At 70.8% G+C, this 43,499-nt stretch carries 36 protein-coding genes; 13 read left to right on the top strand and 23 right to left on the bottom strand.

All coding sequences use genetic code 11. The annotated features are described in order from the left end of the window. The first annotated feature begins 33 nt into the window (after nucleotides 1-33). The 4 genes from GWK61_RS21140 to GWK61_RS21125 are packed head-to-tail and all read left to right on the top strand — an operon-like array spanning nucleotide 34 to nucleotide 1,884. Nucleotides 34-792, top strand: a complete 759-nt coding sequence (locus GWK61_RS21140) for a hypothetical protein (RefSeq protein WP_194910629.1) — start codon at nucleotides 34-36, stop codon at nucleotides 790-792. A gap of 57 nt (nucleotides 793-849) precedes the next feature. After that, complete coding sequence (locus GWK61_RS21135) at nucleotides 850-1,302, top strand: nitroreductase family deazaflavin-dependent oxidoreductase (protein ID WP_194910633.1); 453 nt, start codon at nucleotides 850-852, stop codon at nucleotides 1,300-1,302. 31 nt (nucleotides 1,303-1,333) lie between these two features. Next, complete coding sequence (locus tag GWK61_RS21130; protein ID WP_194910627.1) at nucleotides 1,334-1,552, top strand: hypothetical protein; 219 nt, start codon at nucleotides 1,334-1,336, stop codon at nucleotides 1,550-1,552. Next, entirely contained in the window at nucleotides 1,549-1,884 is a 336-nt protein-coding gene (locus GWK61_RS21125; RefSeq protein WP_194910624.1) for a hypothetical protein, read from the top strand. Before GWK61_RS21130 ends, GWK61_RS21125 begins: the two co-directional genes overlap by 4 nt. Before the next feature lie 109 nt (nucleotides 1,885-1,993). Here GWK61_RS21125 and GWK61_RS21120 read toward each other — a convergent pair whose 3' ends face one another. Next, a complete protein-coding gene (locus tag GWK61_RS21120; protein WP_194910623.1) occupies nucleotides 1,994-3,334 on the bottom strand; it encodes a glycoside hydrolase family 16 protein in 1,341 nt (446 codons plus the stop codon). A gap of 513 nt (nucleotides 3,335-3,847) precedes the next feature. On the opposite strand from GWK61_RS21120, the gene GWK61_RS21115 reads away from it, so the two are divergent. Then, entirely contained in the window at nucleotides 3,848-5,197 is a 1,350-nt protein-coding gene (locus GWK61_RS21115) for a L,D-transpeptidase (protein ID WP_194910621.1), read from the top strand. Nucleotides 5,198-5,381: 184 nt separating this feature from the next. Here the strand turns inward: GWK61_RS21115 and GWK61_RS21110 are convergent, their stop codons facing one another. From GWK61_RS21110 to GWK61_RS21095, 4 genes are all read right to left on the bottom strand, one after another. Beyond that, nucleotides 5,382-8,588 (bottom strand): molecular chaperone Hsp90, encoded by a 3,207-nt coding sequence (locus GWK61_RS21110; protein ID WP_194910619.1) that lies wholly within the window; start codon nucleotides 8,586-8,588, stop codon nucleotides 5,382-5,384. Between the two features lie 39 nt (nucleotides 8,589-8,627). After that, a complete protein-coding gene (locus GWK61_RS21105) occupies nucleotides 8,628-8,876 on the bottom strand; it encodes a hypothetical protein (protein ID WP_194910617.1) in 249 nt (82 codons plus the stop codon). A 145-nt stretch (nucleotides 8,877-9,021) separates the two neighbouring features. Continuing rightward, the gene (locus tag GWK61_RS21100) at nucleotides 9,022-10,713 is read right to left on the bottom strand and encodes an ATP-binding SpoIIE family protein phosphatase (protein ID WP_194910615.1); all 1,692 of its coding nucleotides are present in this window, start codon (nucleotides 10,711-10,713) and stop codon (nucleotides 9,022-9,024) included. 181 nt (nucleotides 10,714-10,894) lie between these two features. Beyond that, entirely contained in the window at nucleotides 10,895-11,569 is a 675-nt protein-coding gene (locus GWK61_RS21095) for a class I SAM-dependent DNA methyltransferase (RefSeq protein WP_194910613.1), read from the bottom strand. Nucleotides 11,570-11,689: 120 nt separating this feature from the next. Between GWK61_RS21095 and GWK61_RS21090 the strand changes: the two genes are divergently transcribed. Continuing rightward, nucleotides 11,690-13,231 carry an FAD-binding protein gene (locus GWK61_RS21090; protein WP_194910611.1) on the top strand — a complete coding sequence of 514 codons (1,542 nt, stop codon included), beginning with the start codon at nucleotides 11,690-11,692 and terminating at the stop codon, nucleotides 13,229-13,231. Nucleotides 13,232-13,481: 250 nt separating this feature from the next. Continuing rightward, nucleotides 13,482-14,249, top strand: a complete 768-nt coding sequence (locus GWK61_RS21085; RefSeq protein WP_194910631.1) for an SGNH/GDSL hydrolase family protein — start codon at nucleotides 13,482-13,484, stop codon at nucleotides 14,247-14,249. 287 nt (nucleotides 14,250-14,536) lie between these two features. Here the strand turns inward: GWK61_RS21085 and GWK61_RS21080 are convergent, their stop codons facing one another. The 4 genes from GWK61_RS21080 to GWK61_RS21065 form a co-directional block, all read right to left on the bottom strand. Beyond that, nucleotides 14,537-16,768, bottom strand: coding sequence for an MMPL family transporter (locus tag GWK61_RS21080; protein WP_194910609.1), 2,232 nt, complete (start codon nucleotides 16,766-16,768; stop codon nucleotides 14,537-14,539). A gap of 310 nt (nucleotides 16,769-17,078) precedes the next feature. After that, entirely contained in the window at nucleotides 17,079-17,993 is a 915-nt protein-coding gene (locus tag GWK61_RS21075) for a GNAT family N-acetyltransferase (protein ID WP_194910607.1), read from the bottom strand. Between the two features lie 2 nt (nucleotides 17,994-17,995). After that, nucleotides 17,996-19,540 (bottom strand): amino acid permease, encoded by a 1,545-nt coding sequence (locus GWK61_RS21070; RefSeq protein ID WP_194910605.1) that lies wholly within the window; start codon nucleotides 19,538-19,540, stop codon nucleotides 17,996-17,998. Between the two features lie 71 nt (nucleotides 19,541-19,611). Further along, a complete protein-coding gene (locus GWK61_RS21065) occupies nucleotides 19,612-20,583 on the bottom strand; it encodes a hypothetical protein (protein WP_194910604.1) in 972 nt (323 codons plus the stop codon). Nucleotides 20,584-20,898: 315 nt separating this feature from the next. On the opposite strand from GWK61_RS21065, the gene GWK61_RS21060 reads away from it, so the two are divergent. Both GWK61_RS21060 and GWK61_RS21055 read left to right on the top strand, forming a co-directional pair. After that, entirely contained in the window at nucleotides 20,899-22,323 is a 1,425-nt protein-coding gene (locus GWK61_RS21060; RefSeq protein ID WP_194910603.1) for an NsdA family TPR-like regulatory protein, read from the top strand. A 117-nt stretch (nucleotides 22,324-22,440) separates the two neighbouring features. Continuing rightward, the gene (locus tag GWK61_RS21055; RefSeq protein WP_194910601.1) at nucleotides 22,441-22,707 is read left to right on the top strand and encodes a hypothetical protein; all 267 of its coding nucleotides are present in this window, start codon (nucleotides 22,441-22,443) and stop codon (nucleotides 22,705-22,707) included. A gap of 4 nt (nucleotides 22,708-22,711) precedes the next feature. Here GWK61_RS21055 and GWK61_RS21050 read toward each other — a convergent pair whose 3' ends face one another. Genes GWK61_RS21050 through GWK61_RS21010 form a run of 9 tightly spaced genes read right to left on the bottom strand, consistent with a single transcriptional unit; the run spans nucleotide 22,712 to nucleotide 30,734 of the window. Beyond that, nucleotides 22,712-23,434 (bottom strand): aspartate racemase/maleate isomerase family protein, encoded by a 723-nt coding sequence (locus GWK61_RS21050; protein WP_194910600.1) that lies wholly within the window; start codon nucleotides 23,432-23,434, stop codon nucleotides 22,712-22,714. Further along, the gene (locus GWK61_RS21045; protein WP_194910598.1) at nucleotides 23,431-24,840 is read right to left on the bottom strand and encodes an MFS transporter; all 1,410 of its coding nucleotides are present in this window, start codon (nucleotides 24,838-24,840) and stop codon (nucleotides 23,431-23,433) included. The genes GWK61_RS21050 and GWK61_RS21045 overlap by 4 nt, the downstream gene beginning before the upstream one ends. Next, nucleotides 24,837-25,526, bottom strand: coding sequence for an HAD family hydrolase (locus GWK61_RS21040; protein ID WP_194910596.1), 690 nt, complete (start codon nucleotides 25,524-25,526; stop codon nucleotides 24,837-24,839). Before GWK61_RS21040 ends, GWK61_RS21045 begins: the two co-directional genes overlap by 4 nt. Next, nucleotides 25,523-26,551, bottom strand: coding sequence for a pseudouridine-5'-phosphate glycosidase (locus GWK61_RS21035; protein ID WP_194910594.1), 1,029 nt, complete (start codon nucleotides 26,549-26,551; stop codon nucleotides 25,523-25,525). Before GWK61_RS21035 ends, GWK61_RS21040 begins: the two co-directional genes overlap by 4 nt. 53 nt (nucleotides 26,552-26,604) lie before the next feature. Further along, nucleotides 26,605-27,387 carry a transglutaminase-like domain-containing protein gene (locus GWK61_RS21030; protein ID WP_194910593.1) on the bottom strand — a complete coding sequence of 261 codons (783 nt, stop codon included), beginning with the start codon at nucleotides 27,385-27,387 and terminating at the stop codon, nucleotides 26,605-26,607. A 4-nt stretch (nucleotides 27,388-27,391) separates the two neighbouring features. After that, nucleotides 27,392-28,546, bottom strand: a complete 1,155-nt coding sequence (locus GWK61_RS21025; protein WP_194910591.1) for an acyl-CoA dehydrogenase family protein — start codon at nucleotides 28,544-28,546, stop codon at nucleotides 27,392-27,394. A 40-nt stretch (nucleotides 28,547-28,586) separates the two neighbouring features. Continuing rightward, the gene (locus GWK61_RS21020) at nucleotides 28,587-28,964 is read right to left on the bottom strand and encodes an ectoine synthase (protein WP_194910589.1); all 378 of its coding nucleotides are present in this window, start codon (nucleotides 28,962-28,964) and stop codon (nucleotides 28,587-28,589) included. A 25-nt stretch (nucleotides 28,965-28,989) separates the two neighbouring features. Beyond that, the gene (locus GWK61_RS56655) at nucleotides 28,990-29,253 is read right to left on the bottom strand and encodes a phosphopantetheine-binding protein (protein WP_194910587.1); all 264 of its coding nucleotides are present in this window, start codon (nucleotides 29,251-29,253) and stop codon (nucleotides 28,990-28,992) included. Next, on the bottom strand, nucleotides 29,250-30,734 hold the full coding sequence (locus tag GWK61_RS21010) for an AMP-binding protein (protein ID WP_194910585.1): 1,485 nt from the start codon (nucleotides 30,732-30,734) through the stop codon (nucleotides 29,250-29,252). Before GWK61_RS21010 ends, GWK61_RS56655 begins: the two co-directional genes overlap by 4 nt. Nucleotides 30,735-30,974: 240 nt before the next feature. Here GWK61_RS21010 and GWK61_RS21005 point away from each other — a divergent pair, with 240 nt between their 5' ends. Next, nucleotides 30,975-33,611: an AfsR/SARP family transcriptional regulator gene (locus GWK61_RS21005; protein WP_194910583.1), complete on the top strand. Its 2,637-nt coding sequence runs from the start codon at nucleotides 30,975-30,977 to the stop codon at nucleotides 33,609-33,611. Nucleotides 33,612-33,647: 36 nt separating this feature from the next. Here the strand turns inward: GWK61_RS21005 and GWK61_RS21000 are convergent, their stop codons facing one another. From GWK61_RS21000 to GWK61_RS20985, 4 genes are all read right to left on the bottom strand, one after another. Then, nucleotides 33,648-35,165, bottom strand: coding sequence for an alpha/beta fold hydrolase (locus tag GWK61_RS21000; RefSeq protein WP_194910581.1), 1,518 nt, complete (start codon nucleotides 35,163-35,165; stop codon nucleotides 33,648-33,650). Nucleotides 35,166-35,270: 105 nt separating this feature from the next. Beyond that, nucleotides 35,271-35,852 carry a TetR/AcrR family transcriptional regulator gene (locus tag GWK61_RS20995; protein WP_194910579.1) on the bottom strand — a complete coding sequence of 194 codons (582 nt, stop codon included), beginning with the start codon at nucleotides 35,850-35,852 and terminating at the stop codon, nucleotides 35,271-35,273. 32 nt (nucleotides 35,853-35,884) lie between these two features. Beyond that, nucleotides 35,885-36,196: a DMT family transporter gene (locus GWK61_RS20990; protein WP_194910577.1), complete on the bottom strand. Its 312-nt coding sequence runs from the start codon at nucleotides 36,194-36,196 to the stop codon at nucleotides 35,885-35,887. A 73-nt stretch (nucleotides 36,197-36,269) separates the two neighbouring features. Further along, nucleotides 36,270-36,599 carry a DMT family transporter gene (locus GWK61_RS20985; RefSeq protein WP_194910576.1) on the bottom strand — a complete coding sequence of 110 codons (330 nt, stop codon included), beginning with the start codon at nucleotides 36,597-36,599 and terminating at the stop codon, nucleotides 36,270-36,272. Nucleotides 36,600-36,725: 126 nt separating this feature from the next. Between GWK61_RS20985 and GWK61_RS20980 the strand changes: the two genes are divergently transcribed. Both GWK61_RS20980 and GWK61_RS20975 read left to right on the top strand, forming a co-directional pair. Further along, entirely contained in the window at nucleotides 36,726-37,175 is a 450-nt protein-coding gene (locus GWK61_RS20980; protein WP_194910574.1) for a MarR family winged helix-turn-helix transcriptional regulator, read from the top strand. Nucleotides 37,176-37,271: 96 nt separating this feature from the next. Continuing rightward, on the top strand, nucleotides 37,272-38,309 hold the full coding sequence (locus tag GWK61_RS20975) for an alpha/beta fold hydrolase (protein ID WP_194910573.1): 1,038 nt from the start codon (nucleotides 37,272-37,274) through the stop codon (nucleotides 38,307-38,309). Nucleotides 38,310-38,349: 40 nt separating this feature from the next. Here the strand turns inward: GWK61_RS20975 and GWK61_RS20970 are convergent, their stop codons facing one another. Then, entirely contained in the window at nucleotides 38,350-40,107 is a 1,758-nt protein-coding gene (locus GWK61_RS20970) for an alpha-galactosidase D (protein WP_194910570.1), read from the bottom strand. Between the two features lie 197 nt (nucleotides 40,108-40,304). Here GWK61_RS20970 and GWK61_RS56650 point away from each other — a divergent pair. Next, nucleotides 40,305-43,499, top strand: a 3,195-nt coding sequence (locus tag GWK61_RS56650) for a right-handed parallel beta-helix repeat-containing protein (protein ID WP_228562674.1), incomplete at its 3' end; no start/stop codon positions are given.

Genomic DNA, 43,499 nt, shown 5'->3' with positions numbered 1-43,499 from the left:
CATCTACCGCAGTAGAACCGGCAGGAGCCTCCCGTGTCCGTTTTCCCGTTGCCCGCCCCCGCCGACGGCTCGGCGGGATCCCGCGCCCTGCCGCCGATCCCCGGGCTCGGCGACGTCGAATCGCTGGAGATCGCCACCGCACCCCTGGACGTCCCGCTCGATCTTCGCTCCCTGACACAGTTCCCCCGCCTACGGAAACTGACCCTGTGGGGCGCGATCGCGTACCCGGAAGCGCTCGCAGATCTGGCGCTCACCGAGCTGTACTTCCGCATGACTCCGGACTTGACCGGACTCCCGCCGCTGACCACCTGGCCGGAGCTGACCTCGTTCCTCGCCTGGAACATCGACGCGACGGCCGGCAAACAGCTTCGTTCCGATCTGAAGAAGCGCGGTCTGACAACCCAGTGGGAAACCACCGACGACGGCGCCATGTCGGCCTCGCAGGTCTGGAGCGTCAGCCAACTGTGCACCGCCTCGTGGTTCGTGACCGAGTCCGGCCTGCCGTTCGCGGCGTGGTCGCGCAAGCAGTCCAAGCCTGCCGTGACCGCGTTCAAGACCGCCGCCCGCCAACTCGGCGCAACCGCAGCCGCAGCAGCCGCCGCCACCGACCGGCCTTCAGCCGCGAGGGCCGCCATCGAGGGTTTCACCCGCGCCCTCAACGAGATCGGCGACCTGGAGACGCCGGAGCGCGAGGACGCCGCGACCGCCGTGCTCCAGCTCGCCCGACTGGCCGTCCCGCCGGTGCCCGACGCCGATGCTCTGGTCTGGTTCGACGAACTACGCGACTTCTAAGGGTAAGGACTCGGAGGACCGCGAGCACAATCCGCAATCGACGACGGGATGACCGCGATGCCTCTTGAGGGTGAGTACGAGCCGAGTCCGGCCCAGTGGGTGCGCGAACAGGTCGAGCTGTATGAGAGCTCGGACGGTACGCAGGGAGGGACGCTCTGGGACACGGGCCTGCCCATCGTCGTCCTCACCACCCGCGGCGCCAAAACCGGCAAGATCCGCAAGATCCCACTCATGCGCGTGGAACACGAAGGGCGCTACGCGGCCGTGGCGTCGAAGGGCGGCTTCCCGCAGCACCCGGTGTGGTACTTCAACGTCACCTCCGACCCGCACGTGGAGCTCCAGGACGGCGCCGCACGCCTGGAGATGACGGCCCGCGAAATCACCGGTGACGAGAAGGCCGAGTGGTGGGAGCGCGCCGTCGCCGCGTATCCGGCGTACGCCGAATACCAGGAGAAAACCGACCGCGTGATCCCCGTCTTCGTCCTGGAGCCGCGCCCGCCCGCCTCTTGATGCGAAAGTTTGTTCGAGTAGGATCCCGGTCGTGGAACCGCTCATCCCCTTGGCCCGCGCCGTGGCCTCCGAGGTCGACCGCCTCGGAGGCTTCCCCGCCGCCGTGCACATCGACGGCCGCCGCTCCGTCGTCGTCATCGAGGGCCTGTCCGGCCCGGAGACCGCCGCCCGCATCCAGCTCGCGCTGGGGCGCGTGCGGTTGCGGGTGGAGGCCGACGGCGCCGGTCGGCTGCGCGTCTACCCGAGTTGAGCGGCGTCCCTGTGGGTCCCTGGCGGGACGCCCGCCGGCTACCGCGCCCGCCCCGCGACGCCCGCCGCGTCGAGCCGCGGGAGAGCACGATCTGGGTCCGCGTAGACGGCCGCTGGCTCCCCGGCCACATCCAGTGCTGGTTCACCCACCGCGGCCGCTGGGCCTGCTGGCTGTCCTACCAAGCCGATCCGGCGCACCCGACGGTCGCGGCGATGTGGGGCCTGTTCGCCTACGAGCCGGCGGCCATCCTCAGCCGCGCCGCCCACCCGACGCCGCCGGAGCCCGCGTCCGGCGCGGACTCCGGCGCGCGCGGAGCCCAGCCGAAGCGGTGAGGCGAGGCTCTGCCGCGACAGCCACTCGGCCCCGATAACCACACTGCCCCGATAACCACACGGCCCCGGCACGGAATCCGTGCCGGGGCCGCGCGAGTCCTACCGATCGCTACGGAAGAGTCCACTTCTGAGCGTTGGTGCCGTTGCAGTCATAGATCTGGACCTGCGTACCCGATTGCGTGGTCGCACCGGGGACGTCCAGACACTTGTTGGACTGCGGGTTGTAGAGCGCCCCGTTCGACTGTGGCTCGAACACCTGCGATCCGGTGCCGTTGCAGTCGTAGAGATCGACCTTTGTCCCGTTCGTCGTCCCGCCCGCATAGACGTCCAGGCACTTGCCCAGGACATGCAGCGTGCTCCCGGCCTGGACCACGGACCACTGCTGCGCAGCGCTGCCGTTGCAGGTGTAGATCTGCACCGGGTTGTAGTTCGCGGTGCTCGCGCTCTGGTCGTCCAGGCAGATGTTGGAGCCGACGCCGGAGTAGATCGGGCCGCTGCCCGGCGGGGGCGGCGGCGGGCCGCCGCTGCCGCCGTTGGTCGTGTACGCCGCGACGTAGTCGACCTGCATCGTGCCGCCGGAGGCGGTCGAGCCGGTCGGCGTCGTGCAGCCGCAGACCCCGTTCGGGAAGCCGCCGCCCATCGCCAGGTCGAGGATGATCGACAGGTTGTGGTCGTAGGCCTGCTGCCAGGTCGAGGCGCCGACCTGTCCCTCGCTCACCGAGAAGTACTGGTTGCCGTCGAGGTAGAAGGTGATCGACTCGTTCGAGGTGTTCGTGCGGTCCAGCACCATGGAGTAGGTGTGGAAGCCGCTCTGGCAGCCGCCGCAGGCCCGCAGCCCGCTGCCGATGCCGTTGCCCTCGTTGCAGACGCCGCCGGGGTAGGTGCCGCAGTGGATGGTGCCCGCGACCTCCGACAGGGCGTTGACGTCCTCCATGATGTCGATCTCGCCGTTCTCCGGCCACTGGCCCGGCCCGAGCATCCAGAACGCGGGCCAGTACCCCAGGCCCCCGGTCGGCTGCTGGATCGAGGCGGTCACCATCAGCTTGCCGCCGGCCGGCGCCCCGACGTTGGCCGAGGTGGTCTGCACCCGGCCCGAGGTCCAGTTGCTCCCGCCGCCCAGCGCGGTGATGTCGAGGTTGCCGCCGCCGTCCAGGTGCACGTTGCTGGTCGAGTTCGTCATCGTCTCGATCTCGCCGGTGCCGAAGTTCGAGCCCGGACCGGTGTCGTACATCCACTGACCGTCGATGCCGCTGCCGGCCCCGCCGTTGAAGTCGTCGAGGAAGACCTGGTTCCAGCCCGACGGCGGTGGGGGCGCCGAGGCCTGGGCCACGCCGTCGGGCGCGGCGGCCCAGGCAAGAAGCGCCACGGCGAGCGGCGCGGCCACGGCGGCCACGCGCCGGAAGCGTTTGCGGGCGGTGCGGGGTGGTGATTGCTGTGGGGTTGCGGACATGTGGGGATCTCCTGGGTTGACGCACCACGAGGACTCGCGGACCGGTTCCGGCCGGCCGTGTCGGGCACAGCCGGTTCCGGGGATCCGCGAGGTCTATACCATTGCGCGCGCAAGCTTCATGAAAGCGCTCTCACCGAACGCTGTCCACACCAGGGGACGAAGAATCTTGAACTTGTTCCGGGGTGGGCCTTACCGCGAGGCCCGGGGCTGCGCCGGAAGCCGGCCGTCGCGCAGCCGGCGTCAGATGCCTGAGACGGGACGGTTAAGGGATACTCAACCTGTTTTGAGAGTTCCCAACCTCGGTCCTTTGTACCGGAACTGTCACGAAGCCATGATCGGCCGATTTCCGCAGCAACCTCAGCGCACCCTGTTACGTCTAGGTGGATGTATGGAATCCTGGGGGGCTTGGCGTGCGGTTTCGCACGGAAAGCACCGGTCTGGGTGCGTTCCGTACCCGGAAGAAGTCAACCGCTTTATACGTGGTCAGAAACCTGTCCATTCCAAGGAGGACTCGTGGCACGTGAGCACGGCCGGGGTGGTTCTGCGGGGGTCGCCGCCGGCGCCCGCCGCGTCACCGTCCGGCCCGCGTGGCGCCGCGCCGCCCAGCTGACCGCGGTCGCCGCCGCGGCCACGCTGCTGGCGGCCGGCTGCGGCAGTTCGTCGGGCTCCAAGCCCTCGGCGATCAACCCGGTCGCCAACGGGAGTTCCGCGCCGGCCGGCGCGGCCGGCGGCTCCAGCACGCCAGGGGGGACGACGACGTCCTCGTCGCCCGCGACACCCCTCGTGCTCAGCGCCAAGCCGGCCGACGGCACCTCGAACGCCGACCCTGCCGCGGGCATCCAGATCAGCGCCGCCGGTGGGAAGATCGAGTCGGTGGCGGCCCAGGACACCAAGGGCGACAAGGTGGCCGGCACGCTGGCCGCCGACGGCTCGTCCTGGACGTCCACCGGGACGCTGAACATATCCAGCAGCTACACCGTGACCGGCAAGGCGCTGGACTCCAGCGGTGCCGAGAAGACGATCTCGGCGAAGTTCACGACCCTGTCGCCGCAGAAGAAGCTCGGGCTCCAAAGCTACTTCCCGGACAACGGGGAGACGGTCGGCGTCGGCCAGCCGATATCGGTGAACTTCACCAACCCGCCGAACTCCAAGGACCGCGCCAACGTCGAGAAGGCGATGACGGTCACCACCACGCCGCACGTCGACGGCGCGTGGAGCTGGATCACCTCCACCCAGGCCGACTGGCGCCCGCAGAACTACTGGGCGTCGGGCACCAAGGTCTCGGTGCAGATGAACCTCAACGGCGTGAAGGCCGGCGACATCACCTACGGCGCCTTCACGAAGGGCTTCACCTTCACCATCGGCCGCGACCAGCGCGCCGTGGTGGACACGAAGAACTACACCATGCACGTCTACCAGGACGGCAAGGACATCAAGGAGATCCCCACCGACACGGGGATGGCCGGGTACAGCACCTGGGGCGGCACCATGGTGGTGCTCGACAAGGAACCGCTGATCGAGATGAAGTCCTGCTCGGTGCCCGGTTTCAGCTGCACGCCGGGGGTCGGCAACTACTACGACCTCAAGGTCTACAACGACGTGCACCTGACCGACTCGGGGACGTACATCCACCAGGCGGAGTGGGACAGCCACATCGGCACCGACAACACCTCGCACGGCTGCATCCACCTGAAGTCGTCGGACGCGACGTGGTTCTACAACTTCATCAACATCGGCGACCCGGTCACCATCAACGGGGAGCCGGACCAGGTCCACAACGGCAACGGGTACACCGACTGGAACGAGAGCTGGCAGACCTGGCTCTCCGGTTCCGCGGCCGGGCTCTCGACCGCCGGGCAGTGAACAGGGTCGAGCGTTAGCTGAGTACGACGAAGCCGGCCGTTCGCGCGGATGCGCGGACGGCCGGCTTTTTGTTGTGCCTGCACGGCGCGCGAGGGACGTTGGGACGCGGCGTTGGTGAACTCTTTCGGGTTCGGCGGGCCAACGTGACGGTCGCTTTCACGCGGGCGTGAGCTGCGGCCATCCCCTACTCGAAGTCCACCTCCACCAGCAGATCCGCCGTCCGCTCCGGCTCGGCGAGCATCGCCGACACCAGGTGCCGCTGGTCCCACCGCCCGGCGGCCCAGGCCAGTCCGCGCGCCAGGCCGTCGAACGTGGAGGTGTGCACCACCCCGTCGGCGACGCGCCAGTCGACCTCCGTGCCGTCGGCGAGGATCAGGTCGTCGTGCTCGACGTAGGTGCTCGGCGCGTCGGGAAGCAGGGCCCTGACCGCGTCGGGGACGTCGCGGATCTCGCCGGGCTCGTCGACCCCGGCGTCTATCACCTCCGAGGCCAGGTCCAGGTCCAGGAGGTCGGCCAGGGCCGTGGCGTGGCGGAGCGGGATCGGCAGGTAGGGCCGCCCGGCCAGCAGCGGCAGCAGGTCCGGGGCGTCCACGACCACCACGTCGTCCGCGTCGGCCACCACCAGCTCGCCGTCCAGCGTGGCGCGCAGGTGGTCCGGCGGGGACACCCGGTCGGCGGGCACCTCGGCCAGCGTGCAGTACAGGTCGGTGAGCTGGCTCCGGGTCACCGCCCGGTCCGGGTCGGCGAGGCGGTCCAGCAGCTCGTCCGGACCGCCGGCGGCGGCCAGCAGCTCCAGCGCCGTGGTCTTGACGCCCAGCGCCGTCAGGAACTCCGGGTCGTTGGCGAGCGCGCCGGCGTCGGCGGGGTCCAGAGGGTCGTAGAGCCCTGCCAGGGCGGTGTCGTCGCCGGTGACCAGATCGGCCGGGCACCTGTCCGCCAGCACCGGGGTGCGGCCCAGCCACCACGCGGTCGCCGAGGGCACCGTCAGCTTGCCGCCGTCCGCCAGGGACAGCCGCGCCGGCCGGATCACCGCCTGCCGCAGCGCCGACGTACGCGCCAGCAGCTCCAGCGCCTGCGGCCACGCCTCCGGCCGCACCGTCTCCAGCCCGGTGACGGCCGCCAGCTCGGCGAGCACCACCGGCGCGGAGTCCGGCGGACACACCGACTCCACGTGCTCGGCCCAGTCTTCGAACCCTTCCAACTCGGCCAGCTCGTCGTCGAGCGTGTCGGGGTCGAGCAGCACATCGGTGTCCCGCAGCACCGGGAACCCGTCGGGAACCCCGGCCGCGTGCAGGACGGTCGAGCCCCAGCGCGAGACCCACTCGGCGTCCACGAACCCGTACAGCTCGGGATCGACGATCCCCGCCAGCGCCGAGTCCGGCACCAGCAGCTCCCCGGCCGGGGTCAGGCTGCCGTCGGTCTCGGGCAGCAGCAGACGGCCCAGGCCGAACCGCTCGCCGGGACGCGGACCGGCGGCCCGCACCAGCGCCAGCACCGCCTCGGCCACGGCCACCGGATCGGACGACGCGTCGTCGCCGAGCGGCACCGGGTCGTAGGCGGCCTCCACCGCCTCCTGCACCGCCGGCTCGGCCAGCATCACCCGGGGCTCGGCAGGCTGCGCGCCCAGCCGCTCCAGCAGCCGCGCACCGTCGCCGAGCGCGTGCGGGTGGATGACCCGCAGCCCGAGCGGAGTGAGCGCGGCGAGCGTGGCGTCGTCGAGGCCGGTGGCCGGGCGCAGCGTGCCCCGCGGCCCGCGCACCGTGCGGCCGTCGGCCAGCGGGACCGGCAGCGCCGACAACGCGTCGAAGGCCAGCGGATCGTCGCCGGAGACCCCGTCCAGCGCCGTGTACAGCGCGGCCCACCACTCCGGCCGCCGGTCGAGCCCGGCGACGGCCTCGACCACGTCCCCGAGGCCGATGCCGCGCACGCCGAGCGTCGACAGCGCCGCCTGGTCCCGCTCGAACCCGGCCGGCAGCAGCCCCGGGATCACGTCTTCGAGCGCTGCGACGAGAGCTTCGGAGTTCGGGCTGAGGAACACGGCGTTGCGCGGGACCAGAAGCTCGGGACCCGCGTCCGCGGCCACCGGGGTGCCGGTTTCCGGATCCGCTTCCGGAACAGCAGCCGTCGGCAGGATCGCCGTCTGCCCCAGCAACGTGACGATCCGCCGCCGCAGCTCGGCGTCGACCGGGCCGTCCGCGATCGGCCCCGGAACGAGCCGCAGCAGCCCCGGCGTCTTCGCCGGCCAGTCGCGCACCAGTGCCGCATAGGCGTCCGCGGCCCGGTCCAACAAGAACTCGGTCAACGCCCCCGGCGCCAGCCGCCGCCGCGTCGGATCCAACGGCAGCGTCGCGATCAGCAGCGCCGGCAGCCCCAACGGCTCGTCCGTCGGCGTCGGGCCGTGGAACACCGGCAGCGTCGCCGGCCGGCGCGGCTCCTCGGCGGCGTCGCACGGCACCGCCCACGTCAACGCCCAGCTCGGCCGCGCACGCTCCTCGGTCGGCCGGTCCGCCAACAGCTCCGGCGTTATCCGCCCGCTCGCCGTGACGGTCCGCCACCGCGACTCCTTCGAGCCGTCGGTGATGGTGCACACGCCGTCCGCGTCGCGGGTCGCGGTCAGCCGACGCACATCTCCGTCGATGTCCACGACGATCTCCGTCAGCGCCGACAACGCCAGCAGCAGCGCGTCGTCCAGCCCCGCCAGCAGGCCGGCGACGAGCTTGCGGGCCGCGTCGTCGCGCAGGGGGAGCACGACGGCGGTGTCGAAGCCCTGCGGCGGCTGCTCGTCGATCGGGAACGGCAGCCGCAGCACCGGAGTCCGGCCGCCACGCCGCGCCAGTTCGGCCTGGAGCCCCGCGCTGTTCTCGGCGGCACGCTCCACTTCCCGGCGCGCGTCGGCCGCGGAGAACCGGACGCTGCCGTCGCGGGACAGCATCGAGGGCGCGTCGCAGACCGCGAGCACCGCGGCGAAGCCGACGCCGAAGCGCCCGACCGGCGAGGCCGCCGCGGTCGCGTCAGCAGCCGCTGCTGCCGCCGAGCCCTCGGCCGCCGAACCGTCAGCCGCGGAACCCGCAGCCGCAGAACCCGCATCCCCGACCTTGCCCGAGGCCCGCAGCGTGGAAAGCCCGGTCACCCCGTCCGCGTCCAGCGGCGCCCCGACATTGGCCGCGGTCAGCGTCTGCCCGGCCAGCGTCAACCGCAGCCGGCCGGGCACGCCGGCCCGCAGGGCGGCGTCGGCCGCGTTCTGCGCCAACTCCACGACCACGCGGTCCCGGTACCCGCCGAGGACCAGGTCCTCCTCCAGGTTGGCGTCCTCACGGAAGCGCACGGGCGAGGCCACCCACGCCTCCAGGACCCGGGCCCGGATCGCTGCTGTCTCAAAGGGATCGTTCACGCGCGGATTCTAGGTCCCAGCGAGGACACCCCGCAGGCGTCACGCCGCCTGGCTCCCCGCCTCGGCGACGTACCCGGTCAGACACTGGTGGCAGATGATGTCGACCATCCGCTCGACCGAGTAGTCCCGCCAGCGCGTCACCGGCTCCAGCAGCGCGCGGTTGCACAACGTGTGCAGATGCGGCGGGTCGTCGGCGTCGTCGACGCGCACGACGTGCCAGAACTGGTCTTCGGTGCTGTCCGTGTCGAGCTCCCGATCACGGGCGAGTTCGTACGTGTAGCGGCTCACAGTCGGCACGATCCGCCGGTTCGCACGCGCCGGCACGCGCTGGGCGCCGTTCGGGTGAGCGCCGCGCGCAGGAGGCCGCCGCGGCCCCGTCATCGCCGCCGTAGTCGCCTGTCCGATCGGCGCGGCCGGCACCCTGTTCTCGGTCTCAGTCCTCGATCGTTCCCTCCCGGGGAAGACCGTGGTCTAGCGTTTCCAACGGCATCTCGAACCACACGACTTTGCCGTTCGCCGTCCGACTCACGCCCCACCGCAACGCCAGCTGGCTGACCAGGAACAGCCCGCGCCCGCCCTCGTCCAGGTCTCCGGCCTCCAGCAGGATCGGCAGGAAGTGGTCGTCATCCCGTACCTCGCACAGCAGCGTGCGCGTCCGCAGCAGCCGCAGCTCGATCGGGCCGTGCGCGTAGCGGACGGCGTTCGTCACCAGCTCGGTGGCGAGCAGTTCGGTGGTCTCCCGGACGCCGTCCGGCAGGTCCCACTCGGCCATCGCCTGCCGCACCAGCCGGCGGGCCTTCGGCACGGTCGGCGGCAGCGGCGACAACAGCCAGTTGGCTATGTTCTCCGCCGGGATCCCCTTCAACCGCGCCGCCAGCAGCGCGACGTCGTCCTCGTGCTTGTCCCGGTCGAGCATCGTCAGCAGGGTGTCGCACAGCGCCTCGGGATCGGCCGTCGGCCGGGCGGCCAGCTCCAGGCACTCGGCGAGGGCGGCGATCCGGTCCTCGATGTCGTCGCCCCGGGCCTCGACCAGGCCGTCGGTGTAGAGCACCAGGACGTCGCCGTCGCGGATCGGGATCTCGGCGGTGTCGAACGCGACGCCGCCGACGCCGATCGGCGCGCCGCTGGGCACCTCGACCCGCTCCACGGTGCCGTCGGCCCGGACCAGCATCGGCGCCAGGTGTCCGGCGTTGGCGATGACGCAGCAGGAGGCGATCGGGTCGTAGACCGCGTACAGGCACGTCGCCAGATGGTCGTCGCCGAGCTGCAGGGCCAGGCTGTCGAGCTGGCGCAGCAGCTGTCCGGGCGGCAGGTCCAGCGCGGCCAGCGTCTGCACCGCGATCCGCAGATGCCCCATGACCGCCGCCGAGCGCACGCCGTGCCCCATCACGTCGCCGATCACTATCGCCACCCGGCTGCCGGGCAGCGCGATGGTGTCGAACCAGTCGCCGCCGACCTCGACCGCCGGGTTGACCGGCAGATACCGGTGCGCGACCTCGATGCCGGCCAGCGTCGGCGGAGTGGTCGGCAGCACCCCGCGCCGGAACTCCGCCGCCGTGGCGACCTGGCCGCGGAAGAGCCGGGCGTTGTCCACGCCGAGCGCCGCCTGTGCCGCCAGCTGCCCGACGGTGAGCACGTCGACCTGGTCGAACTCGGCGCGCTCCGGACGCCGCGTGAGCGCCACGCACCCGAGCACCCGGCCGCGCACCACGAGCGGCACGGCCAGATAGGCGCGGTCGGCCACCAGCGGATACAGGTCGCCGGGGGAGTGGGACAGGGCCATCGCCTCGGCCCGGTCCGGCGTGACGCGGTCCAGCCACACCGGGACTCCGGTGGCCATCGCCTCGTGGCAGGGGCTGGTGTCGTGCATGATCTGCACCGCGCCCTCGGGCACCAGGGACAGCCAGCGCTCCGGCGGCTCGTCGTGCGCCACCGCCACCCGGCGCACCAGGCTCGACGCCGTCGCCCCGGGCGCCGGCGGGGCCGGGGCGCCGTCCACGAACAGGGCGTCCAGTAAATGCACGGACGCGAAGTCGGCCAGCCGCGGGACCAGCGCCGCGGCGAACTGCCCCGCGATCGCGACCATGTCCGTGCCGGCCCCGATCCGCTCGGTCGCCTCGTTCAAATATGACAGGTGATCACGCAGATCCACCGGCCCACATCCCAGCTCGTGGGTGTCGCGGCCCACGTCCCGTCCCCGTCGGTCCCCCTCGTACGTCAGCACTCTGCTGTGCCCGTGCTCAGATTCGTGCACTTATCTGTTGCTCTCGCTCCGCCCGACAACTGGTGTGCGGAGTCTAGGACCGTCAGTCCAGTTTGCGGCAGAGGAAGAACATCTGGATCTCCGGCCGGGCCGAAGACGTCTCCGGCGCGTAGGAGAGAAACTGCTCTTGTTCGATGGTGAATCCGGACTCTGCCAACACCGCCCGCAAATCATCGCGCAGATACCCGGTCACCCGGAACCGGCTCTCCAAGAAGGCGATCGGGACGTCGTCCACGTCCCCTTCGACCATCCCCAGCGCGAACAAGCCGTCCGGGACCAGGACGTCGCCTATCAGTTCCAAAGCTGTACGTACCTTTTCACGCGGCAGGTTGAGCAGGACGAAGAACGCGGTCACCGCCTCATATCCGGGCTCTGACGAGAGTTCCATCACATTCCCGAGGACGAACTCCGCCTCCGGCACGTTCTTCCGGGCGATCTCCAGCATCCGCGGGGAGATGTCGAGCCCCGTGACGCGGCACCCGGCGTCAGCCAGCTGTCGCGCGGTCGGCAGCCCGGTGCCCGAGCCGACGTCCAGCACCCGCGCCCCGGGCGCGATCCGCTCCAGCAGCGTCGAGACGACCGCCAGCTGACCCTCCTTGTGCGGGAAGGCCTCGTCGTACCGCACGCTGATGGCGTCGAAGGCGCGCGCCTGCGCCTGTTCCCGCTCGATCCACGCCTGATCCGGACCCGTGGACGAGCCCGGCTTCCCGATGACCATGTGACCCCTCGACTCACAGCACTCGACTCGCGACACGCGGACCCTTCCGGACCGGTCGCACACGACCACCGGCCTCCGTATTATCAGTGGTCTTCATTTCCGTGGGAAAGGGTGTGACTGATGCGCGATGACGCGCAGCACAGCCGTCGCTCGTTCATCCGCGCCGCGAGCGTGGGGGCCGGGGCGCTGGCCGTCGGGTTCGACGTCACGTCCCGGGCCTGGGCGGCCGAGTCTCCGCAGGGCACGGGAGGCACTGGAGGCACCGGAGGCGCTGGACGTGCCACAGGCGCCGCAGGCGCCGGAGCGGACTTCCGGCGCGTGCCGCACCTGGACGGCCGCCTCCTGATCGACCCGGCGGACCTGAAGCCCTACGAGGACGACTACGGGCACCTGGTCCACCGCACGCCGCGGGCGGCGCTGCTGCCCGGCTCGGTCCGCGACGTCGCGGCGATGATCGCCTTCTGCGGCCCGCTCGGCATCCCGGTGGCCCCGCGCGGCCAGGGCCACCAGGCCTACGGCCAGGCGCAGGTCGACGGCGGTCTGATCATCGACCTCGGGCCCCTGGACAGCATCGCCGTCGACTCGCGGGCGAACACCGCCACCGTCGGCGCCGGCGCGGTCTGGAGCGCGGTCCTGACCGCGAGCCTCGCCCACGGCCTCACCCCGCCGGTGTTCACGGACTACATCGAGCTCTCGATCGGCGGCACCCTGTCCGCTGGCGGTCTCGGCGGCGCCTCGCAACAGCACGGAGCGCAGGTCGACAACGTCCTGGAGCTCCAGGTCGTGACCGGCACCGGCGAGACCCGGACCTGCTCCCGGACCCGCGACGCCGACCTGTTCCACGCGGCGCTGTCCGGCCTCGGCCAGGTCGGCGTCATCACCCGCGCGGTGCTCAAGCTGGTGGCCGCACCGACGTCGGTGCGCAGCTACACACTGGTGTACCCGACGGTCGCGGCGCTCACGGCGGCGCAGCGCGTGGCGGTCGGCGACGGCCGCTTCGACTGGCTGGAGGGCACGATCCTGCCGGACGGCAGCGGCGGCTGGCTGTACCTGCTGAACGGCTCCGCGTTCTACGACGCGACCCCGCCGGACGACAACGCCCTGATCGGCGACCTCGGTTACGTCGGCCCGGCGCAGATCCAGGACTCGCCGTACCAGGCGTTCGTCGACGACCTGGCGCCGACCGTGGCGGCCCTGAAGGCGAGCGGGGAGTGGTACGACCCGCACCCGTGGTTCAACGGCTTCCTGCCCGACGCCGCGACCGACGCCCTGGCCGCCGCCGCCCTGGCCGCCACCACCCCGGCCGACCTCGGCGCGAGCGGCCTGGTGCTGCTCTACCCGGTGCCGACCGAGAAGCTGACCACGCCGCTGCTGTCGGTCCCGGACAGCGACCTGGCGTTCCTGTTCGCCGTGCTGCGGACGGCGGCCCCGGACGGCGGCGCGCTCCCGGCCCCGGAGCTGGTGCAGGCCAACCGCGACCTGTATCTCCAGGTGCAGGCTGCCGGCGGCACGCAGTACCCGGTCGGGGCGATCCCGATGACCGCGGCCGACTGGCGCAAGCAGTACGGCGCGCGGTGGCGGACGTTCCGCGCGGCGAAGCAGCGCTTCGACCCGTTCGGGATCCTCGCCCCGGGGCAGGGAATTTTCGGGCCTTCGCACTGAGCGCCGGCATTTCAGCCGTCGTGGACGGCCGCGGGTCACAAGGAGTACCGCCAACTTTCGTCTGTTATTTCCGTTGCTTGTGACCCGCGCGAAACTATCCTTCACAGGGCTCTGATGCCGTGCTATTAGGTTCAGTGCGCCATCCCACATCCCCACCCTCCTGTGGAGGCACTCAGTGCTTACGACTCGCACCCCGCGGGCATCCTCGTCCGGTCGCGGTTTCCGCCGCGGCCTGCTCACGCTGACGGCGATGGTCACCGCGCTCGTCACGCTCCTGGCCACCAACGCCTCGGCGACCGCCGCCGACCACTACGTGGCCCTGGGCGACTCCTACGCGTCGGGCGTCGGTGCCGGCAGCTACATCTCGGCCAGCGGCAGCTGCGACCGGAGCACCAACGCCTACTCGCAGCTGTGGGCGAACAGCCGGCACCCGGCCAGCTACGTCTCCGTGGCCTGCTCCGGCGCCACCACGCAGGACGTGCTCAACAGCCAGATATCGGCCCTGAGCAGCAGCACGACGCTGGTCAGCATCACCATCGGCGGCAACGACGTCGGCTTCTCCTCGGTGATGAAGACCTGTGTGCTGGACTCCGACAGCGCCTGCCTGAGTGCCATCAACACCGCCACCAACCAGGCCAAGACCATCCTGCCGGGCCGGCTGGCGACCACCTTCGCGGCGATCCGCCAGGCCGCGCCCTCCGCGCACGTCGTGGTCCTGGGCTACCCCGAGCTCTACGACCTGAGCCACTCCTGGTACTGCCCCGGCCTGTCCGGCACCGACCGCAGTGCCCTGAACAGCGCCGCGGACCTGATCGACACCCAGATCTCGACCGCGGCCAAGAACGCCGGCGACACCTTCGCCGACGTCCGCGGCCAGTTCCACGGCCACGAACTGTGCGACTTCTTCCACGAGTGGCTGCACTCGGTCGACGTCACCGACGTGAGCGACTCCTACCACCCGACCGCCAGCGGTCAGAGCGGCGGCTACTACGCGGCGTTCAGCGCCGTGGCGCAGTAGCGCAAGCCGGATTCCAGCGGCCGCGGCGATCACCCCAACGATCGCCGCGGCCGTCCCGTCTCCCGTCTCCCGTCTCCCGTCTCACAGACCTTTGCCGGCCCGGCCCCGGAACCGTCGCGCCGCTTCCTGCGCACGCATGTCCCGCTGGTCCTCACGCATCCGCCGCTCAAGCTCCGCGGGAGTGAGCACCCGCCGCCGGAACACACGGCGCCACCATCCTTGTCTTTCTGCCATCACTACCCCCTGACTACTGAGACGTGAACGCACCACCACGCGCAGTGGTTCCCTCAGATCGAAGGCGTCGAACTCCCGGCCTCGCCCACGTCTATCCCCGCCGCGACGCCGTCGTGATGGGCCAGCTGCTCCTGCAACTGCTCGCCCTCGATGTCCGGGTCCGGCACGTACCGCGCGAACCACTGCGGGTGGTACCAGAACCCCGACTTCGCCAGCGCCATCACCGCCGGCACCAGCGTCAGCCGCACGACGAACGCGTCCAGGAACACGCCGGCCGCGAAGCTGAAGCCGATCGCCTTGATGGTCGGGGTCGGCGACACGATGAACGCCACGAAGATCGAGAACATGATCAGCGCCGCCGCCGTCACCACCCGCGACGCCGTCCCGGCGCCGCGCCGGACCGCCTCGACCGCGTTCCCGTTCTTCGTGAAGTCCTCCTTGATGCGGCTGACGACGAAGACCTCGTAGTCGCTGGACAGCCCGAAGATGATCGCGATCATGATGATCGGCAGGAAGCTGATGGTCTCCGACTTCGTGATGTTGAAGATCTTCTCGCCCCAGCCCCACTGGAACAGCGCGACCTGCGCGCCGAACGCCGCGCCGACCGACAGCAGGAAGCCGATGATCGACTTGATCGGCACCCAGATGGTGCGGAAGGCGAACGTCAGCAGGATGAACGCCAGCCCCACCACGACGATCAGGAACACCGGCAGCGCTGAGGACAGCTTCGTGGACACGTCGATGTTCGAGGCTGTGACGCCGCCGATCAGGATGTTCGCCCCGCTGCCGGCCGCGATCGCCGAGCGGTTGTCCCGCAGGTGGTGCACCAGGTCGGCGGTCGCCGGGTCGCTCGGCCCGGTGGTCGGCACGACGCGCACCACCGCGGTGGACCCGTTCAGCGCCAGCGGCGTGGACGCCGCGACCCCCGGCTGCTTGGCCAGCCCGGACGCGATCTGGTCCACCTGCTGCTGCGACTGCACCCCGTCCGCCACGACCAGCAGCGGGCCGTTGAATCCGGGCCCGAAGTTCGCGGTGGTGATGTCGTAGGCCTTGCGCGAGGTGTCGCCCTTGGGGTTCGACGACGCGCCCGGCAGGCCGAGTTGCACCCGCGTGGCCGGCGCCGCCAGCAGCAACAGCAGTGCCACGCCGCACAGCAGCACCGGGATGCGGTGGTGGACGACGAACCGCGCCCAGCGCCAGCCGTGTGCCTTCTCCGGGTCCTGCACGGACTGCTGGGCGATCCGCTCGGAGTGCGCCTTGCCGAACGGGAAGCGCGAGAAGTTCTTCAGCTTGTCGCCGGCGAACCCGAGCATCGCCGGGACCAGCGTCAGCGAGATCACCATGGCCAGCAGCACCGCGCCGGCGGCGGCCACACCCATGATGGTCAGGAAGGGGATGCCGACGACCGCCAGGCCGCACAGCGCGATGATGACCGTGCCGGCGGCGAACACCACCGAACCGCCCGCCGTGCCGGCGGCCAGCCCGACCGCCTGGTCCGGCGGCATCCCGCGCAGCAGGCCGTCCCGGTGCCGGGCGATGATGAACAGCCCGTAGTCGATGCCGCAGGACAGCCCCAGCATGATCGCGACGGTCGTCGAGGTCGAGGCGATGGTCATCACCGCGGCCAGCGCGGTGACCGTCATGACCGTGGTCAGCACGCCGATCACGGCCGTCATGATCGGCAGCCCGGCCGCCACCAGCGAGCCGAACGTGATCACCAGGATGATGAAGGCGATGATCAGGCCGACGAGCTCGGGCAGCTCCGAGGGCACGACCCGCCACCCCGGATAGACGCTGCCGTTGTACTCGACCTGCACCCCCGCCGCCTGCGCCGGGGCCACAGCCTTCTTCACCAGGTCCAGCGTGGAGTCCTTGATGTCCGGCGGCTGCGCGCTCCACTGCAGGTTCCCCAGCGCCACCTCGCCGTTCTGCGAGATCGGGCCGCCCTGGAACGGGTCCGCGGACTGCACGACCCCCGGGACCTTCCCCAGGTTCGCCACGGCCTGCTCGATCCCGGCCTTGGGCCCGGCGTCGGTGACGTGCGTGCCGCCCGGGACGGCGAACACGACCGTGGTCTGCGCGCCGCTCAGCGCCGGCAGCTTCACCTTCAGCAGGTCCGTGACGCGCTGCGACTCGGTGCCCGGGATCGTGAACTCGTCGTTGGTCTTGCCGCCGCTGGCCCCGGCCACGACGATCATGCCCACGACCAGGATCAGCCAGATCGCCAGCACCCGTCGGCGGTGGAAGAAGGACCAGCGCGCGATGCGGAACAGGTAGGTGGACACACACGCAGCATCCGGTGCGGGCGGGGTGCGCGCAGTCCGGGATGAGCCATCCGGGAGTTCTCGGGCTCGGTTGTGTTCAGCCCGCTTCAGCCCGGCTTGGCTGTGCTCGCGCTCGGCGTTGGATCGCAGAGATGTTCGATCGAGGTCTCGCGACAGCATCGGAAAACACAGCAGCGCCGGAAAACAACGAAGTGGCGTCCTCGTTCCCGAGGGCGCCACTTCCATTGCGGCTCCAGGCACGCCGTCCCGACGCCGCAGCGCCGGTCAGTCCCTCGGCGGGCCCGGTGAAGTTCCCCCGATTCTATCCGGGTCACCCCAGCTCGAACGAGGTGATTCCGTAGACCGAAGCCATTTCGATATCGCGCACCGGTCCGGTGTACATCCGGGCGGTCTCGAAGCTCGGCTTCATCCCGTAGCGCTCGGCCAATGCCACGGCCGCCGCGTTCGTCTCGGGCACGTCCAGCGCGACCTCCAACGAGCTCGACGCCTCCGGACCGCCGGCCGCCACCAGGCCCGAAATCAGGGCCCTGAACAGAGTCTCGGCCACCTCGGGGGTGTCGGCGAACAGCGGTCCGATCTTGGCGAACGCCGGGGCGGGCCGGATGACGCCGTACCCCACGAGCTCGCCGTCGGACACGGCCGCGTACCCGATGTGCCCCGGGGCCGACAGCCAGCGGGCGAGGAACACCGGACGCTCGGCCGGGAAGCGGGCGCCGTCGTAGACCTCGATCGCGGACCGGCCGATCTCCGCGACCGGTACGACAGACGGCCCGGCCCCGGACCCCGACACGGACCCGGCGCTCGTCGAAAGGTCTGCCAGCGCGGGCCCGACGTACCGGATGTTCCGGTGCGCCAGCCGGAACCCGGACCGCCGGTAGTTGTCCTGCTGCTCCAGCACGCCGTCCAGCCCGATCACCCGGTCGCCCGCGTGCTCCAGCCCGGCCTGCCACGTGGCGTAGCCGTGCCCCTGTCCGCGGAAGTCCGGGTGCACCAGGTAGAACCCGAGGAAGGAGAACGTCTCCCCGTAGTTCACGACCGACACCGCCGACACCGGCTGCCCGTCGATCCGGCCCACGAAGAACCCGTCAGGGTCCTGAGCCAGGAAACACCCGCCGTCGGCGGGGCCGGGATTCCAGCCCTCGCCGGCGGCCCAGGACTCGAAGACCGGCCAGTCGTTCGCACCGGCCCGAGCGATCTCCAGTCCGGTCTTCGAGTCCTGATTCATCGCTACAGATCCTCTTCCATGGCCGCCAGCTCCTCCGGCGTGCCGTAGCTGATCGGGCCCCGGAACGTCCGACGGGCCGTCATGAACCACCATACGGTCGCGATGAAGAGCACCACCGCGAGCGCCACCGGAGCGTAGTTGAACGTCTTGTGGGTGATCGGGTACGACTGCGGCAGCAGGAACAGGATGCTGCTCAGCGTGATCCACACCACCGCGATCGTCGTCACCGGCCGGCTCCAGCGGCCCAGGTGCCACGGACCGCGCACGAAGTCGTCGCCCCGGCGCAGCCGCAGGAAGATCGGCACGCCGTAGGAGCCGAACAGCCCGATGACGTTGACCGAGACGATGGCCTGGAACGCGACCGTGTTCCACAGCGAGGGCACGCCGAGCAGGAACGCGCCGACCGCGGCGAACCACACCGACTTCACCGGCGTGTGGGTCCGCTTGCTGACCGAGCGCCACCACTTCCAGCCGGGGATCGCGCCGTCCCGGGAGAAGGCGAAGATCTGGCGGGAGTTCGAGGTCATGTTCGCCAGGCCGCAGAAGAAGATCGCGCCGCAGACGACCAGCAGCAGGATCTTCGCGGTGGTCAGGCCCAGCGCGTCGACGAAGATCTGTGCCGCCGGCTCGTTGGCCGAGGCCTCGTTGCCGTAGTTGCCCGGCGACATCGAGAACGTCAGGGCCAGGATCAGGACCAGGCCGGCGATCCAGGAGAACGCGATCGAGCGGACGATGCCCTTGGGCGCCGAGACCGCCGCGTGCGTGGTCTCCTCCGACATGTGCGCCGAGGCGTCGAACCCGGTGAAGGTCCAGCTGGTGAACAGCAGGCCGATCATGCCCGCGTAGACGCCCGACTTGAACCCGGTGCCGTTGACGAAGTGCGTGAAGGCGAAGCTCGCCGAGTTGTGGTGCGAGGGGAACACGATCAGATAGAAGGTGATCACCACGCCGCCGACCAGCAGCCAGGCGACGCTGATCTTGTTCAGCAGCGCGACCAGCCCGACGGTGTAGGTGTTCAGCAGCGCGTGGATCAGCAGGATCGCGCCGTAGATCGCCAGGATCTCCTTGGCGTTCGGGGTGTAGCTCGGCCACTGCAGGGTGGCCAGCGCCACCGCGAAGTTCGCCAGCGCGAAGTCGGTGGCCGCGGTGCCGCCGATCTGGCCGATGAAGTTCAGCCAGCCGGTGAACCAGCTCCAGCCCGCGTTGTGCCGCTTGGCCAGCTTCGCCGACCAGTAGTACAGCGCCGCCGAGGTGGGGAAGCCGGAGGTGATCTCGGCCATCGCGGCGCCGACGAACAGCACCAGCAGGCCGACGCCGAGCCAGCCGAAGACCATGATGCGCGGCCCGCCGGAGATCATGGCCAGGCTCAGCGCGGTCATCACGCCGGAGATGAAGTTGATGATCGTCGCCGAGATCGCGAAGTTCCCGAACGCGTTGACCCGCCGGGCGAGCTGGCGTGGGTAGCCGAGCTCGCGCAGTGTCTGGTCGTCGTCGGGCATCTCCAGCGAACTGCCGCGACGGCTTGTCGATGTGGCGGAGGTCGCCATCTGCCGTACCTCTTTTGGGGGGAAGGGGGGTGCGAAGGACATGCCACGCGAGGGCGGACGCGGCCGCCGGTTCAGAGTTCTGACATACAGCGCTCCCTGGCCATGGCCAGAACCTGTTCCGGATTGCCGTGCAGGGACCACGGCGTGGTCATCGCGTACGGTCCGATGACGTCGAAGACCCGGGCCGCCGGCCGCCACTGCGAGCCGGCCCACAGGGCGTGCGCCAGGTGGTGCAGGTCCGGCAGCAGTACACCGTTCCCGCCGCTCGGGAGGAACCACTGGGTGTAGCAGCGTTCTGTCTCCTGCTCCGCGTACGCGGTCGACCAGTTGCGGTAGGTCAGCAGGACTCTGTTGAGATCGTTGCGTTCCAACTGCTGGCGGAACGCCTCGATGAAGGCCACCAGCTGGAGCACCAGCAGTGCCGACCCGCTCGGCGCCTGACTGCTGATCCAGTGCGCGACCCCGGACACCGCGGACACCGACCCGCCGCTCTTCGGCCCGACCGCGGCCAGCAGCCGGTGGTGCGCCTCGCGGTTCCACGGATCGCGTTTCCACAGCTGGCCCATCGTGTGCCACGGGCCGACGACCTGGAGCTCCGGCGGGCCCGGGACGTTCTGCGGCGCGGCCGGGGCCAGGTGGAGCAGTGCGATCCAGGGCAGCGGGTCCTCCGGGAACCGCTCGGCGGTCTCCAGGCACTGCGTCCGCGCCAGATCGACGAGCCCGTCGGCCTTGGGATGGCGCGCGCGGTGCGCTTGCAGAGCCCTGATGACGTTGGCCCGCAACCGCAACAGCGCCGCCTCGGGGCTGTCCGGCTCCTCGGCCAGCCAGGCGGTGTCCACCCCGTTGGACGCCGCGATCTGGGCCAGGATCAGGTAGCGGTAGTCGCGCACGTCCTCGCCGGCCTGCCGGTCGGCCAGCAGTTCGCCGGCCAGGGCATAGCGGCCGACCCGGAGTTCCTGGGTCGTAGTGGCCAGCCGCCGGTCCAGACCCGCCGGATCCCAGACCAATTTGAGGTGGCCTTCGCCGGATCCCCTGCGCTTCACCACGGAAGGACCTCTCCCGGCACCGAGGCCCCGCGGGGGATCACCGCCGCCATCCGTGCGCTGGCATGGGCAAACAGGCCGCACAGTGTCTGCACACCGCCTGCCACCGCCTCCGTTTTGCCTGTTGTCAGGGCCCGAATCCGAACGCGGATTACCCAATCCGAAAACGCCCGGTTCGGGAAGCGCACCGACCGTGCGGCGACCATGCACGGACCATGCGACAGCAGGCCTGACCTATAAGTATGCTGGCCGATATCGCTGACTGTCCGCATACCGTCGATCGCAGTCTGGAGTGCGCACGAAAGGGGGACATTCATGGCCAAGCCCAGGCAGTCCAGGCTCCGCCGGGTGGGTCTGGCCCGCGCCCGCGAGGCGGCCGGGCTCACGCAGGAGGCGTTCGCCGCGCGGGCCGGGGTCGAGGTGTCCACGGTGGTGCGCTGGGAGAGCGGATGCACCACGCCGCTGCCCGGGAAACGGCCGCAGATCGCGCGGGCGCTCGGCGTCGGGCTGCAGGACCTGGAGCGGCTGCTGTCGCCCGAGGGGCCGCTGACTTTCGCAGGGGGCTGGGAAAGCACGGACGACGGCCGCCTGGCGGCCATCGCCGGGGTCCGCGAGGAGGTCGCGAAGCTGGCGGCCGAGTACGAGGCGCGGCCGGAGATGGGACTGGTGGTGCAGGCCGCGGGATTGCTGGGGCGGGTCGAGGCGCTGCGCGCGGCCGGGGGAGCGGGCTCGGCCGGTTCCTCTGGTTTCTCAGATGGCGCGTACTCCTTCGGCGGCGCGATCGAGGCGCCTTTGAACGCGCCTTCGTTATCGGAGCGGTTCTTGATCGGCGCCTCGCTGTCGGACGTCGCGACTGGCGCGACTGGCGCGACTGGCACGACTGGCACGACTACCGCGCCATCCGCGCAGCCCATGACGTCCGCGACCGGTGTCCCCGTCCCGTCCCGTCCCGGCGGCATGGCTCACCCGGCCGGCTCGGTCAGCCCCATCCGCTGGCGCCGCGACCTCGATGTCGCCGAAGCCGAGACCGCCCTCCTCGTCGGCCGCCTCATGTGGGACGCCGCCGGCCGCCGCGACTCCTCGACCGCCGAGGAGTTCTTCGACCGAGCAGCCCGCCGCGCCGGACAGGCCGGCGACTCGGTCCTGCAAGTCACCGCGACCCTGCGCGCGGCCTTCGTGGGCCTCTACGGCGGCGACCCGCGCGCCGGGGTCCGCCGCTGCGTGCAGGCCGCCGTCATCGCCGCACCGGTCAGCGAGGCCCTGTTCGCCCTGGCGCGCCTGCACGCCGCCGAAGGCCACGCGATCCTCGGCAACGCCGCCGAATGCGACCGGGCCCTCACCACGGCCCGCGGCGCGATGGCGGCCATCAGCCCCGACGACCCGGCACCCGGCGTCTGCACGCCCCGCACCTACCAACGCCTGGCCGGCTCGGCCTACCTGGCCCTCGGCCGCCACACCGAGGCGCGCGTCGCGCTCACCGAGGCGGCCATCCGCTACGAGCCCGGCAAGGTCCTCGCCCTGGTCCTCGGCCACCTGGCCCTGGCCTGCCTCGGCGAAGGCGACACGGACGCCGCGCTCCGCCACGTCCGCACCGCGATCGAACTGGCGGAGGCCACGCAGTCGGTGGGCGCGCTGGCCGTGGCGTCCCGGGCGGGACGGGAGATCGTGCGCGTCTCCGGCGGCACGCAGCCCGAGGCACTGGAGATCGTGGATCGGCTGCTGACAGTGCTCGCCTCATGATCGCAACCGCGACAGTGCTCTGATACCCCTGCCGAGCAGCGCCGACGGCGCAGCACGTACCGCCGAACCGGCAGCCTGGGAGAAGAGTCGCTGACCGCCCGCGCCGATGCTGACAGTATGCGGTTGTTGTTGGTGCTCGCGGTGGGTCTGCTGCCGGTCGGCGTCATCATGTGCTGGGTCGGCGCGCGCTCGCTCAGGCAGCGGGTCCGCGCGACACCCGCCGCCGAGGTGGAGATCGTCTACGACCCGGCCGACATCACCGTGGCCCGCGAACGTTTCTGGCTGGCCGAGGCAGTGGTCGCCACCCTGTGCGTGGTCACCGGTCTCGCGGTGACCGTGTCCGGGGTGGCGACGGTCGTGCTGGCGATCGTGGTTTTCGCCTGAGCGGTCAGCCCGCCACCTCCAACCCCCGCCCCAACACCGCCGAGTTGGCACTCACCACCGGCACCCCCAACTTCCGCTCCACCTCCGCGGCGGCGTCCAGGGTTCGGAAGCCGCTGCCGGGGATCAGGATCGCGTCGGTGGTCGGGGTCGCGGCGGCGAGGATCTGGTCGCGCAGTGCGGTGTGCGGGATGTGGCCCTTGGCGCCGCGGTCGAACAGGTCCTGGCGGGTGCCCGTGTCCCAGGCCGGGCCCAGGTCGTAGCGGTGGGTGCGGATGTCCGGCGGCAGGCCCAGGTACGCCGCGGTGCCGGCGACCGTGCGGTCGGTGAACCACGGCGGCGCGATCAGCAGCGGGTCGGACGGTTTCAGGGCGCTGAGACGCTGCCGAAGCGCCTCGCCGGCGGTGAACGCGGGAACGCCGGTCGCCGCCTTCACCGCCTCGGCGAAGCCCGTGTCGAACGCCGAGCCGCCGAAGACGCTCACCGACACGAAACACAGCGCCAACGCGTCAGCGCCGGCATCGCTGAGATCCGCGAGCGTGCGGCGAACCCCCTCGCTGAGGAAGTCCTCGACCGATTCCCCCAAGTACTCCTCGCCGGGAGCGCGTTGCAGAGCAAAGCGGCCCGTGACGATCTCCACTCCAGGCGGCGCGGCACGCCAGATCTCCGCCTCGGGCACCGGATCGTTGTGCACGACCAGAATGCCGAGGCGCCGCACGCCGCCGCTCATCGCGCGCCCCGCGGGCCCCGCACCGCCGTCACCGCGCCGGCGACCAGCGCGCCGGCCGCCGCGAACGCCGCCGTCGTCAGGAACGCGTTCCGGTAGGTCCCGGCCGCCGACGGCGACCCCATCACCAGCACCAGGATCGCCAACGACGCCGCCGCGCTCATGTACTGGCTGGTCGTCAGCACCGCGCCGGCCGTGCCCTGGTCCTCGTCGCGCAGCCCGCCGGTGCCGGTGACGAACATCGACGTGTACGTCAGCCCGTGCCCGATCCCGGACACCACGATCCCCGGCAGCATGTGCGTCGCGTACCCGGTCCCGCCCGCCGACGCCGCCAGGATCGCCAGCCCCGCCGCGTCCAGCACGAATGCGATCGTCAGCAGCCGCACCGCCCCCACGCGCGCGATGAACCGCCCGGCGAGCATGTTGCCCGCCACGATGCACAGCGCCAGCGGCAGGAAGCCCAGACCCGCGCGCAGCGGGCTGTAGCCGTAGCGGTTCTGCAGGATCAGGGTGATGACATAGAACTCCGCGCCGACGCTCGCCATGTACAACGCCGTCGAGGCCGCGCCGAGCCGCAGCATCGCGTTCGAGCGCAGCGCGCGGTCGATCAGCGGCGCCGCCGAGGTGCGCTCGTGCCACACGAACCCGGCGACCAGCAGCACCCCGCCCACGCCGAAGCCGATCGTCCGGCCGTCGGTCCAGCCGTGCACCGCCGCGAACGTCAGAGCACTGACGACCGCCAACGACGCCGTCGTCGCCAGCACCGCCCCGACCGTGCTCAGCGCCCGCTGGTCCCCGCGCCGGCCGTCCGACGGCAGCAGCCGCGGCGCAGCCACCGCGCACACCACCGCCACCGGCAGGTTCACCAGCATTGTCCAGCGCCACGACGCCGACGTCAGCACGCCGCCGAGCAGCGCCCCGGCAGCCAGCCCCGACGCCCCGATCGTGCCCCACACCGCCAGCGCCTTCTCCCGCGCCGGCCCCGCCTCGAACGTGCGGTTGATCAGCGCGATGATCGCGGGCTGCATCAACGCCGCCCCGAGCCCCTGCGCGCCGCGCGCCGTCAGCAGCAGCCCGCCGGAGTTCGCCAAACCGCCGGCCGTCGCCGCCAGCCCGAACAGCACCAGCGCCGCGATCAGGATCCGGCGCGCGCCATAGCGGTCCCCGGCGCGGCCGCTCACGAGCAGGAACCCCGCGAACAGCACGGCGTAGGCGGACACCACCCACTGTAACGTGTCCGGCCCCAGCTTCAGGCTGTGCCCGATGCTGGGCAGCGCGACGTAGATGACGGAGTAGTCCAGCGCGATCAGGAACTGCGCCAGCGAGAGCAGCAGCAGCCCGGCCGTTCGGGCCGAAGCGGATGACGTGTCGCGGCTGACGGCGACGTCAGAGTTCTCATATGTGGTCACGGTGACACCTCGGTGTGGGGGGAAACGGTGGTGAGGGGACGGTGTTCTTCGGGAAGGAGCAGCGGGGCGAGATCATCAGAGGTCTGAGCTGCCTGCGCGGCGCCGGCCGCGCGCAGGTCCGGGAGCGACGCGACGCCGTACGCGACGCCGACGCCGCGCATCCCGGCGGCGACGGCCATCTTCATGTCGTCGGTGCTGTCGCCGACCACGACGCAGTCGGCGGGTTCGACGCCCAGGGCCTTCGCTGCCGCGAGGGCCTGGTCGGGCGCGGGCTTGCCGGGGACGCCCGGGACGAAGCCGACCGTCACCGGGAAGTACGGCGCGAGCCCGGCGGCCTCCAGGAATTCCGAGGCACCCGCCGGCGACTTGCTCGTCACGACAGCGATCGGCCGGCAGGCGGCGACGAGTTCGTCGAGGAGCCCGCGGATCGCGGGGAACACCAGGTTCGCGGCGTGCGGCACCACCTCGTCGGCGAACCGCGCGCGGAACTCGGAGACCGCGACGCGCACCGCGGGGGAGTCCTCGTCCGCCACGAGGATTTCGGCGAAGAGCCCTGCGATGGGCCGTCCGACACTGGCTGCCAGGCGTTCGGACGGCGCGAGCGGGCACATGTCGGCGAGGATGCGGGCGATGGCGCCCGGGGTGTCGGCGAGCGTGCCGTCGAGGTCGAACAGGACGGCGGTCATGAGGTTGCGCCTCGCGCTCCGGCGAAGACCTCGGCCGCTTCGGCCGCTTCGGCCACCTCGGCCGCCCCAGCCGCCTCGACGTTGACGCTGGCAGCCGGGACACCGGCGGCCGCCGCGAGCCGTTCCTCGAACAGCCGCACCGCGAACTCCGCGCCGAGCCGCGTCGTCGACAGCAGCACCTCCCGGTTCGCCGCCGACGTCTGCCCGCCGGAGTTGCGGGCCAGCTCCTTCAACAGGAACGGCGTGATGTCCGGCCCGGTCACCCGCGCCTCCCGCGCCGCGACCTCCGCCTCGGCGATGCGGGCCTCCAGCACGTCGAACGGGACGCCGTGCTCGGCCGCGATCGGATGCGTGACGAGGAACCCGCCCTCGGCCCCGGTGTCCCAGTGCGCCAGCACCGAGCGCGCGATCAGGCCGAGGTCGTCCAGCCGGTGCGGGTTCGGCCGCCCCGAGGAGACGCTGACGTAGCCCGGGAACTCGTCGCAGCGGTAGCCGACCACCGGCACCGAGTACGTCTCCAGCCATTCCAGCGTCAGCCCGGCGTCCAGGATCGACTTCACGCCGGCGCAGAACACCGCCACCCGGTTCCGCACGAAGGCGGGCAGGTCCGCGGAGACGTCGAAGCTGGTCGCCGCGCCGCGGTGCACCCCGCCGATCCCGGCGACCGCCAGCACCTCGATCCCGGCCAGCCGGGCGCCGTGGACGGCCCCCGAGACGGTCAGCGCACCGATGCCGCCCTCGGCCGCGACCCGGCCGATGTCGCGCACCGACGCCTTGACCGCCGTCGTATCCTCGGCGACCCGCTGCAACTGCTCGTCGGTGAGCCCGACGTGCAACGCTCCGTCGAGCACCGCGATCCGGGCCGGTACCGCGCCGCCTTCGCGGGCGGCGCCGTCCACGGCCTGCGCCGACTCCAGATTGGCCGGGTAGGGCAGGCCGCCGGCGATGACCGAGGTCTCCAGGGCCAGGATCGAACGGCGGCCCAGGGCGTCGGCGACTTCCGGGCTGATGGTCAACCGGGGCATGGTTGCTTGTCCCTTCTTCGGTGGAGTGGTCTTCGGGGAGTGGTTCGGCCGGGTCAGGAAGGCGAGCCGGATCCGGCGAAGCGGCCTCGGCTCGGCACCCGCAGGTCCGGGGCGACCATCGCGGGATGCGCGCTCTGGATCAGCTCTCTGATGCGGTCCGGGGTCGGGTCGGGATGCAGGCGCACGTCGCCCAGGAACTCCATGCGCTTGAGCCCCTGCGGATCGAAGGCGTGGTGTATCCCTTCGAACTCCAACGGCGCGATCCCGTACATCCGGCACAGCAGGCGGTTGAAGACCGGCGTCACCTTGACCCATCGGCCGTCGAGGTGGATCTCGACGTACCAGTGCAGGAACACCTCCCCGCCGACCAGCGCGGTGAGCTCCGGTGAGGACAGATGGTTGCGGACCAGGCTCGAGGCCAGCCGCGACGGCACCCCGAGGTGCCGGACCGCCGTCGCGTACAGGATCGACTTGTGCAGGCAGAAGCCGCGTCCGGCATCGAGCACCGCGCTGCCCGCCAGGTCCTGGTCGCGCAGGCCGGTATCGAAGACCTCGTAGTCGATGCCGTCCCGGACCGCGTAGAACAAGGCCCGGCACTGCTCGCGGACGTCGGCACCGGCGGCACTGGCTTCGGCAGCTGTACCGGCGCCACCGGTCGCGTCGCGCGCACCCGCGGCACTGCCCGGCGCCACCTCGGCGACGAACTCCGCGATCGCCGCCGACTGGTGGTCGAGCACCGGCGTGGCCCGCAGCGTGAACTCGATCTCTGATTCGGCTTCGGATTCTGTATCGAATCTGGACTCTGATGTGGATTCGGCCTGAGATGTCGTGGTCATGGCGTCACTTCCCCGTCTTCCGGGTCCGCAGCCCCAGCAGCGCCGCGAGCCGGTCGCGCTGGATCTCGCTGCTGCCGGAGTAGATGGTCGCCGCGACGTTGTCCCGCAGCTCCTTCTCCACGCCGTACTCGCTCATGTAGCCGGCGCCGCCGAACAGCTGCACCGCGGCCGACGCCGAGGCCACCGCGGCCTCGCTGGCGACGAGCTTGGTGATGGCGATGTCCAGGGCCACGTCCTGATGGCCGGTGAGCGCCGCCGCGGTGTGCTCCAGCCACATCCGGCTGGTCTCGTAGCCGATCTTCAGGTCGGCGATCCGGTGCGAGACCGCCTGGTTGGCGGCGATCGGCGCGCCGAACTGCTCGCGGGAGTTGGCGTGGCCGATGACCCGCTCCAGCCGGCCGGCCATCTGCCCGACCGTCGCGGCGAACGAGTACAGGATCTCCCGCTTCATCACGTAGTCCAGGACCAGCAGGCCGCCGCCCTCGTAGCCGAGGAGGTGGCCGGCCGGGACCCGGACGTCGTCGAGGAAGAGCTCGCACATCGGCGACGTGCGCAGCCCCATCTTCGAGATCGGCGCGCCCCGGACGACGCCGGCGGCGTCCGTGGGCACCAGGAACGGCGACAGCGCGGTCGCGCCGGAGCCGGTCTTCGCGTAGACCACGATCAGATCGGCGATCGGGCCGTTGGAGACGTAGGCCTTCGCGCCGGAGAGCACGTAGTCGTCGCCGTCGCGCCGTGCGGTCGTCCGCATCGCCAGCGCGTCCGATCCGCCGCCGCTCTCGGTGATGGCGTGTGCGCCGATCAGCTCGCCGGCGCACACGCCGGGCAGGTACCGCTCCTTCAGCTCCGCCGACCCGAAGCGGGCCAACGGGGTGCCGGTGCTGGCCAGTTGGGTGGTGGCGCTGAACACGAGGCCGGCGTCCAGACAGTGCTCGCCCAGCGATCGCAGGACGCTGACGGTCTCGGCGATGTCGAGGCCCGCGCCCCCGTACTCGGTCGGGAACGGCAGGCCGAACAGCCCGACCTCGCCCAGCCGCCGCCACTTGTCGGCGCGGAAGCGGTGGTCGCGGTCGTCGTCGAGGTGCCCGTCGCTGAGCTCGGCGCCCAGCTGGGCGATCAGGTCGGCGAACGCGGTGCGCTCGTGCGTGGTCGCCGTCATCATCGGATCCCTTCTCGCGGCCTCGTGGAACGGCCGCCTCTCAGTAGGCGGAGAAGCCGTCCGGGCTCAGGCGGTGCTGCTCATCGCCCCGGATCGGGGGGTTGAAGACGCTGATGAGCTCCAGGTCGCCGTGCTCGGCGGCGCGCAGGATGTGCGCGTCGTTCTGGTCCAGGGCGTAGAGCACGCCGGGCACGAGCTTGTGGCGCAGCTCGCCGTCGGCGCTGACCACCTCGCCCTCGCCGGAGATGCAGTAGCAGGCCTCGATGTGGTTCCGGTACTGCAGGCGCGATTCCGAACCGGCGCGCACCACGGTGTGCGCCACGGCGAAACCGACGCCGTCGGCGGCTATCAGGAGACGGTGACTGCGGCCGTTGCCCCAGTCGACGGCGTCGACGGAGTCCTTCTCGCGGATGATCATGTTTGCCGGGCTTTCTCGGTCAGGGTCATCGGGATGGGGCTTGCGTGTGGGCTTCTATGAACTCGGCGATCGCGTCGATGCTGCGCAGTCGCTGCGGATCAAGGTCGAGCTCCTCGATCGGCAGCGCGAAGCGGCGGCCGATCCAGGACAAGAGGGAGACCAGCGTCAGGCTGTCCAGGACTCCGCCTTCGAGCAGGTCGTAGTCGGACGGGATGCGGTCGGCGTCGGGGGCGTGGGTGCTGACGAGGTGGTCGTGGACGACGGCGGCGACACTCGTTGTCGTGGTCACGGAGCGGCTCCTTCGGTGAGCAGGGCACGGATCCTGGCCCGGTCGGGCTTGCCGGTGGAGGTGCGCGGCAGGTCCAGGGAGAGCAGGTGGTAGCGGCTGGGCACCGCGGCGGCGGCCAGCCGCCGGCGACAGTGCCCGCGCAGCGCGAGGGTGTCGAGCGCGGGGGCGGCCAGGTGCTGCTCGGCGGAGCGCGGCAGCACGGCGGCGTGCAGCACCTGGCCGGCCACCTCGTCCGGCACCGTGAACACCACGGCCTCGGCCACGTCGGGGTGGTCCGCGAGCACCCGCTCGACCTCGGCCAGGCTGGTCCGGACGCCGTTCACCTTCACGATGCGGCTGATGCGGTCGACGAGGTGGTGCACGCCGTCCGCGGTGCGGCGCACGATGTCGCCGGTCCGGTAGAAGACCCGGTCCGAGTCCGGCAGCCGCACGAACGGCGAGGACTGCGGATCCTCCTCGGGATCCCCCTGGCGCAGGTATCCCGGGGTCTGGAACGGCGTGCTCACCAGCAGTTCGCCTTCGGCGTACCCCTCGCCGGTGGTCGATCGTGTGCCGCGGTCCTGGATCCTGGCCTCCACGCCGGGCAGCGGACGGCCGATCGGGACCCGCCCGGCGTCGATGTCCGCCTGGACCAGCCGGTGCCGGAAGCTGTCGTTGGTCTCGGTGCAGCCGTACAGGTTCCACACCTCGGCCCGGGGGAAGGTGCGGCGCAGCCAGGACCAGTGCTCGACTGGGAAGCTCTCGCCGGTCAGGATCACGTGCCGGACCCGCGGCTGCGGCGGCACGTCGGCCGTGGCCAGCAGGCGGACCAGCAGCGGGACCGCCTGCACCACCTCAGGGCCCTGATCGACGAGGATCCGGGCGATCCGGTCGGCGCGGGCGGCGTCGTCGGGCCGGACCAGGACGGTGGTGCCGCCGTGGATCAGCGTGCCCCACACGTCGAGCAGCGACAGGTCGAAGTTCAGCGGCGCGTAACTCAGGACCCGGACACCCGGGCCGATGCCGAAGGCGTCGGCGGCCCAGCCGGCGAAGCGCTCCAGCGCCGGCGAGGGCAGCGGTACGAGCTTGGGGACGCCGGTCGAGCCGGACGTGCTCAGGACCAAGGCGGCGCGGCGGTCGGAGGCGCGGTGCGACTGGGGCACGACGGTCGCGCGCAGCGACTCGGCGTTGCGCTCGTCGGCCTGGACCGTGTAGTCCGCCGCGGCCCGGCACAGCAGATCGGCCTGCAGCTCCGAGCCCAGCCCGCGCGGCGGGACGAACACGGTCGCGCCGGTCTCGGCCAGGGCGAGCGTCGCGGCCACGGCGTGCGCGGACTTGTCCGCCAGCAGCGCGACGGTCTGCCCGGGCCGCACGCCGTCCCGCTCGAACACGCAGCGGTGCGCGGCCACCTGCTCGGCGAGGTCGGCGTAGCTCCAGGTGCGCGCACCGTCGACGACCGCCACCGCCAGGTCCCGCCGGGCACTGATCGCGACTTCCCACATGGCTGCCTCCCGCCGATCGAATCCGTTCACTGATTCGCTTCGGATAGATCGTCTCGACGTCCGCTACCGTCCGGCGACCGCGCCGCTACCGTCCCGAGACCGCCGCGCGCCGCTGGGCGAAACGCCCGCTGCCTCAGCGCTACTCCTCGGCTACCCTGGATGATCGAGAGCCGGTGTTCGGGGGTAGGCCGTGGTAGACCCGCCGAAGACCGGGCATGTCTATCGAGTTGAGGGGGAATCGTGGGCGCGCCCGATCTCGACATCTGGATCCTCGGCCCGCTACGCATCCACCTGGGCGGCCGCGAGTCGACGCTGCGCGGCACCCGCGTCTGCCGCCTCGCGGCGCTGCTGAGCGTGAACGCCGACGCGGTGGTGCCGTACGAACGGATCGTGGACGTGCTGTGGGACGACCCGCCGGAATCGGCGCGCCAGCAGGTCCACAACGTTGTCGGCACCCTCCGCCGGGCCCTGGGCGGCGGCCTGGTCGCCACCGAGGGCGCGGGCTACCGCCTGGCGGTCCCGCAGTCGGCGGTGGACGCCTACCGCTTCCAGGCCGCCACCGCCGAAGCCCGCCAGGCCCTGGCCGAAGGCCACGACGAACAGGCACTCAGCACCCTGAACAAAGGCCTGACACTGTGGCGCGGCCCGGCCCTGACCGGCCTGCGCGACTCCCGCCTGGCCAACGCCGCGGCGGTCCTGGACGAACAACGCCTCGACGCGGTCGAGGCCGCGACCGCCATCCGCCTCCGCCTCGGCGAAGCGGCCGCCACCCTGGGCGAGCTGACCGCCCTGGTCGACGAACACCCCTTCCGCGAATCCCTCCGGGCACTACTGATGCGCGCCCTGCACGCCTCCGGCCGCCAGGCCGACGCACTGACCGTGTACGAACAAGGCCGCCGGATGCTGGCCGACGAGCTCGGCCTGGACCCGGGACCGCAGCTGCGCCGCGCGCACGAGGGGGTGCTGCGGGGTGATGCGGCGCCGGGGGAGGCGGCGGCTGACGGGGAGTCGCGCGAGCTGGTGGCGGTCGGGCAGACACGGCTTGCGCCTGAAACGTTGCAGCAGCCTGCACCAGGCCAGAAACCTCAAAGCACGCCCGAGCCGCAGCCACTCGGTATCGCGCCCGACCAACGACCGCTGCCCGCGCACTTGCCGCAGCCAACCGGCATCGAGCCTGACCCGGGACCGCGGCCCGGTTCCGGGCAGCAGCCTCGCAACGCCCAACCGGTACCCGCCCCCGCAGCAGCAGCATCTTCGCCGCAGCCAGCTGGCATCGCGCCCGACTCGGGACTGTGGCCCGGTTCCGCGCAGCAGCCTCACAATGCCGCGCCCGCCGCGGCATCCTCGCCGCAGCCAGCCGGCATCGCGCCTGGCCCAGCACCATGGCCAGGTTCCGAGCAGCAGCCCAATGGTGCTGCTTTGCTCCCTGCGCCCGACCTCCGACGCTGGTCCGGCCCCGAGCAGCGCCGCTCACCGACCCCCTCCCCGGTGGCCCTCGCCGACCCGACCTGGCCCGCCCACGATCCGCTGGTCCGCGCCGTCGAAGCATTACCGCTCCCGGTTCCCCCGACTACCACTCCCGTCCCGGCGCCCCGCGTCGACCGCTCCTTCCTGCCCCGCGACCTCGCCGAGTTCATCGGCCGCGAGCGCCAGATTCAGGACCTGGTTGCGCAGGCCCGCGCGGGTGGCCCCGCGCCGCAGGTCGCCGTCATCGACGGCATGGGCGGCGTCGGCAAGTCGACGCTCGCTGTGCACGTCGCGCACCGCCTGGCGCCGCTCTTCCCCGACGGCCACTACTTCGTCGACCTGTCAGGCTTCTGCGCCGTCACTGAACCGGTCGAGCCGGCGCAGGCGCTCGAAGCGCTGCTGCGCGCCAGCGGCCTCGCTCCGGAGACGCTGCCCGAGGGGCTGGACGAGCGCAGCGCGCTGTGGCGGGCCCGGCTGTCCGGCCGGCGTGCCCTGGTGCTCCTGGACAACGCGCGCGACGCCGCGCAGATCAGGCCCCTGCTTCCCGGCTCCGGCGAGACCTTCGTCCTGATCACCAGCCGCCGCCGGATGCCCTCGCTGGAGGGCGCCGTGCCGATCCCGCTGCAGGTGATGAACCCCGGCTCGGCCATCGCGCTGTTCAGCCGCATCATCGGCACCGACCGCGCCCGCGCCGAGCCGGAGGCGGTGGCCTCGGCCGTGGAACTCTGCGGCCGCCTCCCGCTGGCGATCCAGGTCGCCGCCGCCCGCCTCCGGGACCGCGCCACCTGGCCGGTGGAGCGCGTCGCCGAGCAGCTGGCCGGGCACCGCACCCGCTTCCTGGTCGCCGGCGACCGCGACGTCACCGCCATCCTGGCCTGGTCCTATCACCAGCTCCAGCCGCTGCCCAAGCGCCTGTTCCGGCTTCTGAGCCTGCACCCGGGCCCCGACTTCGACGCCCACTCCGCCGCCGCCCTCACCGGCGCGCCCCTGCCCGACGCCGAATCAGCCCTGGAATGCCTCTTCGAGGCCAACCTCCTGCAGGAGCGCGCCCCCGGCCGCTACCACCTCCACGACCTCGTCCACGACGTCGCCGCCGAACTCCAAAGCGCCGACGGCGAACCGGACGAGACCCTGCAGGCCTCCGAGCGCCTCATCGACTACTACCTGCGCACCGCGACCCAATGGTGCGCGACCCTCGACACCGGCCAAACCCAGGCCCCAGCCCCAGCCCCCGCGCCGTCGCAGGACCCGTATACGAAGCGGGCCAAGAACCCCCAGCACGCCGAACGCCTCCTGGAGACCGAACTCGGCAACCTCGTCGCGGTCCGCCGCCTGGCACTGGCACTCGGCTGGCGCGAACGGGCCGAAGAACTGGCGCGCGTGCTCGGTCCCCACTTCGGGCTGGTGTGACCTGGCGTGATCAGTACGTGTGGTCAGCACGTGTGATCAGTACGCGCACAGCGTCCCGGCGGCCGGCAGCGTCCGATCGATGAGGTAGCTGTTGGCGTTGCTCGCCGCGCAGGGGCTGGTGATGTACGTGCTGTAGTCGTCGCCGTTGATCGACAGCACGCTGGACCCGGGCAGCTGGGCCGCCAGCCCGAAGGCCCAGGAGTACGCGGACAGCGTCTGGTGCGTCGACTGCAGGATCAACGCCGGCGGCGCATGCTTGACCGGGCTCGCTGGCGCCGTGCTGTGCGCGGCGACAGGCCAGCCCAGGCAGCCGGTCATGTTGGTCCACGACTGCACCAGGCCGCCGAGATGCGGCGAAGTCTGACGGGCCAGCATCTCCAACTGCGCGAGCCCGGCGTACGTGGTCGCCGCCGGCGGCTGGTCCAGGCAGGCGGCGACTTGCAGCTGCGTGTGGTCGAGGGTCTTGTCGACGTCGTGCGTGAACGCGGTGGCGTCACCGGCCAGCGCCTGCTGGATGGCGGTGCCGAGAGTGGACCAGGTCACCGACTTGATGACCAGGAAGTCCTGCGTAGCGGCCTGGATGTCCTGCCCGGTCAGGGTCTGGCCGGTGCCCTTGACGGCGATCGGGGTGCGGTCGGCCTTGGCGACAAGCTGGTCGTAGACGGCGGCGACGTCCTGACCGTGCAATGCGCAGCTGTCAGTGTCGTGACACCAGCCGGCGAAGCGGTCGAAGGCCTGCTCCGCGGTGGCCATCTCGGTGGCCACGCGCTCGGTCGGCGGCAGGGCGTCGTCGAGGGCGGTGTCCAGCAGCATCGTGCGCAGGCGGCCCGGGAACATCTGGGCGTAGGTGCGGCCGAGCAGATCGCTGTATTGGATGCCGTACCAGTTGAGCTGCGTCTCGTGAAGGCCGACGCGCAGCCGCTCGAAGTCGCGCGCGGTGCTGGCCATGTCTATGTGCGTCAGCAGCGGACCGTTGTTCTTCAGGCAGTCGGCGGCGAAGGCCTGGTTGTTGGCGACCAACGCGTCGAACTGCGCCTGGTTGCTGGGCAGGTCGGTGATCCCCGGGGCCTTGGCGGGCCGCGTGCAGTGGATGGCCTGGCTGTGTCCGACGCCGCGCGGATCCATGGCGATGACGTCGAACCGCTGGCCCATCGGCGTCTGTGCGAGCCCGAAGCGCAGCGCGAAGCGGAACTGCTCGATGCTGGATCCGCCGGCGCCGTCGTTGAGGACCAGCGCGCCGATGCGGTGCGCGCCGTCCGACGCGCGGTGACGCACCATCGACAGCGAGACCTGCGGCCCGCCGGGGTGGGCGTAGTCGACGGGAGCCTTCATGGTTCCGCAGTCCATGCCCGCGAAGTCCGGATCGGTGCATGGCTGCCATGCGATGCCGGCCGCCGGGTTCGACCGCTCCGCCGAAGCTGACGAGGCGGAGGCGGGGGAGTTAGCGGCGGCCGCGGTCGGGATGGCGACGGCCGCCACCGCCGTCGCGGCGACTGCCAACGCGAAGTACCTACGCGGCCTGCGGATGTCGGTGACGCGGGGGAAGAGTCTCATCGTTCTTTCTCTCTGTCGTTACAGAATGTGTGACTGGTCAGTCAATCTTGACCGCAAAAGAAGGCCGGGCTGGCGGCCCGGCGCGAAACGCTCCTGTCCAGGTGGTCACTCCTCTGGGGAGTAGAAGAAAAGCGAGCCGACCAGGGTCTTGGCCCACGCGGCGTCCAGCAGTTGGGCGTCCAGGGCCAGAATCTGGTGGCTCAGCGCGCCGATCGCCATGAACTGCTGCACCTGATCCGGCGTCCCGCCGGTGACCGAGCGCACGAACTCGATCTCGCGGTCCGCGCCCCGTTGCAGCGCCTCCTTGACGGCCGGCACGTCGCACGCGCTCTGCCCGTGTAGCTGCACCATCAACAGATCGCGATCGCGCATGAGGTCGGCATAGGCCATGCCCAACGCCTGGAACAGCTCGTCGACCCCACCCGACGTCTCGGCGACAGCGCGCCGGAACCGGGCCAGGATCTGCTCGACACCGTGGTCCAGGACCGCGACGAACAGGTCCTCCTTGGTCGGGAACAACCGGAAGACGTACGACGTCGAGATCCCGGCACGCTTGGCGACCTCCGAGGTCGGCGTCCCGTAGTAGCCGCGCTCAGCGAAGACCGGGATGGCTGCCCGCAGGACCTCTTCCCGGCGGACCTCCGCGGTTGACAACCGTCGGCGGGACTGAGGGACGTCATTTTCCATGGGTGTGAGTGTTCACTCACTCATTCCGAAAGTCAAGCCAGCCGCAGCACCAGCGCCCCGGCGATGATCGCGGCGAACGCGACCATCTTCGGCACGGTGATCTTCTCTTTGTAGATCACCGATCCCAGCACCACGGTCCCGATCGACCCGGTGCCGGTCCAGATGGTGTAGCCGACGCTCACGTCCAGCGTGCGCAGCGCCAGGCTCAGCGTGAAGATGCCGCCGGCGGCGGCCAGCAGCGTGAACACCGACGGCCACAGGCGGGTGAATCCGTGCGTGGCGTTGGTTCCCAACGCGAACGCGACCTCGAAGACCGAGGCGATGAGCAGGTAGGTCCAGGCCATGACGAAGATCCTTCAACGGGTTGTGGTCGGAATACAGACAGAACGCGGTCGGAATATGGACGGACACGCCGGCTCAGGCCGCGGCCAGCTTGTCGGCGATCTTCAACCCCAGCACCCCGCCGATGATCAACACGAACGCCACCACCTTCGCCGGCGTCACGGCCTCGTGGAACAGCGCGGTCCCGAACACGACCGTCCCCACCGACCCGATCCCGGTCCACACCGTGTAGCCGACCCCGACGTCCAGGGTCTTCAGTGCCAGGCTCAGGAAGTAGATCCCGCCCCCGGCCGCGGCGATCGTCAGCAGGGACGGGCCGAGCACGGTGAACCCGTGCGTGGCGTCGGTCGCCAGCGCGAACACGACCTCGAAGACAGACGCGACCAGCAAATAGGCCCAGGCCATCGGAATGAATCCCCTCCGTATTGTTGCATGTACGTGCAAGTTCTTGGTGACAAAAAGCATGCACGTACAACTAAAGTGGTGTCAAGCAGCCGGCCAGTATCGCCGCCCGGCCCGAGGAGTGAACCGATGCCAACGCAGGCGGAAGCCGCGAAGCCCAGCTCAGACGCCCCCACGTGGAACCGTCTGCTGATCCTGCACGCGCACGTCGAGGGCAGGCTGGCCGCCGTCCTGCAACGCCGCCACGGCCTGGGCCTGTCCGAATACCGCGCCCTGGGCTTCCTCGACGAGGCGGAGCGAAGCGAGCTGCGCATGACCGAACTGGCCGACCGCCTCGGCCTGAACCAGAGCTCGGTCACCCGCCTGGTCGGCCGCCTCAACGCCGCCGAGTTCACCTACCGCGACCTGTGCCCGGACGACAAGCGCGGCGCCTACACCGTCCTCACCGACGCCGGCCGCGCCCGCTACCGCGAGGCCCGCACCACCTACGACGCCACCCTCAGCGCCGCCCTCGACGAACTCGCCGCCACCGATCCGGGCCACGCGGCGATCGTCGCGGCCGCCCGGAGCGCCGCGTAATACCGCGCATTACTGCGGCGTACGCTCCTCGACGTACCCGCGAAGTCCGACTTCGAGCCGATGACGAAGCAGTTCACCGAAAGCGACGATTTCACTATGGCGACGGATGAACTGGGTCTTGAAGGCGTGGACGGTGCTGAAGACCTCGAAGAGGAGCATCCCGGCGCGGTGCACCTGCCCCGCCGACCCTGGCACCGCCGGGTCCTCCGGCGCGCGGCCAAGACCGTCGCCGTCGTGTTCGTGACACTGACCATGCTCTCCGTGCCCTACAACGCCTACACCGCAGGCACCGTCGCACCGCCCCCGGGCCTGTCCTACGTCACCGCCGACGGCATCCACACCCGCTACGAGACCTGGGGCACCGGCGGCTCGCCGATCGTCCTGGTTCACGGCGCCTTCGAGGACTCCGACTCCTGGCAGAACCTGGCCACGCTGCTGGCGCAGGACCACCGCGTCTACGCCCTGGACCTCACCGGCTCCGGCTACAGCCAGCGCGTCTCGCCCTACACCCCGCAGTACATGGCCGCCCAACTCACCGGCCTGGTCGCCGCCCTGCACATCGACCGCCCGGTCCTGGTCTCGCACTCCAGCGGAGCGGCCGTCGCCGCCGAAGCGGTGCTGGAATCGCCTCACACCTACAGCGGCCTGATGTTCCTCGACGGCGACGGCCTCCCCATCCCGAGCCCCGGCGTCACCTGGCTCCTGGGCCCGCTGCGCACCTCCGTCCTGCACCTGGTGCTGCGCTCCGACTGGGCCATCCGCACGATCTACGCCTCGGAGTGCGGACCGTCGTGCCCGCGCCTCGACGCCGCCGGCGTGGAGCGGTTCCGCAGGCCGTACCAGGTGGCCGGCGCCGAACAAGGACTCTGGGACACCCTCGACACCGTCGGCGGACCGGGACTCCCCGCCTCGCGCCTGTCCCAACTGACGCAGCTGTGCCTGCCCAAGGCGGTCACCTTCGGCGCCCAGGACTCTGTGTTCGCGGCCGACGCGCCCGAAAGCATCGCCGCGAACATCGGGGCACCGGCGCCCACCGTCATCCAAGGAGCCCACCACCTGTCCCTGATCTCGCATCCGGCCCAGGTGGCGGCGTCGGTCGAAGCCCTGGTGGAACGAGCCGCACCCAACTGCTGAATCCCCACGATCAGCAGCCGGGTGCGGAGTCATCGTGCGATCAGCTCACTGTGATCGCGTCGAGGTCCGGCGCGTAGGCCGTGTCGTTGTGGAACTTGATGGTGTTGGTTCCGGCGTTGAGCTGCACCGTCACGCTCGCGGTGGTCGGAGTGGCGAAGCTGGTGCCGCTCAGGCTCTCCACGATGTCCGGCCCGCCGTTGACGCTGATCGAGAAGCTGCGGGTGCCGCTGACCAGATAGGCGAGCGTGAGCGTGTGGCTGCCGGCCGACGGCTCGGTGATGCCGTTGACCGTCACGTAGTTCGCGGCGCCGTTGCCGATGAATCCGACCTTGTGGCCGCCGGAGCACGCCGCGCACGTGGCGACCCGCGAGGCCCCGGCGATCGTGTTGCCCGACGCCTCGGCCTCGATCGTGACGCTCCCGCCGCTGCCCGCGGGCACCGCCTTGATCAGCTTCACCGCGCCGGGGCCGAGCGTGACGCTGTAGGTGCCGCTGACGGTGCCCAGCGAGGCCCCGCTCCACAGGTCGGTCGCGGTGGCGCTGCCGGAGATGCCGGCCGCCGACAGTGGCACGCTCACCGTGGTCGACCCTGTGTCGCTGTAGTTGAACAGGCCGATGACGACCCCGCCGTCCTTCTCCTTCTTGCTGTACACCTGCTGGTTGCCGTTGTTCACGATGCGCGAGGCATCGATCGCGTCCTGGTCGACAGCCAGGACGCGACCGTTCTTCAGGTAGCCGAGCTCGGCGGCGTTGAGATTCGTCAGATCGGTGCCCAGGATCAGCGGGCTCGCGGCCAGCGCCCACAGGCTCATCTGCGACTGCTGCTCGGCGTCGGTGAGGCCGGTGGCAGAGCCGTTGCCGACTTCCAGGGAGTCGTAGTCGTTGAACGCGCCGGGCCCGCCGTCCGGCTGCCAGGAGGCGACCTGCCCGAACCGGGTCTGCAGGTGGGACCAGTCGGTGAGGGTCCCGGCCGTGGTGCAGCCGCCGTAGCACTCGATGTCGCCGCCGGTGCGCCAGCCGTTGGAGTACTGCTGCCAGGTCGCGGCGCTGCCGATCGCCAGGTTGTTGGACAGCTCCAGGTGGATCGGGCGCCCGGTCTGCACGAGGGCCTTGGACCAGGCCTGGACGTCGGGGACGTCGGGGGTGCCGACGCCGTCGATCTTCACGTAGTCCACGCCCCAGGCCGCGAACTCGTCGGCCCAGGAGTCGATGAACGGCTGCGCCCCGGGCTTGCTGTAGTCGATGCCGACCATGCCCTTGCAGTTGTAGTTCTTCTCCGCGGTCGTGGTGGCGATGTCCTGCACGTGGTACGACGTGCCGAGGATCGCGCTGTTCTGCGCGACGGCCTGCTTGGAGACGCCGGGCGTGACGTAGAGGCCGAACTGCAGGCCGTCGGCGTGGACGTGGTCGGCGACCGCCTTGATGCCGTTGGCGGTGCCGGACGGCGGGAACTTCGTGGCGTCGGTGACCCAGCGGCCGTTGGCGTCGACGTTCGGGCCCTGACTTCCGGGGCACTGGTACCAGAAGTCGTCGACGTTGACGTACTGGAAGCCGGCCGCGGCCAGTCCGGAGGACTTCATGGCGTCGGCCTGGGCGTCGATCTTCGCGGCGGTCGGGTCCTTGCGGACGGAGCTCCAGCTGGACCAGCCGAGCGCCGGGGTGAGGCCGACGCCGTTGTTCTCGGCGTGCGCCGGGGCGGCGGTGCTGAGCGGGGGGAGCACGGCCGCCACCACCGCCAGGCCGACGGCCGCGGTCCAGGCCTTGATCCCGGTTCTGATCCCTCGCGGGGCTCGCCTCATCGTGGGCTCCTGCTCGGTAAAGTAGTAAAGTTGGTTTACTCGGTTTCGCAGCGCAAGCTACTGCGATTCCGGCGCCGCGTAAAGGGTCGGATGAATGATCTCAAGGTTCGATGATGGATTCACAGAAGACCCTGTTGAACTCAAGTCATCCTCGACGGTCGTTGCCGAAACCTCGGATGTTTGCTTGACTCCGCCGCATGACGAAGCGCTCCGTGCCATCCGGTGCCAGACCACTGAACTGGATCCGATCGATCGTCACCGCGGTGGCGACGATCTCACTGTTGGGTGCCGCGGGTCTGACCGCGGTCAGCCGAGCCGGCACCCCCGCGGCGGTCACCGGCCAGGTGTACGTCTCGCCGACCGGCAGCGACGGCAACCCCGGGACCGCCGCCGCGCCGGTCCAGACGATCGGCCGGGCGCAGACCCTGGTCCGCGCGCTGAACCAGAACATGACCGGCGACGTGAAGGTCGTCCTCGAAGACGGCTTCTACCGCATGGCCGACCCGCTGACGCTCACCGCCGCCGACTCCGGCACCAACGGCCACAACGTGGTCTGGACCGCGGACACCGGCGCACGCCCGGTGCTGGCCGGGTCGTCGCAGATCACCGGCTGGCAGCCGATGAGCGCCGGGAGCCCGATCTGGGTGGCGCAGGCGCCGGCCGGACTCCAGACGCGGCAGCTCTACGTCGACGGCGTCCGCGCGACGCGGGCGACCGGGGCGCTGCCCAACGCGCTGAGCGGGCAGGACTCCACCGGGTACAGCGGCGGCGGTTCGGCGATGGCCGCGTGGCGGAATCCGAGCGGGGCCAAGCCGCAGCTGGAGTTCGTGTACCGGGGCGGGCTCGGGGCGTGGACCGAGCCGCGGTGTCCGGTGGCGTCGTTCAGCGGCGCGGCGGTCGTCATGGCGCAGCCGTGTTGGACGAACTCGACGGCGCGTGCGGGGTCGTTCCCGGACGGGCGGGCGTACAACTTGGTCGGCCGCAGCTCCATCACCGAGCAGCCGACGAGTGTGGAGAACGCCTTCCAGTTCCTCGGCGCGAAGACGCCGGGGCAGTGGTTCCTCGACCAGGGTGACAGCAAGCTGTATTACGTTCCGCGCTCCGGCGAGACGATGGGTACCGCTGACGTCGAGGCGCCTGTGTTGCAGCAGCTGGTCGCCGGTGGCGGCACGGCTTCGGCGCCGCTGCACAACGTGGTGTTCTCCGGGATCCAGTTCTCCTACGCCACGTGGCTGGGGCCGCAGTTCCACACGCAGGGGACCAGCGACGGGTTCTCCGAGATCCAGGCGAACTACCAGGTGACCGGTGCGAACGGGGCGACGGCGCAGGGGTTGTGTCACGTTCCGCCGTCGAGTTACAAGCTTGGGGCGTGTCCTTATGGGGCTTGGACTCAGATTCCGGGGAACGTCTCGTTGACGTACGACCAGAACGTTCAGTTCACCGGGGATGCCTTCGTGCATTTGGGAGCGGCTGGGCTGGCGCTCGGCGACGGTTCGCAGAACGACGTGGTCAAGGGCGATGTGGTCACGGACGTTTCCGGGAACGGGATTCAGCTCGGCAATGTGGATATGCCGACGGCTACCGGGGCGTCGCAGACCTCTGGTAATTCGGTGACGGACAACCACGTCTTCGATGTCCCCGTCGAGTTCCGTGGCGGTGTGGGGATCGATTCGGGGTACACGGCCCACGACACGGTCAGCCACAACCAGATCGACCACACGCCGTATACCGCGATCTCGCAGGGGTGGGGTGGGTGGCCGGACAAGGAGAAGGAGGCGCCGCAGGCCAACTTCTCGCAGGGCAACGCCATCTCCAACAACCTGATTTTCGACCACATGAGCCTGCTGAACGACGGTGGCGCGATCTACACGCAGGGCATCACCGGGAGTTCGCTGGCCACCGGGGAACACGTCACCGGCAACCTGATCCACGACCAGACCGGTAGCGGGCACGTCATCTACACCGACAACGGGTGCACGTTCGAGACGATCACGGGGAATGCGGTCTACAACAATCCGAGCGCTCAGGCTTGGGCTTCTCGGCATTCCGACTACGCGCCGGGCGCGAGCACGACGTATGACCCGACGGATGTCGAGGGGAACTACTTCCAGAATCCTGCCGGATACACCAGTGGCGGTGGTGTGACGGTGGCGCACAACACCACGATCAGTGGGGCGTCGCAGGTTCCTGCTTCGATTACGGCGAATGCGGGGATTGAGTCGGCTTATCAGGGCGTGCTCGGGTGGACGCAGGCGCCTTTGCCGCCGGTGGGTGCGAAGGCTGTTGCCGTTGTCGGCGGGCGGGCGTTGGGATCGGCGCCGGTTGGTGCGGAGGTTGTCGCTGGCGGCGATGTGTCGGGGCCAGGGTCTGTGTCGGGGTCGGGGTCGCGGTCGGTGTCTGTGTCGGGGCTGGCGTCGGTGCCGGTGACCGTGGCGGTGAATCCGGCGTCCGCCGGGTCTGTCGGGGCGGGCTTCGCAGGGTTCAGCTTTGAGAAGGACCGGGTCGGCGCCGGGATGTTCGACGCGCACAACACCAATCTCGTCAATCTGTTCCGGCTGCTGGGGCCCGGCTACCTCCGGATCGGCGGGAACTTGGTGGACATCGTGAACTGGAACGTGGCCGGGGCTGGCGGGTCGGCGTCGGAGATCGCGCCGGGTGACGTCACGAAGTTGGCGGCGTTCGCCAAGGCGGCCGGGTGGCGGGTGATCTACGGGATCAACCTCAAGACGAACACGCCGGGTAATGCGGCATCGGAGGCAGCGTTCGCGGCGCATGCGTTGGGGAGCAGCCTTGTGGCGTTCGAGATCGGGAATGAGCCGAACGTCTACGACACCGAGGCCGCGTACGAGGCGTCGTTCAATACTTATGTCGCGGCGATCCGGGCCAAGGTCCCGCAGGCCGTGTTCGACGGGCCGGGCACGTATCGGCATGGTTCGTGGGACGCGCAATTCGCGGCCGACGAGAAGAACAACGGGCTGGCGATGCTGTCGATGCACATGTACATCGGGAGCAACACGACGGCGTCGATCGCCGGGATGCTCGCCTCCAACCCGAGCAGCTTCGCGACCGACGCGGCGGCCATCGCCAGCGCCAAGTCCGCGAACGGCATCCCCCGCTGGCGCATGACGGAGGCGAACTCGTACTTCCACGGCGGCGCCGCGGGGGTGAGCGATGTCGAGGCGGCGGCGCTGTGGTCGCTGGACTTCATGGAGGGGCTCGCCGCCGAGGGCGGGGATGGGGTGAACTTCCACGGTGGGACGTCGTCGCAGTTCACGCTGAACTACTCGCCGATCGTCTTCAACGGCCTGACGCCGACTGGCGTGCAGGGGGTGTACTACGGGGCGCTGCTTTGGAGGCTTGCGGGGGTTGGGGCGCTGCATACGACTTCGGTG

The organism is Catenulispora rubra (assembly GCF_015356825.1).
Lineage (GTDB): Bacteria > Actinomycetota > Actinomycetes > Streptomycetales > Catenulisporaceae > Catenulispora > Catenulispora rubra.
The sequence above is the reverse complement of the archived record's forward strand: the minus strand, read 5'-3'. Positions and strand labels throughout refer to the sequence as shown.

What these genes read in the sequence shown, in the direction of transcription:
- GWK61_RS21135 (WP_194910633.1), top strand. Translation starts at nt 850, where the DNA reads ATGCCTCTTGAGGGTGAGTACGAGCCGAGTCCGGCCCAGTGGGTGCGC.
- GWK61_RS21120 (WP_194910623.1), bottom strand. Translation starts at nt 3,334, where the DNA reads ATGTCCGCAACCCCACAGCAATCACCACCCCGCACCGCCCGCAAACGC.
- GWK61_RS21095 (WP_194910613.1), bottom strand. Translation starts at nt 11,569, where the DNA reads ATGGTCATCGGGAAGCCGGGCTCGTCCACGGGTCCGGATCAGGCGTGG.
- GWK61_RS21090 (WP_194910611.1), top strand. Translation starts at nt 11,690, where the DNA reads ATGCGCGATGACGCGCAGCACAGCCGTCGCTCGTTCATCCGCGCCGCG.
- GWK61_RS21085 (WP_194910631.1), top strand. Translation starts at nt 13,482, where the DNA reads ATGGTCACCGCGCTCGTCACGCTCCTGGCCACCAACGCCTCGGCGACC.
- GWK61_RS21075 (WP_194910607.1), bottom strand. Translation starts at nt 17,993, where the DNA reads ATGAATCAGGACTCGAAGACCGGACTGGAGATCGCTCGGGCCGGTGCG.
- GWK61_RS21070 (WP_194910605.1), bottom strand. Translation starts at nt 19,540, where the DNA reads ATGGCGACCTCCGCCACATCGACAAGCCGTCGCGGCAGTTCGCTGGAG.
- GWK61_RS21060 (WP_194910603.1), top strand. Translation starts at nt 20,899, where the DNA reads ATGGCCAAGCCCAGGCAGTCCAGGCTCCGCCGGGTGGGTCTGGCCCGC.
- GWK61_RS21055 (WP_194910601.1), top strand. Translation starts at nt 22,441, where the DNA reads ATGCGGTTGTTGTTGGTGCTCGCGGTGGGTCTGCTGCCGGTCGGCGTC.
- GWK61_RS21050 (WP_194910600.1), bottom strand. Translation starts at nt 23,434, where the DNA reads ATGAGCGGCGGCGTGCGGCGCCTCGGCATTCTGGTCGTGCACAACGAT.
- GWK61_RS21040 (WP_194910596.1), bottom strand. Translation starts at nt 25,526, where the DNA reads ATGACCGCCGTCCTGTTCGACCTCGACGGCACGCTCGCCGACACCCCG.
- GWK61_RS21035 (WP_194910594.1), bottom strand. Translation starts at nt 26,551, where the DNA reads ATGCCCCGGTTGACCATCAGCCCGGAAGTCGCCGACGCCCTGGGCCGC.
- GWK61_RS21030 (WP_194910593.1), bottom strand. Translation starts at nt 27,387, where the DNA reads ATGACCACGACATCTCAGGCCGAATCCACATCAGAGTCCAGATTCGAT.
- GWK61_RS21025 (WP_194910591.1), bottom strand. Translation starts at nt 28,546, where the DNA reads ATGACGGCGACCACGCACGAGCGCACCGCGTTCGCCGACCTGATCGCC.
- GWK61_RS21020 (WP_194910589.1), bottom strand. Translation starts at nt 28,964, where the DNA reads ATGATCATCCGCGAGAAGGACTCCGTCGACGCCGTCGACTGGGGCAAC.
- GWK61_RS21010 (WP_194910585.1), bottom strand. Translation starts at nt 30,734, where the DNA reads ATGTGGGAAGTCGCGATCAGTGCCCGGCGGGACCTGGCGGTGGCGGTC.
- GWK61_RS21000 (WP_194910581.1), bottom strand. Translation starts at nt 35,165, where the DNA reads ATGAGACTCTTCCCCCGCGTCACCGACATCCGCAGGCCGCGTAGGTAC.
- GWK61_RS20995 (WP_194910579.1), bottom strand. Translation starts at nt 35,852, where the DNA reads ATGGAAAATGACGTCCCTCAGTCCCGCCGACGGTTGTCAACCGCGGAG.
- GWK61_RS20990 (WP_194910577.1), bottom strand. Translation starts at nt 36,196, where the DNA reads ATGGCCTGGACCTACCTGCTCATCGCCTCGGTCTTCGAGGTCGCGTTC.
- GWK61_RS20985 (WP_194910576.1), bottom strand. Translation starts at nt 36,599, where the DNA reads ATGGCCTGGGCCTATTTGCTGGTCGCGTCTGTCTTCGAGGTCGTGTTC.
- GWK61_RS20980 (WP_194910574.1), top strand. Translation starts at nt 36,726, where the DNA reads ATGCCAACGCAGGCGGAAGCCGCGAAGCCCAGCTCAGACGCCCCCACG.
- GWK61_RS20975 (WP_194910573.1), top strand. Translation starts at nt 37,272, where the DNA reads ATGGCGACGGATGAACTGGGTCTTGAAGGCGTGGACGGTGCTGAAGAC.
- GWK61_RS20970 (WP_194910570.1), bottom strand. Translation starts at nt 40,107, where the DNA reads ATGAGGCGAGCCCCGCGAGGGATCAGAACCGGGATCAAGGCCTGGACC.